This window comes from Actinomadura bangladeshensis (assembly GCF_004348335.1).
GTDB lineage: Bacteria > Actinomycetota > Actinomycetes > Streptosporangiales > Streptosporangiaceae > Spirillospora > Spirillospora bangladeshensis.
Genome location: NZ_SMJW01000001.1, coordinates 54,469 through 110,627, shown reverse-complemented (window position 1 = coordinate 110,627; position 56,159 = coordinate 54,469). Strand labels below are relative to the sequence as shown.

The window sequence follows — 56,159 nt, the reverse complement described above, 5'->3', positions numbered from 1 at the left end:
CCCTGCGCTTCCTGCACGAGACCGGAACCACGCGCGAGCAGATGGCCGCGGTTCCCGCCGTGCAGAGCCGCTGGGCGGACGGCAACCCGAGGGCATGGCGGGCCAAGGAGGCCACTGTCGAGGAGGTGCTGGCCTCCAGGGTCGTCGCCTGGCCGTTCCACAAGCTGGAATGCTGCCCCGTGACCGACGGCGGGGCAGCCCTGGTGGTGACCTCAGCCGAACGTGCCGCTGATCTGCCGCGCCCGCCCGTCCATCTGCTGGGTGCGGGCGAGGCGGGAGAGAGTCCGCTGGTCGCCCACATGGAGGACCTGACCTCCTCCAGAGCCTTCCGCGAGTCGAGCCGCCGGGCCTTCGTCCAGGCCGGTATCACCGTCGCCGACGTCGACCATCTGATGATCTATGACCCGTTCGCGCATGTGCCGCTGTTCGGGCTGGAAGACCTCGGATTCGTCGGCCGCGGCGAGGCCGGTGCCTTCGTGGCGGACGGCAACACGGCCCCCGGTGGTCCCCTGCCGATGAACACCAACGGGGGCGGCCTCTGCTACACGCACACCGGCATGTACGGCATGTTCGCGATCCAGGAGTCCGTCCGGCAACTGCGCGGGGAGGCGTACCGCCAGGTGGACGGCGTAGAACTCAGCGTCGTGCAGGGAGTGGGCGGCATCTTCACCTCGGCCGCGACGCTCGTCCTCGCCAACCACTCCAAGGAGGACACATGACCGAAGACTTCTCCGCCCGGGCCGACGCCTGGCTGGCCGAGCACGCCCCCCGTGAGCCCATCACCGATGTGGCGGAGGCGCGGCTCTTCCAGGGGAAACTGCACGACGCCGGATTCGCCGGCATCACCTGGCCCGCCGAGTACGGCGGCCAGGGCCTCACCCGAGTCGAACAACGCACGTTCGACGAGCTCGCCCAGGACTACCCGCTGCCCACCAAACCCTTCCTCATCGGGCTCGGCATGGTCGGCCCCACACTGCTGGACCTCGGAACCTCCGAGCAGAAGCGGCGCTTCCTGCGGCCGATGATGCGCGGCGAGGAGATCTGGTGCCAGCTCTTCTCCGAACCCGGCGCGGGCTCGGACGTCGCAGGGCTGGCCACGCGGGCGCGCCGTGACGGCGACGGCTGGATCCTGGACGGTCAGAAGGTGTGGACGTCCCGGGCCGAGTACGCCGAGTGGGGCGCGTTGCTGGCTCGTACCGACCCCGGCGTGCCCAAGCACCGCGGGATCACCATGTTCGTCGTGGACATGGCCTCCCCTGGCGTGCAGGTCAGGCCACTGCGCGACATGACCGGCGCCGTCCGATTCAACGAGGTGTTCTTCGACGGCGTCCGGCTGCCCGCCGGCGCCGTGGTCGGCGAGGTCGGCGAAGGCTGGGACGCGGCGGTGCGGATGCTCGGCCATGAGCGGATCACCATCTCCGATCTGCGGATACCCCGCGGCCATCCGGCCTCCCACGCCGCGCTCGCCGCACTGGCCCGTGCCCGCGGCGTCGCCGGCGACCGGCACGTCCGCCGCCGCCTGGCCGAGGTCTACCGGGCGGAACGGCTCGCGGAACTGCTGGCGGCCAGGCACTCGGCGGAAGCACGGGTGGGCCGCTCGATCGGCCCGCGCGGCTCGGCCGGCAAACTGGCCGCCGGACGGCTCGCCCGGCTTTCCGCCGACGCCATCGCCGACATCGCCGGCCACACCGCGCTGGCGTGGGAGCCGGGTGACGACTCGGCTGCCCGGCTCGCCGCCGCTCTCCTCGACGCCCCGTCCACCCGCATCGCGGGAGGCACCGACGAGATCCAGCGGCAGATCATCGGTGACCGGGTGCTCGGCCTGCCCCGCGAGCCCGCCGCCGACCGTGACATTCCCTTCTCGGACCTGCGCGCGAAAGGATCCGCATGAGCCTGGTGCCGACCGAAGAGCAGGAGCACCTCCGCGATGCCGTGCGCCGGTTCCTGGCCGCGGCCCCGCCACCCGCCGACGGTCCCGATCAGGAGACATGGCGCCGCCTGGCCACAGAACTGGGCGTGACCGGCCTCATCGTGCCGGAACGGCACGGCGGAGCAGGGGCGGGAGCCGCCGAACTGGCAGTCGTCCTCGAGGAGATGGGAGCCGCGCTGCTCCCCGCCCCGTTCCTGTCCTCCTCGGTGCTCGCCGCAACACTCCTTGTCCAGTTGGACGGAACCGCCGACCTGCTGACCGACATCGCCTCCGGGGACACGATCGTCATCGCAGCCCCATGGTGGGGCCCCGCGGCGGGACCCGTCACCGCCGATGCGGACAACCGCTTGCAGGGGCACTTCCCGTGCGTGGTCGATGGACATCTGGCTGACGTCCTCCTGGTCGTAACCGACCACCACGAAATCTTCGCCGTGGACGCCGCCGACCTGGTCCGGCGACCTCTGACCACTCTCGATCTCACTCGGGGCGCCGCCCGAATCGAGCTGGCCGGTGCCGTCGGCCGCCCGCTGTCCTGCGCCGACCCGGTACGGACGCTCGAGACCGCCTGGAACCTCACGGCCGTCGGCCTCGCCGCCGAACAACTCGGAGTGGCCCGCAGGTGCCTGGAGATGACCGTGCAGTACGCGCGGACCCGCGTGCAGTTCGGCCGGCCCATCGGCTCGTTCCAGGCGGTCAAGCACGCGCTGGCCGACCTCTACGTCGACTGCGAACTGGCCGAGTCCGCGGTCCGTCACGCGGCCTGGGCGGCCGACGTCGAGCCCGCGGAACTGGCCGAGGCCGCAGCCCTGGCCCTGGCCTCGATGACCGCCTTCCACGCCGCCGACCAAGCCATACATTTTCATGGCGGCATGGGATTCACCTGGGAACACGAGCTTCATCTCTACTACCGGCGCGCCAAGGCGGCCCAGTATCTACTAGGCGACCCCGCCACCCATCTCGATGGGTTGTTTCAGCTCTGAGTCCCGGGAGAAATGATGACCGAAGATGTCCGCGTCGACATCGCCGGCCACATCGCCGTGGTCGAGTTCCGGCGCCCGCCGGAGAACTTCTTCGACACGTCCGGTGCCGAATTCAGCCGACCGAACCACCGCAAGGCCCTCTTGGACGACTCGTCCGAACTCTACTCCCGAGCCCTCCGCCTGTTTCGCTGCCAGACCCCGGTCGTGCGGCATCTCAGTGACCCTCCCGGCCGCCGTCGGACAGCAAAAAGCGCTTGACTACCTCCCTGACCGGACGTGGGTTCAAAGGCGAGGAAGCCCACCACACCGGGCTTCTCGACGAACTTGGGACTGCCCGAAAACACGGATCCCATATAAGGCCTGCCTATTCGGGGATGGTGCCGGTGAAGTTCGGTGGGCGGCGTTGAAAGGAGGCGGCGACTCCTTCCGCGAAGTCGCTGGTCGCTCGCAGGCGGGCCTGTTCGCGGTACTCACGGTCCATGCCGACGGACAAGATAGGTCTCATATACAGCCTAGTGTCGACTTTAGAGGGCGGCAGGGCGACGGAGCAGGCCAGCCATGTCGCCCTGCGACAGCCGGTCCCAGCAGCAGATCCTGCTCGTCGGAAGAGGGCCAGGACGCGGGCCTCAATGAGCGGGACGAGCACTGGTGAGGGCGGCTCGGCGGGCGTTGCGCCGAGCCGCGCCAACAGGCCGGCCCCGGTGATCCACCCGTCCGTCAGGCGGATGAGGTCGACCAGGTGATCCGGGCATATCTCGGTCGCCGGCCGAGCCGCGTCCTCCTCGGCGAGGAGTAGGTCGCGCCGGTCCAAGAGAACTCACACACCGCTCAGCACCAGGCCACCCGTCATGGGCCCTACTCTAGGCTTCGATCTTCTCCGCGGGTCGTCTGGCGGGGCGCCAGAACACCGCCAGAAGGGCGGCGGCGCCAAGGCCGCCGACAAGGACGGTGATGGTGAGGCCCAACCAGCCGGACAGGTCACCGGAGATCCCGAGCGTCCGGTCGAGGGAGGCTGCGCCGCCACCCAGCGCACCGAGCGCGCACGCCACCATGATGATCATGAGGACGTACTCATAGCCCTGGCCGGGACGAAAGATGAAGAAGCCGTTGCTCAGATGGGCGGTGATGAACGCGACGGCCATCGTGCCGACCGCGCCGGCGGCGGCCAGCGGGGTGAGCAGGCCGAGCAGCAGCAGGACGCCCGCGCCGATTTCGGTCCCGGTCGCCATCAGTGCGTGGAGCCGGCCCGGCCGTAGGCCCATGGATTCGAACCAGCCCGCCGTGCCCTCGATCTTCCCGCCGCCGAAGGCGTGGTTCCAGCCATGGGCGAGAAGCGTGCCGCCCACGGAGACCCGCAGTACCAGGGATGCGATGTCGATGCCCGACGTGTCAACTGCCATTCAAAGCGCCTTCCCTTGGGGTGCTGGCATTATATGCACGATTGCTAGACACGCCGCGGTGCTCTGCGGCGTTCACCATGTCCCACCCATTGGTACATGACTGTACTTCTGATGCTCATGCTCACATAGCGTCACAACAATCCCTCACCCAACTACTTTGAAATCGCCCTGGTGGCGAAGTGTGTCGATCGCTTCTTCTGTGCCGATTCATCGCTCTCCGCTACGCTGTGCACACGATTAGCGATAGGTGCACACATCGCATAATGTCTGCCCACGATGCCCGCCCTGCCCACCGGGCCGGCGGCCACTAAGGCCCCGTAACGACTTCGGTTCGGGCTGCGGCTTGTCCAGCCCATCCGAGGACGGGGGCTTAGAGGAGTTCCGGCTATCGGACGCCACCTGCGCCTCAAGTTCAGCGATCCGCGCGTTCGCCTGCTCCAGCATCGACATCGCCCACCAGCCGTGCCTCCAACTCCCCGGCGCCCACCACGACCACGGTGCCGGTCCAAAGGGGCGAGCGCGTCCGGCGGAGGCCTCGAGGCGTCGCCGGCGCGTTCCTCCCCGGACTGGGCTCGGAGCAGGATCGGCGCGGCGCGGTCAGCCGTTCTGCCGGGCGAAGCGCCGGAGCACGTCCACGATCGGGATGAAGGGGTGGGCGTCCCGGTCGGGGGGCTCGTCGAACATCCGGTTGTGGGTGATGGCGACGGCCAACCCGCTGTCCAGGTCGGCCCAGGCGTTGCTGCTGCCGGCCCCCGGATGACCCAGGATCGAGGTCGAGCCGGCGTAGAGGGCGTTGGCGGGCGGTGACTGGCCCCCGACGTAGTAGCCGCCGAGCCCGAGCATCCGGGGCACGCCGCTGACCAGGTCCGGCTTGTCGGCGTCCGGCCGCGGTTCCAGCAGGGAGCGGAGCCGGCCCTCCGAGAGCATCCGAACGTCCCCGAGCCGCCCGCCGCACGCGATCATGGCGTACAGGCGGGCGGCCGACCTCGCGTTCATGATGCCGCCCGCGCCCGGGATCTGGGCCCGCCAGACCTCGGGTCGGCTGAAGACCTCGGCGGTCGGGGCCGCGGCGGGTGGCATGGCCTGCTGCTGCAGGGGAGTTCGTCCGGCACCGGACGTCCTGCCGAAGGCCGTGTCGTCGACGAGTTCCGCGACCCGTCCGTCCTCCTTCTCCGGCAGCCCGATGAACAGGTCCTCGATCCCGAGCGGGGCGCACAACTCGTCCTGCACGAACTGTCCGAAGGAGCGGTGGTCGGAGTCGGTGCGGCACACGATCTCCCCGACGAGCCAGCCCCAGTTGATGGAGTGGTAGCAGTTCACCTCACCGGGCGGGAACAGCGGGGTCTCGGCGGCGAGCGCGGTGACCATCCAGTCCCAGTCCGCCATGCGCTCGGTCGTCACGTCGGCGGGCATCTGGGGAGCGCCGGAGCGGTGCGCGAGCACGTCGCGGACCGTGGTCCGGTCCTTGCCGTTCTGGCCGTATTCCGGCCAGTACCGGACGACGGGTGCGTCGTAGTCCACCAGGCCACGTTCGGCCTGCAGGTGCAGCGCGGTGGCGGTGACCCCCTTCGTCACGGAGAACACGGGGAACAGTGTCGAACCGTCGACGGGCACGTCGCCGGCCTTGTCCGCGCTGCCGGCCCAGGCGTCGACCACCAGCTCCCCCCGCAGGTAGGCCGTCACCTGCAGACCCACCTCGCCGCGCTCGCGGGCCAGGTCCAGGGCGGCATCGATCTCACCGTCGAGGTCGGTGACCGTCTTCTCGACGTTCTCGCTGTTCGTCATCATCACGTCCTGTCGTTCGCGGTGCCCGTCTGACCTCGGCCGCCCGATGGCACTCGGATGCGGTCTCCGGGCCGCAACCAAGGGCGATCCAGGTTATTCCTAATAAGATTCGCCTACGCTACGCCCGGGTGGCGATGTTGACAAGAAGCCTGCTGGTGGAGGTGTCAGTCGGTTGCATCTGCGTCGTGTGAGGCGCCTGCTCTTCTTCGGAGCCGCCGAAGATGATAAGAATAATCGACGCCGATGTGAGCTGAACCTCCCGGAGAAGCGAGGAATCATGCCCCGGATCGAGCCGCTGCCCGAGGAGAAGGTCGCCCCTGATCTACTGGCGGAGATGACGCGCCTGGTCGAGACCGGACAGCTCGGTTCCGGCAACACGGCCTGGCCCCGCATCATCGCCCACCATCCCGACCGGGGTGTCGTCCGGCACCGCCTCAGCGTGATCGCCAAGAACGGCACCGACGGGGGAGGGACCCTGGGGACCCGGCTCCGGGAACTACTGCGGCTGGCGAACGCCCAGCTCGTCGGGTGCGACGCCTGCTCCCGGGCGCGCTACGACTCGGAGCTGGGCGAGGAGGACATCGCGTGCGCAGTGGTGGGCGCCGGCGAGGAGCTGAGCGAACGGGAGCGCCTTGCGTTGGCGTTCCAGCGGAAGCTGCACCTGGACCACTGGTCCATCGACAGCGGGACCTACCGTGAGCTCGCAACCGTGTTCACCACTGCCGAGATCGTCGAGCTGGCCGACACCATCACGGCGATCATGGGGCCGGGGAGGTGGCTGCACACCCTCGACATGCTCGGCTCCGAGGAGCCGGTGGTCCCGTGGTCGCACACCCCGGAGGCCCGCCCGCAGGACGGCCGTGAGCTGACAGGCGGGAGCTGAGGTCCGCTGCCCCGATGTCCGCCGGCCGGCGGTCTTCGTCGTGCAGCGTCGCCACCCGACCCCGGGCCCGGTGCAGCCGTGGTCAGGCCGGCGCGCACCACGGGTCGGGCCCCGAACGAGTGCGAGTCTCCGGCCGCCCCGCGGCCGGGCCCTGCACGGCGATGACGGGGAGGACTGTGACATGCGCCAGGTACCCGATCCCGGAGCCGATCCCGAGCTCGCCCGTTGGGAGCCGCCGACCTACACGGTCGACACGAACGGCAAAGTGGTCTGCGGCACTCCGGGACCGATCCACAACTGAGGGCGCTGGGGCGACTCCGACCAGCGGGGGACGACGAACCTGCTGACCGCGGAGCGCCCTGTCGAGGCCGCCACGCTGGTGCGCACGGGAAAGCACTTCGCGCTCGGTCTCCCGATCGGCGGACTCGCCGCGCCGGGCCACCGCGGGAGCTGTGGCCGGCCAGGTAGCATGCCCGGGACGGCGGGTGCGTACCCGCCGTCCCGTTCGCGCCGCGGGCTCAGAGCAGGAAGAAGTCGGCGTCGACCTTGATCTCCTCACCGGTGGTGTAGCGAGTCTTGTCCGAGACGAGGAACATGACCGCCTCGGTGATGTCGGTCGGCTCGAGCATCCGCACGTCGAGCAGGTTGCGGGACTTGGCGATCCAGCTCTCCTCGCCGGTCGTGCCCGCCGCGGCGTCGGCCGCCCGCCATCGTCTCCGTGGTGGCTTCATCGTCATGCCGGACGCGATGCCCGTGGGGTGGACCATATTGACCCGGATCCAGTGCTCGGCCAGCGCGAGGGCATACACCTTCATCAGCCCGACCGCGCCGTGCTCGCCCGCCATGTAGGCCAACCGCCCGTCGCGGGAGCCGACCGGCCGGGTGGCCGCGGTGGAGCCGTTCATGACGATGGAACCGCCGCGCCCGCCCGCGACGAGATGCGGGATCGGCGACTCTATCAGGTGGTATCAGCCCGAGAGGTTGATCTGGGCGACCGTCTCGGCCGGATCCGCCGGGGTGGCGTCCGGGTACCCCATCGACTCGATGTCCCGGCAGATGTCCAGGGCGACGATGTCCGCGCCCTCCCCGGCCGGCCGCACGGCGTGCGACAGGGCAGGCCGCACGGCGTGCGACCTGCCCTGTCCCCGCGCTGTCCACTGATCAGCGCGACCTTGTTCTCGTGTGCGCCCAGCTCAGTCATCCCCCGGCGTGTTCAGGGGCGGCAGGCCCCGGGGCGTGCGTCCGCCGGCCTTCACGACGCAGGGCGGTCGGCCTCGGACTGCAGGTGCTTCTCCAACAGCTCGTCGACATCGGCCCAGACCACCGGTGCGTCGAGCCGGTGCGGATCGGCGGTGTCGATCTCCTCGTAGGCACTGATCATCCGGCTCATGCGTTGGCTCGCCGACCAGGAGTCGCCCTGCTCGATCGCCTCGGCGATGTGCTGCTTCTCGATCGCGATCCGCTTGCGGACGCGGGGGTCGTGCTCCCACCCGATGGCCTGCGACATCCACGAGAGCGCGGGCACGATCGCTGCCAGCAGCAGGTTGTCCGACGCCGCGGCGACCAGGTCGTGGAAGCGTCGGTTGTTCAGGTGGAAGGCGGCCGAGTCGTGTCGGTCGGTGAGCAGGTCCTCGGTACAGCGGAGGAGCGCGTCGACCTGCTCCGGAGTGCGCCGCTGCGCGGCGAGTGCCGTCATCGTGGGCTCGATGGCCGCGCGGGCCTCGAGGATGGTGCGCAGGGTGCCGTGACCGGACTGCAGGGTCATCGCGAGCACGCCGGCCAGCTGGGCCGGTTGTGGCAGGGCCATGATCGCGCCGCCGCCCGCCCCGCGGCGCATCTCCACCGCCCCCTGCGCCTCGAGCAGGCGCAGGGCCTCCCGCAGTGATCCGCGCGCCACGCCGTAGCGCTCGAGCAGCCACGACTCCGCGCCGAGGTGGTCACCGGGGACCAACCCCCGCTCGGCGGCCTCCCGCATTAAACTTCTGGCGATTTCCGAAGCGACCTTCGTCTGCGCCACGTCCTGCCGTCCTTCCGTAATGTGGTGACATTAGCGCGTCGTGGCCCGTTTGGACCCGAATGGCCCTGCGGTCGCGGTCGCGCCCGCAGGTGCATCTCGGTGGGGTGGGGGGAGCCGACTCAGGGACGCTCGTCGATCACGCGGTTGGCCTTGTACGCGGCTCGGGGGAGCGACCCCACCTCGACGGGCGTGACCTCGATCGGTACGCCGGTGCGCGCCCGGAGGCGGTCGACGAGCCCGTCCTCGGGGGCCTCGACCCGGACCTCGAGGGAGTCCTGCGCGTCCGCGGTGCGGACCACGACGAACTCCTGCGCCTCGTCCATCTCCGACCACACGTCGATCGGCATGACCCACTTGCCCTGTACCGTAACGACGTCCTGCATCCGGCCCTCCCAGAAGGCGCGGACGTGGGTCTCGCCGCACGGGCAGGCCGACCGGTCCAGACGGATCACCTCGTTGAGGTCGAAGCGCAGCATGGGGTTGTCCCGGCCGAGCGAGGTGCAGAGGAACTTCCCGCGCTGTCCGTCGGGGACCGGCTCGCCGGTGACGTCGTCGACCGCCTCCACGATGGCGTAGTCCTCGGCCACGTGGGCACCGCGGAAGTCCTCGGGGCTGCAGCTGCCGCCCAGGGTTCCGATGCACTCGAGGCCGGCGCTGATCGCCGAGTACTGACGCATGGGCGTGACGGCGGCGACCTCCGGCAGCCTGCCCGACCAGCCGATCCGCTCGGCCACCTCACGGATCCGCGCGGCACCGGCGGGAAGGGTGTGCCAGTGGTCGATGGGGATGTGCTCGATGGTCCGCAGCGCCCGCTCGACGGCGGCGTCGTCCTCCGGCGGGCCGATCGAGACCGGCAGGCAGCCCATCTTCTCGGCGGCACCCGCGACCTGCGACTGGCCGCCGTTGAGGTAGCCGGGGTGCGCGTTGGCGATCACGTGGCCCGGGCGGACCCCCTCGCGCCAGTAGCGGCGCGCCGCGATCTCGTAGTCGATGTGCAGGTCGTGGTCGGTCCAGACCGTCACCGTGGGGCGGCCGGTCGTCCCGGACGAGGTGGCCAGGCGGACCGCGCCGGCGAGGCCGACGACGCGGTAGTCCCCGATCGGCGGGTGCTCGGCCTCGTTCGCGCGCAGGTCCTCCTTGCGGAAGGTGGGGAGGGCCCGCACGTCGTCGACCGAGACGACGTCGGACGGGGAGACGCCGTGGTCGCGCATGCGCCGGTAGAAGAAGCCGCCGGCCTTGTAGGCGCGTTCGACCGCCTCGCGGAGCCGTTCGCCCTGCAGGGTCCGGAGCTGCTCCGGCGGCATCGTCTGCACCTGGGGATGCAGGAACGGTCGATCGGAGTCGTGGGACAACGCGGTCCTTCCTCTGCTGGGACGATCGGGTGCTAGTCGAGCACGGACCGGTCGGCGGCGATCTCGTGGCGGGCCATGGCCTCGAAGTAGCCGGGGAACGCGCCCCCGACCTTCTCCAGGCCCCGGCCCAGGCGGGCGACCATGTCGTCCGGCAGCGTCCGGCCGCCGGGGCCCATCGCCTCGACGTGCCAAGCGTTGTGCGACCGGACCTCCAGGACCCGGGCCCGGGTGAGCAGCTCGGGCAGGCTGTCCGCGATGATCAGCACGCCGTGGTTGGCCAGGATCGCCATCTCCGCATCGCCCATGGCCGCGATGACCTGCTCGGCGGCCTCCTGCTGCTCGACGGTCCCGGTGTACTCGTCGACCAGGACGAGCCGGCCCGAGGCCAGCGCGCTCGACTGGTCGTACACCGGTGGCAGCCGCCGCATGGCGGACCAGGCCGTCGACCACTTCGGGTGGTTGTGCACGATCACCCGCGTCGACCGGACCCGGTGGAACGCGAAGTGCAGCTCCGTGGCCGAGTTGATCCGGTACCGGCCGGCGGTCTGCGTGCCCGACGGGTCGCACACGCAGACGTCGGACGCCCGGAGCTGGTCCCAGGGGATGAGGAACGGGTTGACCAGGAACGTGCCGTCCGGCTGCTGGTAGGTGATGTGACCGGCGAGGCCGTCGTCGTAGCCGAGCCGGCTGAGCATGCGCGCGAAGAGCGCGAACTCTTGGGCGGGTGAGAGCTCACACCCGATTCCCGGGCCGTCCAGAGGTGCGTACGACGTTTCGGGCGACCTGTCGGGCGGTGTGCTGGTCCTGGCGAGCACGGGCGATCGACCTCCGAGGGGTACGGGCTGCGGCCGGTACTCGCCGAGATCTCGGCGTGCCGCATCGCACATGAATATTATCATGTTCAGCCGATCGGAGCCACGGTCCGGGGCGCTCAGCCGCTCGCCGGCTGCCGCCAGAACACGCTCGACGGCCGCGCCGGCCCTGGCCTGCAGCCGCGGGTGTCGGAAACCGAGGGAGCCGAACCAGCCGGCTGTCCCTTCCAGGCTTCGGGCGTGCTTGACGCCGTGGGCGACCATCGTGCCGCCGACGGCCGCACGCAGCAGGAGCGCCGCCACCTCCCGGCCGACCCGGCCCCGTCTCGTTCGATCTCCGGATCTCGTGAGTCTTCTTCTTCTCCGCGGCGGCCACGCCGCACGTCGTGTCGGGCATGAACAGTGTCGGTCCAGGACACGGTCGCCACAGGACGCGGGCGGCTAACGTCCGCTCCACTGGGGCGGACGCTTCTCGAGGAAGGCCCGTACACCCTCGTGCCGGTCCGCCGACGCCAGCACGCGCTGGTTGACCTCGTCGGACAGCGCCCAGTTCCGCTCGTCGGCGGCCCCCGCGATCTCCCGCGCGGCCCGCAGGGTCTCCTGCACGGCCACCGGGGCGTTCGCGGCGATCTGCGCGGCGAGCCCGAGGGCCGCGGACTCGGCGCCGCCGTCGTCGACGACCTCGCTGAGCATCCCGAGCTCGTAGGCGCGCTGCGCGCCGAGCGGACGGCCGGTCAGGAGCAGGTCCCTGGCGACGGGGGCCGGTAGCTGCTGGACGGCGCGGAACAGGGCACCGGCGTTGGCCACGACCCCGCGCGTGACCTCGGGCAGGCCGAACCGAGCGGAGCGCCCGGCAACCACGAGGTCGCACGACAGGACGATCTCGAACCCGCCGCCGAGCGCCGGGCCCTCGACGGCGGCGACCAGCGGGGTGAACCTCCGGCGCCGGACGACGCCGAAGGGGCCGCCGCGGGGAGTGGGGTCGCCGGCTCCGCCGGTGAGGTCGGTGCCGGCGCAGAAGGCCTGCGGGCCACCGCTGAGGACGCCGCACCGCAGGTCGGGGTCGTCGTCGAGCTCGTTGAGCGCCGCGTCCAGGGCGGTGGTCATCGCCGCGTCGACCGCGTTGCGCTTGGCGGGGCGCTCCATGCGGATGAGCAGCACGTGACCGTGGCGCTCGGTGGCGACACGGTGCTCGTGGCCGCCGGGTGCGCTCACCGTCCCCATCGGACCGCCGCCCGATCTCCCGTCGAGGGAGCGAAGAAAATGCTCATAATCTGATAAGATACATGCTGTAGGGCTGACGCCGGAGGTTTCCATGACCCGTTCCGACCCCGCATCCCGGCGCGCCCGCTTCGGGCTCGAGAAGCTGCCGTACTGGCAGCAGGAGCGGCGCGTGCAGGATCTCCTCGATCTCACGGGTGTGCGGGTCGCGGTCACGGGTGGCGGGGGCGCGAACCTGGGACAGGCCATCGTCCATCGTTTCGCCGGGTCGGGAGCGGACGTGGCGGTGATCGACCGGGACGGTCCGCTCGCCGCAGGTGTCGCCGAGGCGGCGGCGGCGCGGTGGGGAGCGCGCGTCCGCCCGTTCACCGCGGATCTGACCCGGGCGGCGGAGTGCCGGCGGGTCGTCGACGAGGTGCGTGCGGAGTTCGGCGAGATCGATGTCTGGGTGAACAACGTCGGCGGCGGGGCCGGGGGCTTCGCGGCGATGACGGTGGACGACATCGACCGCGTCGTCGGCACGACGTTCTTCTGCACGCTCTACAGCACGAACGCGGTGCTGCCGGGGATGCTCGAGCGGGGCCGCGGAACGATCGTCAACATCTCGTCCGAGGGCAGCCTCATGGCGAACCCCCACATCACGCTCTACAACGCCTGCAAGGCCGGGGTCGACGGATTCACCCGTAATCTCGCCTCCGAGGTCGGCCCGCGTGGAGTCCGCGTCGTCGGGGTGCGGCCGGGGATGATGATGGGCCAGTCGCTCGTGGCCTCCCTGCAGGACCCGGAGCGCTACGCGGACCGGCTCGCCTCGATGAGCGACGCGATCGACCGGATCACGGTCGGCCGCGCGTGTCTGCCCGAGGAGGTCGCGAACATGGTGGTCTTCCTCGTCTCTCCCGCTGGGGAGCACGTGCACGGCACGTCGGTCAGCGTCGGCGGCGGCATGTCAGCCTGAGCCGGCGTGGAGACGGGGGCGGGGCCCGGCGCGACCTCGTACTGAGTGGTCCTGAGTACTCCTTGGAGGCACTGTGGAAGAGCACTATCTCCTGATCTCGACCGACTCGCACGTCGGTCCGTCCGTCGCCCGGCAGCTGCGTGCGTACTGCGACCAGCGACACCTCGAGGCGTTCGACGAGGACGTCCGGTCCACGCAGACGCACTACTCGAAGGCGCACGCCGCCGAGATCAACTCCAACGACCCGCTCGGTGGTGCGATCCAGGGCGGTACGACGGTGGCCGCCGTCGCGCTGGCCTCCGGCACCAACACCGCGGCGATGAAGCAGCGCTGGGCCGACGCGGCTGCGGTGGAGGGGTTGCAGGACCCGCACGCGCGCCTGCGGGACATGGACGCCGAGGGCGTCGCGGTCGACATCATCTTCGCCGGTGGGCAGAACGACGAGATGCTGCCGTTCGACACGCACCCGGATCCGGAGATGCGGGCCGTCGGGGCGGAGATCTTCAACCGCTGGATGGCCGACTTCTGCTCGGCGGACCCGCTGCGGCTCAAGGGCGTCGCCCAGATCTCGCTCCACGACATCGACGCCGCCGTCGAGGCGGTGCGCAAGGCCAAGGACGAGGGTTTCTGCAGCATCAACTTCCCGTCCCCGCGGCGGGACCTGCTTCCCTATACCGAGGAGGCCTACGAGCCGTTCTGGCGGGTGTGCACCGAGCTGGAGATGCCGCTGAACACCCACGGAGGCGGTGGTGAGCGCGGCTACTGGAGCGGGAAGGGCGCCCGGTGGTGCTCGCGGGCGGAGGGCCAGTTCATGGCCCGCCGGGCACTGTGGGGGCTCATCTTCGGCGGGGTGTTCGAACGACACCCGGGGCTGAAGCTGGTGCTGACCGAGCAGATGTCGAGTTGGGTCCCGCACACCATGCGTCAGCTCGACGGGATCTACGACGACAACCTGGCCGCCTTCTGCGGTTTCCAGGACGAGCTGCCGTTGCGGCCGAGCGAGTACTGGGCGCGTCAGGTCTTCGTGGGCAACAGCTTCATGTCCCGTCCCGAGGCGCTCATGCGCAACGAGATCGGCCTGTCGAACATCATGTACGGCACGGACTACCCGCACGCGGAGAGCGTCTACCCGCTGACCCGGCTCGCGATGCGCCAGGCCTTCCACGGGCTGCCGCCGCCGGAGGTGGCGATGATCCTGGGGGAGAACGCCGCCCGCTGCTTCGGGTTCGACGTCGAGGCCCTGCGGCCGGTGGCCGACCGCATCGGCCCGACGGTGGCCGAGATCGACGTGCCGCCTACGGAGCAGGAGCTCGCCGAGGACGTCCCGCCGTTCTGCCTGGCCTTCCGCCGGTACTGACCCCGGGCGTGGCGGGCGGTGGTGGGGACCCGCCCCTGCCCGCCACGCGAGGCCGACGGTTCCGCCCACCTGATAAATCTGATAAGAATAGAGCGATCAAGGTCGGTCCACTGCCGGGCCGCGGATCGGGGAGTGCGCGTGCTGCAGGATGCCCGAATCGACGAGGCGCTCGTGACGGCGGCGGCCGGGTACGGCGAGCGTGGTCTGCAGGTCGCGGCGTACATCGGATCCGAGCTCGTCATCGACGCCTGGACGGGGGAGGCGGACTCCGCGGGCAGACCGGTCACGGGCGACACCTTGTTCCCCGTGTTCTCGGTGTCGAAGGCGATCACGTCCCTCGCGCTGCACCTGCAGGCCGAGCGGGGCCTGGTCGACTACGAGTCGCCGGTCGCCCGCTACTGGCCGGAGTTCGGGAGCTACGGCAAGGCCGACATCCTCGTCCGACACGTCCTGAGCCACCAGTCGGGTGTGCCGCAGATGCCCGAGGGGGTCACTCCGGAGCTCCTGGGGGACTGGGAGTGGATGACCACGCGCATCGCCGAGTTCACCCCGCTCTTCGCCCCGGGTGCCTCGAGCGCCTACCAGTCGCTCGTGTTCGGGTGGATCGTCGGCGAGGTCGTCCGGCGCACCGACCCGTCCGGCCGGGGCTTCGGCGAGTTCGTCCGCGACGAGCTGTGCGCGCCGTTGGGGATCGAGGACCTGTTCTTCGGAGTACCGGAGGACCGGCTGTCCGACGTCGCCGAGCTGACCTCGATCCTGTCCCGCGAGCGGGCCCCCGGTGAGACGCGCGCCAGCCTGCTCGCCAAGCCCGACGCCGTCGCGCCGGATGCGCACGTGCACAACCTCGACGTCGTGAAGAAGGCGTGCTACCCCGGTGCCGGTGGGATCCTGTCCGCCCGCGCGGTGGCCCGGTTGGGGGCGATGGTGGCGAACGGCGGTGAGCTCGACGGAGTTCGTCTGCTGTCGGAGTCCCGGGTGCGGCGCCTGCTCACCCCCCGGCCGAACGGCGACGCCCTCGACGAGGTGCTCTTCGGAGGCGGCCGGGTCGCGGCCCCCATCGGTACCGGCGGCTTCTGGCTCGGCGCCGGCACGCCCCTGGGCGACCAGCCGGCTCTGCTGCGCCACGGCGGCTCGGGAGGCAGCCTGTTCGCGATCGACCTGGACCGCCGGCTGTCGGTGATGATCTGCCACAACCGGATGTTCGAGGGCTACGACCCGACCTCGGACGACCATCCCTTCGCCGCGCTGGGACGCGCGGTGATCGACATCGCGGACGAGCGGCTCGCCGGGGCCGAGGCCTCTCCGTCCGGCACCGCCTGAACCACGAGACCGACGAGACCACGAAGGAGACGCGCGGGATGACCCAGACTCCCTTGGCCGAGGTGCCGCTGCCGGCACCCGGGTTGCTGATCGGGACCGACCGGCTGGCGGAGTCCTCCGGTGGGTCCGCGGTGCACCGGTTCCCGGCCACCGGCGAGCCCGACCAGCCGATCCCGATGGCCGGTGCGCGGGAGATCGACTTCGCCGTGACCGCCGCGACCGCCGCCGCGGCCGAGTGGCGTGCGCTGACGCCTGACCGGCGCCGGGACGCGCTCCTGCGGCTGGCCGATGTCGTCGACCAACACGGCGACGAGCTCGTCGCGCTCTCCATCCGCGACAGCGGGTTCCCGCTCCGGATCGCCGCGCTCGGCCCGTCCCGGGCCTCCGGCGGGCTGCGGTACTACGCGGGCTGGGCCGACAAGATCGTCGGCGACGTGGTTCCGACCTGGTCCGGACCGGCCTTCGACTACGCCGTGTCGGAGCCGATCGGCGTCATCGGCTTCTTCGCCACCTGGAACACGCCGGTCTACAACCTCGGGCTGACGGTGGCACCGGCACTCGCCGCGGGCAACGCGATCATCCTCAAGCCGTCGGAGCTGGCGCCGTACGCCTACCTGCGGTTCGGCGAGCTGTGCCTCGAAGCCGGCCTGCCACCGGGACTGGTCAACGTGGTGCCCGGGGGTGCGGAGGCCGGGACGGCGCTGGTGGAGCACCCGGGCGTCGGCAAGGTGCACTTCACCGGCGGGGGCACGGTGGGCCGCCGCGTCGCAGCGCTGGCGGCCGAGCACCTCAAGCCGATCGACCTCGAGCTCGGCGGCAAGTCGGCCAACCTGATCTTCCCCGACGCCGACTTGGAGCGGGCCGTGGCGGTCTCCGTGGACAGCATCCATGGGGGCAGTGGGCAGACCTGCATCACGGCCGGCCGGATGATCGTCCACGAGTCCGTCGTCGACGAGGTCGTGGAGATCGCGCGCGAACAGATCGCCCGGCACGTCCTCGGCGACCCGTTCGACGCGGGGACGACGATGGGACCGGTCATCACCGAGGCCGCCCGCACCCGCATCCTCGGCATGGTCGACCGCGCCATCCGGGAGGGGGCCGAGCTGTGCGCCGGCGCCGCGGCCGCCGTCCCGGGGCCCGGCGGCGACCTCGCGGGCGGGTACTTCGTGGAGCCCACCCTGCTCGTCGGCGTGCATCCGGACAGCGAGCTGGCCCAGACCGAGGTCTACGGTCCGGTGCTGAGCGTGTCCACCTTCGGCACCGAGAGCGAGGCCGTCGCGCTGGCGAACGGCACGCCTTTCGGATTGAGCAGCTACCTCCAGACCAGGGACGTCAGCCGGGTGCACCGGATGGCCGCCCGGCTGAGCAGCGGGTCGGTTTACGTCAACGGGCGCGGGGGCATCGGCCCCGGAATGCCCTTCGGCGGGTACAAGGAGAGCGGGTACGGCCGGCTGGGCGGACGGGAGGGGCTGATGACCTTCATGCAGTCCAAGAACGTGTGGATCTCGATGGACGACGACTGAGCGCGATCACCTCCACCACGAAAGGCCGCAGGTCATGAAGTACTACCCATACGGCACCACCCCCAGCGAGACCCCCGAGTGGTTCGTCAAGGCCCTCTCGGGGACGATGATGGACGCGACCAAGATCCCGCTCTGGCACCTGGACAACTCGGTCGAGGACTTCTCGGTGCCCGCGGCCTTCTTCCTCGAGATGCCCCCGGGCTACACGCTCTTCAAGCACGGCCACCCGTGCCAGCGGTTCGAGATCGTGATCAAGGGCTCCCTGGATCTCGGGGACGGCCGCATCGCGAAGGCGGGCGACACGTTCACTGCCGACCCCTACACCCTCTACGGCCCGCACACCGCGGGGCCCGAGGGCTGCACGACGATCGAGGTCTTCAGCGCGCTGGAGGGCATGTTCCGGCTCCTCTACGAGGACGAGAACGGCGAGGTGCAGGAGGCCGACGCCCGCAAGAACGAGGTGCCGCCGTCGTACGTGCCGCTGCCGGGCGACGCCGAGGTCACGGGCGAATCGTGATGCTCTGCCACCCGCCCCTGACCGGTGACGAGATCGCCATCATCGGCCGGGGGGTCGTCGACGAGACTCGGCGGGCCGACCTGATGCAGCGGCTGGAGTTGCTGCGCGGGATCGCCGCCGACGAGCCCGGCACGCTCGCCTGGCAGTGGTACTGCGACTCGGAGGACCCGTCGGTGCTCTGGGTGTACGAACTTTACGCCGACAAGGACGCGCTCGACCGGCACCGGGAGAACGTCCTGCCCCTGCTGCCGGGGGTCGGCGAGTGCTTCAGCACGCCGATCGCGCCGCGCCGGGTCCGTCCGGTGGAGAGCCGGCCGTGACCGGAGTCAAGGAGGACATCGTGAGGGAGAACAACTGGGGCCGGTGGGGCGAGGACGACGAGCGGGGCACGCTCAACCTGCTCACCGATGATGTCGTCCTCGACGCCGCCCGGTCGTGCCGGACCGGCAAGGTCTACCGTCTCTCGCTGCCGCTGGCGCGTACGGGCGTCCCGCTGGCCGCGTACCGGGGCGGCCCGCAGCGGCTCAGCCTGCTGACCGAGCGCGACAACCTGCTCGCCGTCGCCGGTGTGCCCGACGAGGACGGCGCGTGCGAGGACGTCCTGATCCTGCCGTCGCACTCCGTCACCCACATCGACGCGCTGTGCCATGCCTACCACGAGGGGACCTTCTACAACGGTTTCCCGGCGTCGGAGTTCGAGCCGTACGCGGGCGCGAAGCGGCTCGGCATCGAGAAGCTCGCCGGGTTCGCCGGTCGGGGTGTGCTGCTCGACCTCGCCGGGTTCCTCGGCGTGCGGTGGCTGGAGAGCGACCACCTGGTCGGCGCGGCCGAACTCGCCGACTGCGCGCAGGCGCAGGGAGTCGAAATCCGTGCGGGGGATGTCGTGCTCCTGCGGACCGGGTGGCAGGACAGGTTCCTGGAGGAGGTGGCCCGCGGGGAGACCCCCGGGCACGCCCAGCCGGGCATCGGCGTTGAGGCGGCCCGCTACCTGGCCGAACGGGACATCGCCGCCCTCGGTGCCGACAACAGCGGCATCGAGCCCATCCCGTTCCCGGCCGGGCAGCCCCTCGCGGTGCACATCGAGATGCTCATCCGCCGGGGCACGCCGCTGATCGAGAACATGATGCTGCGGGAACTGGCGGCCGATGGCTGCCACGAGTTCCTGTTCGTGCTCGGTGCGCTTCCGGTCCCCGGCGCGACGGGCAGCCCCGTCAACCCCATCGCGATCGGGTGAGGCGACGGCGGGGCCGGTGCGCCGGCCCCGCCGGGCTAGCCGTCGGTGCCCTCGTGCAGGTGCTTTTCGAGCAGCTCGTCGACGTCGGCCCACGCGACCGGGCGCTCCAGCACGTCGGCGTCCGCCGTGTTGAGGTCCTCGTAGCCCATGATCATGCGTGACATCCGCTGCGACGCCCCCCAGGAGTCGCCGTCGTCGATGGCCTCGGCGATGCCCTGCTTCTCCAACGCGATCCGTTTGCGGACCCGGGGGCCGAGCTCCCAGCCGATCGCCGACGACATCCACGACAGCGCGGGGAGCATCGCCGCGATCAGCAGGTTGCCCGACGCTTCGGCGACCAGGTCGTGGAAGCGCCGGTTCAGGGCGTGGAACGTCGGGCTGTCGTGCCGGGCCTCCAACAGGCTCTTGGCGCATTCCGTCAGCGCCTGCGCCTGCTCCGGGGTCCGGCGGCGCGCGGCGAGGGCCGCCATGGATGGTTCGATCGTCGCGCGCGTCTCGAGGACGGTCCGCAAGGTGCCGCCGCCGATCTGTAGCGTCATCGCGAGGAACGAGGCGAGCTGGGTCGGCTGCGGCCGCGCCATGATGGCCCCGCCGCCTGCGCCGCGGCGCAGCTCCACGGCCCCCTGTGCCTCGAGCAGCCGGAACGCCTCACGCAGGGAGCCCCTGGCCACCCCGTAACGTTCGATGAACTCCGACTCGGCGCCCAGGTGGTCGCCCAGCTCCAGCCCGCGCTCCGCCGCTTCCCGCATCACGCGCCGAGCGATCTCGGCTGCCACCTTCGGCTGGCCCACCATGTCCTCCCTCGTCGTGTCCGGAGAGCCTAGCGCCGACCGTGTCGGATTTGGATCCGATTAACGGCATCGAGGAGGAGTCGCGCATCGCCCACGGCACGTAGGACGTCGTTCAGGTGCGTGCACGTGCTCACGCCGACGAACTCCCGCCCGACGTGCTCACGCAGCTCCGCAACGTTCCTTCCGTGCAGGCGCCCGGCGCTGGCGGCCGCCTGGGGGCACTCGGGCGCCGGCAGGACGTGCGGGACGGCGTCGATCCGGCGCAAGGTTCCGGTCCCGTCGATCCTCCCGGTGATGCTGTACTCGTGCACCGTTCGCGGTGCCGGATCGTCCAGTCTGCGCACATCGCGCATGTAGGCGGCGAGCCGGACCCCGCCGCCCGGCTCCGGGACGAGGTCGAGCCGTCGCGCCCGGCGCATCGACCACGCACCGAGCTCGGGAAGGTCGTGCCAGCCGGTCGGATCGCCGGGATCCACGAGCAGGCTGCTGGGTGGTCCGAGGACGAGTGGAGAGCCACCGGACTCCTCGGCGAGCGTCAGGAGCCGCCCGTCCGGCTGCCATCCCGCGCACACTCCCGCCGGCGGGTGGCCGCCGGCGGACGGGCCAGCGGCGGGGTGGCGGGTGCGCAAGTTGCCCGAGACCAGGACGCAGACCGGAACGTCGTCGAGCAGGAGCGCGAGCAGCCGGCCCGAGGTGGCCAGGTCGGGGGCGACGGTGGCCAGGGCCCGCCTGAATCCTGAGCGCGCCGACCGCCCGACGAGGGCCTGCAGCGGTTCCTGCCAGGAGGCCGGGCTCACCGTCAGCTCCGTCAGCGTTCCGCTGCCGGTGTCGACCACGGCCGACAGCGTCGCCTCGTCGAGCACCTCGGCGCCACCGGACGCCGTGCGCAGGTCCCTGCCCCGCCCTTCCAACCGCAGCCCGGGGCGCGGTCCGGCGGCGACGGTGATGTCGACGGTCGACGTGCGCCGTACCGAGCCGGCCGGCCGCGGCGGGCTCGGTACGCCGACGGCGACGGAGCAGTAGGCGTCGTCGGACACGCCGAGCATGGGCTCCTCCTTCGAAGGCGGTGTCCTCGCGGGCGAGCGCAGGCGGACGGGTTCGTGCGTGGCGGTCGGAGGTCGTCGGAGGCTTCGGCTCTGGTGTGTCCGATCGGTTTGAGCTGCCTCTTGTGCGTAAATGTTATCAGCTTTAGTCTGGCGCCGTACATCAGTGGCCGCGGATCTGGCGGAGCGCGGCATGACATGGACGACGGCAAGTGTGAGGACAACGATGCGAATTCAGAATACGCGGGTCGGCGCGGTCATCGCCGTGATCGTCGCCACGCTGATCCTGCTTCCCGGATGCGGGGGAGGCGCCTCATCGGGAGACGCGGACGAGGCCTCCGGTCCGCCCCAGAGCGGTGGGACCGCCACCTTCGGCGTCACCGGGGACATCAGCGGCACCTTCGACCCGGCGAAGCTCCTCTCCGTCTCCACGACGATCGCCGACGGCACCGTGGGCTACCTGCTCTACGGCAGCCTCGTCGAGACGAACCCGAACACGCAGGAAGTCGTCCCGGTGATGGCGAAGTCGCTCACCTCCGACGACGGCACCGTGTGGAACCTGGTGCTGCGCGACGGCCTGAAGTTCAGCGACGGCACGGCGTTCGACGCGGCTGCGGTCAAGCTGAACTGGGAGCGCCACGCCGATCCCGCCCTGGCCTCCGGAGCCGGTGGCGTGGCCAAGTCGTTCGCCTCGCTCGAGGTGGTGGACCCGGTGACGCTGCGCATCAAGCTCAAGAAGATCAACTTCCAGTTCCCGCGGTCGGTGGCGCTGTTCGCGGTGAACTGGATTGCCTCCCCGGCGGCGATCAAGGCCGGCACGCTCGGCGAGAAGCCGGTCGGGGCGGGCCCCTTCACGCTCAAGGAGCGGCTGCGTGACGATCACATGACCTTCGCCCGCAACCCCGCCTACTACGACGCGCCCCGCCCCTACCTGGACGAGGTCGTCCTGCGTCCGATCGGGGACGCGGCCCAGCGGCTGAACTCCGCCGCGACCGGCCAGCTCGACGCACTGGTCGGACTGACCCGCAACGACGCCGTCCAGGCCGAGAAGCAGGGGCTGAAGGTCCGGACCGTCAACATGAGCGGGGGTCACGCCCTCTACTTCAACCTCGCCAAGCCGACCTCGGGTGACGTCCGGTTCCGGCGGGCCATCCGCCTCGCCGTGGACAACGCCGACGTGCGAGAGTCGGTCGAGCAGGGCAGCGGCGAGGACACGAACGCGTTCTTCGCTCCCGGCACGGTGTTCGCCAACCCGGCCGGTGCCTGGCCCAAGCCCGACCTGGCCGCCGCGCAGAAGCTGATCGACGAGATGGCCGCCGAGCGTGGCGGCCCGATCCGCTTCAGCTTCCTGGTGAGCCAGCCCAACGAGGCGATGGGCAACGCCGTCCAGACGCAGCTGGCCGCGCTCAAGAACCTGGAGGTCGACCTGCAGGTGGTGTCCCAGTTCCTGCCCACCCAGCGGATGATCGCGGGGGACTTCGAGGTCGCGGACTTCAACAACTTCAACCTGGACCCGGAGCCGCGCATCGGGCTGCTGCTGGAGCCGGGCAACGCGCGCAATTACCTCCGCTACGACAACCCCGAGATGACCGCTGTCCTGGAGGCCGGACGGGCCACCCAGGACGTCGAGAAGCGCAAGGAGGCGTACCGGAAGTTCGACGAGATCGTCAACCGCGACGTGCCGTGGGTGGTCGTGCTGCGGTCGAACCCGAACGTCATCTGGGACAAGAACAAACTGAAGGACGTCACCGTGTTCGAGGACGGCATCGTCCACTGGGACCGGGCCTGGCGGGCCGACGCGTGACCAAGCAGCTTGCGGCGGGGCCCCGGCGGGGCCCCGCCGGGGCTGCGGCGGGGCGCCGCCGTGTCGCCGCGCTCGGACGCAAGCTGAGGTCCCGCCTTCTGCACATCGTTCCCGTCCTGCTGCTGGTGACCTTCGGCTCGATGCTGCTCGTGGACCTCACCCCGGGCGACCCGGCCGCGACGATCCTCGGTGAGAGCGCCACCCCCGAGCAGATCGCGGACCTGCGTCAGCAGCTCGGGCTCGACCGGCCGCTGCTCGTCCGCTACGGCGAGTGGATCGCCAACATCGCCCAGGGCGACTTCGGCCACTCGATCCGGTCGCAACAGCCGGTGCTCGACGCCATCGTCGAGCGCGTGCCCGTCACCCTCGAGCTGGCCATCCTCGCGCAGCTTATGGCCTTCGTCGTCGTGATCCCGCTGGCGCTCTACACCGCCTACCGGGCCGGTCGGCGGGCCGACCGCCTGGTGAACGTGGTGACGTCCGGACTGGTGTCCATGCCGCCGTTCCTGACCGCGCTGCTGCTCGTGTTCGTGTTCGCACTGACCCTGCGGGCCTTCCCGGCCACCGGCTGGGTGCGGATCGGGGACGACCCCTTCGCCAATCTGAGGTTCGCGTTCCTGCCGGCCCTCGCGCTCGCGCTGACCGAACTCGCGGTGCTCACACGGGTGCTGCGTAGCGACCTGATCGCGACCCTGCAGGAGGACTTCATCCTCTCGGCGAAGGCGAAGGGCCTGCCCACCTGGTACGTGCTCCTGCGGCACGCGCTGCGTCCCTCGTCGTTCTCGCTGGTGACGCTCGCCGGGCTGAGCCTCGGCCGGCTCATCGGCGGCGCCGTCATCGTCGAGACGTTGTTCGCGCTGCCCGGGATCGGCCAGCTCCTGGTCAACTCGATCCTGGCAAAGGACGTCGTGGTCGTGCAGGGCGTCGTGGTCTTCGTGGCCCTCGTCTACGTGGCCCTCAACGTCCTGACCGACATCTTCTACACGATCCTCGATCCGCGGACCCGAGTCACGGGAGCCTGATCGCCCATGAAGAACACCACCACCCCTCCTCCCGCCCCGGCGTCCGCCCCGGCGTCCGCCGGGGGCCCGGCACCGCCTCCTCCGGCGGTGACCGCGGCACCGGAAGCACGGGGCAAGCGGTCCGGGAAGATCCTGGTCAGACTGGCCATCGGCTGGTTGGCCCTCGTCGGCCTGCTCGCCGTATTCGCCGACCTGCTGCCCATCCCGAGCTACGACGTGCGGATCGACAGTCCTGCGCTGGGGCCCTCGTGGGACCTGGCCGGCCTGCTGGGCACCGACGCTGTCGGCCGGAGCACGCTGTCCCGGCTGATCTACGGTGCACGGGTGTCGCTCGCGGTGGGCGTCGTGTCCGTGCTGATCGGCATGGTCATCGGCGGCGTGCTCGGGCTCCTCGCCGGCTATCTCCGCGGCTGGTTCGAGAAGGTCGTCACCATCGTCACCGACAGCCTGCTCGCCTACCCGCCGCTGGTCCTGCTGCTGGCCATCACCTCCACGCTGGGCTCGAGCCTGCGCAGCCTCGTGATCTCGCTGGGGCTGCTGTGCGTCCCGAGCTTCGCCCGGCTGGCCAGGGCCAACACGCTGGCGTTCGCCCAGCGGGAGTTCGTGACGGCGAGCCGCGCCCTCGGCGGTCGCCCGCTGCGCATCATCTTCCGGGAGATCCTGCCGAACGTGGTGCTCCCGGTGGCCTCGTACGCGTTCGTGTTCGCCGCCGTCGTCATCGTCGCCGAGGGGTCCCTGAGCTTCCTCGGGATGGGCATCCCGCCGCCCTCACCCAGCTGGGGCGGGATGATCAGCACCGCGAAGGACCGGCTCGGAACCCAACCGCACCTGGTGTTCATCCCGGCCGTGACAATGTTCCTGACCATCTTCGCGCTGAACGTAGTCGGTGACCGGGCGCGAACCCGGTTCGACGTGAGGGAGTCCGCCCTGTGAGCGCCATGCTGGAGGTCACCGACCTCGCGACCACCTTCCGCACCCCCCGGGGCACGGTGCGTGCCGTCGACGGGGTCTCGTTCGACCTCGACGTCGGCCGCACGCTGGCGATCGTGGGCGAGTCGGGCTCGGGGAAGTCGGTTCTTGCCCGCTCAGTGATGAACCTGCTGCCGTCCAGCGCCGACACGAGCCGGGGCAGTGCCGTCTTCAAGGGCACCCAGCTGCGCGGGCAGTCCCCCGCCGCGCTCCGGCGGATCTGGGGCGACGAGATCTCCATGATCTTCCAGGACCCGATGACCTCGCTGAACCCGGTGGTCAAGGTGGGCCGGCAGATCACCGAGTCGCTGCGCTTCCACCGGGGCCAGCGCGGCGCCGCCGCGCGGGAGCGGGCGCTGGAGTTGATGCGCGACGTCGGAATCCCGGATCCCGCGAGCCGGCTGACCGTCTATCCCCACCAGCTGTCCGGTGGCATGCGGCAGCGGGTCGCGATCGCCGCGGCGCTGGCCTGCGAGCCCAGTCTGCTGATCGCGGACGAGCCCACCACGGCGCTCGACGTCACCATCCAGCGGCAGATCCTGGACCTGCTGCAGCGGCTCAAGGCCGAGCACGGGATGGCGATCATCCTGATCACGCACGACCTCGGGGTCGCGGCCGGGCGCACCGACGAGGTGGCGGTCATGTACGCCGGCCGCGTCGTGGAGAAGGCCGCGACACCGGTCCTGTTCTCGGCCATGCGCCACCCCTATACGGAAGCCCTGCTCGCCTCCATCCCCAGCCTGGAGAACGCGGTGCACACGCGCCTGGCGACCATCGGTGGGCGGCCACCGGACCTGATCAACCCGCGCCGGGGCTGCGCCTTCGCCCCGCGCTGCCGCTACGCGCAGCCGCGCTGCCTGGAGGAGGACCCGGTGCTGGAGACCGCGACCACGGCGGGGCACGAGGTGGCGTGCTTCTACCCGGTGCAGACCGACGCCGGCCGCGCCGCGCTGTCCGCCAACTCGGCCGCCGGTGTGACCGCCGCGGGCGCGACGGTCGGGGCGGTGGTCTGATGGCGGGCAGCGGGACCGCGCACCTGCGTCCGGCCGACGACGACATCGTGCTGCGCGTCGAGGACCTGGTCGTGGAGTACCACGTGGCCGGGGGGACCGTGCAGGCCGTGTCCGGACTGAGCTTCGACGTCCGCCGCGGCGAGACGCTCGGGCTGGTCGGTGAGTCGGGGTGCGGTAAGTCCACCACGGGGCGTGCGGTGATGATGCTGCCCCGACCGAGCAGCGGCTCCGTGCGGTTCGGCGATCGCGAGATGACCGGACTGTCGCAGCGTGAGCTCCGGGAGACGCGGCCGAAGCTGCAGATGATCTTCCAGGACCCGATCTCGTCGCTGAACCCGCGCCGGACGATCGACAAGATCGTCGGGGAGGGACTGTCGATCTGGAAGCGCCCGGACGCCCGGGAGCGCGTCGCCGAGGTGATCTCGGCGGTGGGTCTGGACCCGGAGGTCGTCTCCACCCGCAGGCCGCACCAGTTCTCCGGCGGCCAGTGCCAGCGCATCTCCATCGCCCGCGTCCTCGCCATGGAGCCCGAGATCGTCATCTGCGACGAGCCGGTCTCGGCGCTGGACGTGTCCGTGCAGGCCCAGATCCTGAACCTGCTGGAGGACATGAAGGCGCGCTACCAGCTCACGCTGATCTTCATCGCGCACGACCTCGCGGTGGTGAAGAACATCAGTGACCGGATCGCCGTCATGTACCTCGGGAAGCTGTGCGAGATCGGGCCGTCGGGGGCGGTGTACGAGAAGCCGTGGCACCCCTATACCGGGGCGCTGCTCGAAGCGGTCCCCGTGCCCGACCCGTCGGTGGCCATTGAGCCGATGGCCGTCGAGGGGGAGCTCCCGACGCCGCTCGCCCCGCCCAGTGGGTGCCGTTTCCGCACGCGCTGCCCGTTCGCGCGGGACCGGTGCGCGCAGGAGGAGCCGCAGATGCGGGAGGTCGGTCCGGGCCACTACGTCGCCTGCCACTTCCCGCCGGCGGACGGACGCCTGGACGAGACCGAGAACCTGAAAGCTGATAAGATTAAGGGCGGATCGTGATCGATGTGCCAGAGGGGAGGAGACTGACATGACCGGGCTGCTGCAGGGGAAAGTCGCACTGATCACCGGGGCGGCCCGCGGGCAGGGCGAGTCGGCCGCCCGCATCTTCCACGCGGAGGGCGCGAGCGTCGTGCTCGCCGACGTGCTGGACGACCTCGGTGAAGCGGTCGCGAAAGAGCTCGGCGACCGCGCGATCTACCGGCATCTCGACGTCCGGGACGAGGCGGGATGGGCCGCCGTGGTCGCTGCGGCGGAGGATGCCTTCGGTCCGGTGACGGTGCTGCACAACAACGCCGCGGTCCTGCGGGCCGGCACCGTGGTGGGGTCGACCCGCCAGGACTTCCTGGACCTGATGGACGTCAACGTCTGGGGCTGCGTGGTCGGCATGCAACAGGTCCTGCCGTCCATGCGTCGCGCAGGTGGCGGCTCCATCATCAACGTGTCGTCCACCGGTGGGCTCATCGGCCAGCCCGGCGCGGTCACCTACTCGGCGTCGAAGGCGGCGGTCCGGGGACTGACCAAGGCGGCGGCCATCGACCTCGCTCCCGAGGTGCGGGTCAACTCGCTGCACCCGGGCTGGGTCGACACCCCGATGGTGCGCGAGAAGAACAAGCAGACCGACGAGGAGTATCTGGCGAGCCTGCTGCCGGTGGTGCCGATGGCGCGCGCCGCCCATCCGGACGAGCTGGCCAGGGCGGCGCTCTTCCTCGCCTCGGACCTCAGCTCGTACGTCACGGGCAGCGAGCTGGTCGTCGACGGCGGCCGGACCGCGGGAACGCCGGTGCGGCGGTAGCCGGGCCGGGGATCCCGGTCGTCCTTGACGAGAGGGAACCTCGGCAAAGTACTCGTATCATATTCAGCCGGCCGCTCAGCGGGGCCGAGCGCGACGGAATCGTCGAGAGGGAGTCAGCTGTGCCGCTTCAGCCGCACATGAAAATGATCTCGGTGGATGATCACCTCATCGAGCACCCGACGGTCTGGACGGACCGGTTGCCCGCGAAGTACCGGGACCTCGCACCGCGTGTGATCACGGCGGAGCAGGACATGTCGGCCAAGCACGCCATCTTCGGCGAGCTCTTCCTCGGTGCCGGCCAGCAGACGTGGATGTTCGAGGACCGGCTCTACCCGCAGCTGGCGCTCAACGCGGTGGCGGGCAAGGACCCGAAGGAGTGGCAGAACCGGGAGCCCACCCGGTACGAGGACATCATCCCGGGGTGCTGGCAGCCGGCCGCGCGGGTGGCCGACATGGACATGGGCGGTATCCACGCCATGGTCATGTACCCGACCTTCCCGCGGTTCGCCGGCACGGCCTTCCTCGAGGCGGAGGACAAGGAGCTCGCGCTGCTCTCCGTGCGGGCCTGGAACGACTTCGTGTTCGAGGAGTGGTGCGACCCGTACCCGGACCGCTTCATCCCGATCTCGATCCTGCCGCTCTGGGACGTCGACCTCGCGGTGGCGGAGCTCGAGCGGGTGGCGGAGCGCGGTGCGAAGGGCATCTCGTTCCCGGAGAACCCGGCGCCCCTGGGCCTGCCGAGCTGGACCTCCGGCGGCTGGGACAAGGTCTGCGCCGCGGCGCAGGCGCACGACATGCCGCTGTGCATGCACTTCGGTACCTCCGGCAAGACCCTGAAGCCGAGTGCGGACTGCTCGGACCTCGCCGTCACGGCGACGATGGGCCTGAACTCGATGATCACCTTCGCCGACCTGCTGTTCTCGCCGGTGTTCCACAAGTTCCCTCAGCTCAAGGCGGTCCTGGCGGAGGGCGGCATCGGATGGCTGCCCTACATGCTGGAGCGCGCGGAGCTTTCGTGGTCGAAGCACCGCTGGCACAACAAGGCGTCGGACGTGAACCCGCGTGACCTGTGGGCCCGCAACCTCTACGGCTGCTACATCACCGACGCCCACGGGATCGGCGCGCGATACGAGATCGGCGTCGACCGCATCATGTGGGAGTGCGACTACCCGCACTCCGACTCCGACTGGCCGCACTCGCGCGAGATGGCCGCCGACCAGCTCAAGGATGTGCCGGACGACGAGGTGCACCAGATTGTGGAGCTGACCGCCCGGAAGGTCTTCAACTTCCCGGGCTGACCCGTTCCGTCGGCGAGTGCGCGGGCCCGGCCGGGCCCGCGCACTCGTCTCTCCGGGCCGGCCGGGTCCTCGCTCTCAGCCCAGTGGCCCAACGCGCCGTGGCCGAGTCGGCGTCGACGACGTCGCTCTCGGCCTGGTGGACCTGGTGGACGGTGGTGCCACCCTCGAGCGGTTTCATAATAAGAATTCGTGCACGCAGATGGTCTGCGGCGACGACATCGGTCGGCAGCCGCCATCGGCGGAGGAGTATGCGTGGAGTACAGAGTGCTCGGCCGGACCGGGGTGCGGGTCAGCCCCTTCTGCCTCGGGGCCATGATGTTCGGCGCCTGGGGTGCCGATCTCGCGGAGAGTCGCCGGATCATCGACGTGGCGCTCGACGCCGGCATCAACATGATCGACACCGCCGACGTCTACTCGCAGGGGGAGTCCGAGGAGATCGTCGGCGAGGTCCTCGGCCGTCGTCGGGACGATATCGTCCTCGCCACGAAGTTCCACAACCGCATGGGGCCCGGGCCGAACCAGCGCGGGAACTCCGCGCGCTGGTTGATCCGAGCGTGCGAGGACAGTCTGCGTCGGCTGCGGACCGACCACATCGACGTCTACCAGATCCACCGGCCGGATCCCGACACCGCGCTCGACGAGACGTTGACCGCCCTGGGGCGCCTCGTCGACCAGGGAAAGGTGCGTTACATCGGGACGTCCACCTTCCCGGCCTCGACGCTCGTCGAGGCCCAGTGGCTCGCCGAGGTCCGGCACCTGCCCCGCATCGTCACCGAGCAGCCGCCGTACTCGCTGCTCTCCCGCGGTGTGGAGGCTGACGTGCTGTCGACCTGCCGGCGCTACCGGGTCGGGGTGCTGGTCTGGAGTCCGCTGTCGGGGGGGTGGCTCTCCGGGAAGTGGCGGGCGGACGGCCGTGAGCTGCAGAGCTCGCGGGCCGACCGGGTGCCGGGGCGCTACGACATGACGCTGCCGCACAACCAGCGCAAGCTCGAGGCGGTCGAGGAGCTGGCGAAGCTGGCCGAGGGCGCCGGCATCAGCCTGCTGCACATGGCGCTCGCCTTCGTGCTGCGCAACCCGGCGGTCACCGCGGCCATCGTCGGCCCGCGGACCGTCGAGCACCTGACCGGCCAGCTCGGCGCCCTCGACGTCACCCTGACCGACGACGTGCTGGACCGGATCGACGAGATCGTCACGCCGGGGACGAACTTCGGCTGGAGCGACGTGTGGGCGCCGCCGATGATCGCCGAACCGGCGCTGCGGCGACGCCCCGTCGCACCGTAGGAGCTGACGGCGGGTTCCGCTGTGGATGCCGGGCAGGCACGCACAGCGGAACCCGGTCGGTGGTCAGGCCGGGGCTTCGGTCTCCGGTCCGAGCTCCGCGGCCAGGGCCGTCAGGATCTGGTGAACCTGGGAGGCTCGGGGCCAGCCCGCGTAGTAGGCGAAGTGCAGCAGGAACTCTTGGAGCTCGGCCATGGAGAGATCGCCGCTGCCCAGCGCGGCCCGCAGATGCTGCTCGATCGCTCCTGGGACCGCGGACTGGCAGGCACAGGTGATCGAGATGAGTCGCCGGTCCCGGTCGGACAGGCCGTCCCTGGTCCACAGGTCGCCGAAGACGGAGGCGACGACGCCGTCGCGGACGAACGGCACGTCCGACGTCGGGGCGGGGAACGACATGATCTCGGCGAAGCGGGCGCGCCCGCGTTCGACGTCCTCGGGCGAACGCATGATGTCCTTTCGCAGTCGGTGTGTCGTGGTCAGAGGACGCGGGCGAGGTTGTCGCCGTAGAAGCCGTCCTCCATGGCGGGGTCGATGAACTCGACCATGGCCTTGTAGTCCGTCAGCGGTCGGGCGAGTCCCTCGGGGTGCGGGTAGTCGCCGCCGAAGGCGAAGTTCTCGGGGGCGAGCGCCAGCACATTGGGATCGGCGGTGTCCGCCGGGAAGCTGCAGGTGATGATCGCCTGCTTCTTGATGTACTCCGCGGGCGACTTCCGGAGGCTGGGGTTGAGCTCGCGTCCGTGGACGGTGGCCGCCATGGAGTAGAGCCCGTCGAGCCGCTTCAGGAGGGTCGGGAGCCAGCTGGCGCCGACCTCGGCGAGCACGACGGTGAGGTCGGGGTTGCGCTCGAACACCCCGTTGACCGCGAGGTCGACAAGGCCGATCTGGGCCGCCGTGCCCTGGAAGATGCCGGGCACGACCTTCAGGAAGCTGTCGGTGTCGTTGTCGCACCATCCCCTGTAGTTCTCCAGGAACGAGACCATGCGGAAGTTCACGTGCCAGGCCGGGGTGATGCGCAGGTCGACCATCGCCTTCCAGATGGCCTCGTTGTCCGGGTGGGACAGACGCTTGCCGTTGATCTGCGTGGGCACGCACATGGCCATCCGCACACCGCCGTCGGACAGCATCTTGAGCTGGTCCAGCACCCACTGCTGGTCGCCCTGCATCGAGACGTGGCCGACCGGCTCGAGCGCGCCGCCGCCCTCCTGGGTGACCTCGACGGCCCACCGGTTCCAGGCGGCCATGTTGATGCGGGTGGCCTCGAGGTCGTCCTCGAGGAGGTACTCCCAGATGAACCCGGACTGCGGGTACAGCACGCACTTGTCGATTCCCCACCCCGGCATGAGGGCCTTGCGGGCGCCGGGGTTCCAGTACGCGTCGGGGATCTCGTCGTAGCGGATGCCGGGGTTGGGCAGACCGGCCCGCTGGGCGATCCGGATCTCGCCCAGCGCCGCGAAGTCACCCGGCGTGGTGACCTGCGCGAAGACCCCCGTCGAGGCACCGTTGATCGTGATCCACGGGTAGCCGAGGTCGTCGGACTCGATGGACAGCGCCCGGTCACGGTCGGCGCTGGGGGAGTAGTCCCGCCACATCGTGGCGGGTTCGAAGAGGTGGCCGTCTCCGTCGATGATCATTGTGTGTCCTGGTTCTCCTAGTGGCAGGCAGTCAGCCGGTCAGACCTGTCGTCATGGCTCTGGGACGTCTGCCTCGGTCATCTGATGAGTGTGTGGGGCAGGGCGTTCATGAAGATCGGGGCGAGCGTCGCCGCGAGCTCCGGGTCGTTCAGGGCTGCCGCCCAGCGACCGGGCGAGCCCGACGACCCCGTGCTTCGCCGCCGAGTAGTGAGCCAGGAACGGCAGACCCCGCAGGCCCGCCACCGAGCTGGTGATGATGATCGAGCCTCCGCGTCCCTGCTCGATCAGGTGGGGAACGGTCGCCCGCAGAACCTTCCAGACCCCGGTGAGGTTCACCGAGATCATCTCCTCCCACTGGGCCTCGCTCAGCTCCCAGGTGAAGCCGTAGCCGCAGATCCCGTGGTTGACCACCACCACGTCAAGGCCACCGAGCTCGGCGATGCCCTCCTCGACGAACTCCGTGACGGCGGCGAGGTCCCGTGCGTCCAGCCCGCGGACGACGGCCCGCCGGTCCTCGGCCTCGACCAGACGACCGGTCTCCGTGAGGTCCTCGGGGGTGGACGGATCGTACTCCACGCCCTCGAAGCCGGTACAGGCGTCGAACGCCAGGATGTCGGCTCCCTCACGGGCCAGCCGGAGGGCATGGGCCCGACCCTGCCCCCGCGCGGCCCCGGTGACCAGGGCGACCTTCCCTGCAAGCCGCTGCATCCCACTCCTCGCCGTGCGAGCTGCCGAGCCGCGGACGGTGACGGCGACGACTGTCGCACCGGTACGCGGTTCGCTATTCTTATAAGAATCAGCCCTGGCGAGGGTTGCGCGCAACCCCTCCGCCGCAGGAGTACCACCCGCTCCGCACAGCGAGGAGTCCCCATGCCTTCCGTCGTCGTGGTCGATGCCGTCCGTTCCCCGGTGGGGAAACGCAACGGTGGTCTGGCCACCATGCACGCCGCCGACCTGTTCGGCCAGGTCCTCGCCGAGGTCGTCGCGAGGTCCGGGATCGACCCGGACGTCGTGGAGCAGGTGATCGGCGGGTGTGTCTCGCAGGTCGGGATGCAGGGCTTCAACGTGACCCGGACGGCCGCGCTCGTCGGCGGGCTGTCCCTCTCCACCGGGGCGACGACCGTCGACGCGCAGTGCGGCTCGGCCCAGCAGGCCTTCGCCCTCGCCGCCGGGCTCGTCGCGGCCGGCACGGTCGACGTGGCCATCGCCGGCGGTGTCGAGGTGATGAGTGCCGTGCCCATGGGATCGAGCCTGGGCAAGGGGCTCGGCAAGGGCATCCCGAAGTCCTACTTCGACAAGCTCACCTTCACGACCCAGTTCCAGGGCGCTGAGCTGATCGCGCGCAAGTGGGGCCTGACCCGCGACGACCTGGACGCGTTCGGGCTGCGCTCCCAGCAGCGCGCGGCCGAGGCGTGGGCGCAGGGCCGGTTCGACGGCCAGATCCTGCCCGTGGACGCACCGGATATCGGCGAGGACGGGAAGCCGACCGGGACGACGCACCGGGTGGAGCGAGACGAGTGCCTGCGCGAGACCGATCGGGAGGCCCTGGCCGGGCTGCGTCCCGTGGTCGGGCCGGACGACCGCGTGATCGGACCGGAGCCGGGACTGCACACCGCCGGGACCTCGTCGCAGATCTCCGACGGTGCGTCCGCGGTGCTGCTGATGAGCGAGGCCGCGGCGCAGAAGCTCGGCGTCACCCCGCGCGCCCGGGTCGTGGACAGCTGCCTGGTCGGCAGTGACCCGGTCCTCATGCTGACCGGTCCCATCGACGCCACCCACCGCTTGCTCGGCCGCACCGGCCTGAGCATGGACGACATCGGCGTCGTCGAGATCAACGAGGCGTTCGCCTCGGTCGTGCTGGCCTGGCAGCGCAAGGTCAAGGCCCCGGACGAGATCGTGAACCCGAACGGCGGCGCGATCGCGCTCGGGCATCCCCTCGGCGCCACCGGCGGAGTGCTGGTGACCAAGGCGCTCGACGAGATGGAGCTGCGAGGGTCGCGGTACGCCCTGGTGACCATGTGCTGCGGAGGTGGGCTCGGGACCGGGACCATCCTTGCGGCGCCGTGACCGCGGGACGACGAGGACCGGGGGTGTCGCGATGACCCAGCCCGAGGAGCTGTCCCGTCCGGTACCCGTCCCGGACGACGCGTCCGCGGCCTACTGGGCCGGCGCGCAGGAGCACCGCCTGGTCATCATGCGGTGTCGCGACTGCGCATTCTACGTCCACCCGCCCCGCGCGGTATGTCCCCGCTGCCAGCAGGAGACCCTGGTGGGGGAGGAGGTGTCGGGGCGCGGGACGGTGTACTCGTACCACGTCATGCACCTGCCCGGCGTGCCCGGCTTCACCCCTCCGTACGCCGTGGCGGTCGTCGAGCTGGCGGAGCAGCCGGGGCTGTTCGCGGTGGGCAACGTCCTGGACTGCCCGCCGGAGGAGATCGTGACCGGGATGCGGGTGCGGGTGACCTTCGAGGAGCTTCCCGACAGCGACATGGCGCTGCCGCAGTGGTCCAGGGAGAAGGCATGACCGACTACACGATGCGGGACAAGAGCACGATCGTCGGTGTGGGGCACACCGGGTGCACGAAGGACGCGGGGGCGGCGCCGGAGGCCGTCTGGATGCGCGCCGTTCGCGAGGCGCTCGACGACGCCGGGTTGCGCCCCGCGGACATCGACGGTATCTCGACGCCCTTCACCGACACCTGGCCGATGGGGGCCCTCCCGACGCCGTTCACGCTCACCGAGTCCCTCGGCCTGCCGGGGCTGCGCTGGCACGCGGGACCGCTCGGCGGTGCCTACAGCCTCGGGTCGGTGGCCTCCGCCGCTCTGGCGGTGAGCACGGGACAGTGCGACACCGCGCTGGCGGTGCACTGCATGATGCGCCCGAAGAAGAAGGGGCCCACCGCCTACAACTACCGGGGTGCGCAGGCAGCCTCCGGCGTCCATGCCCACCTCGCGCCCTACGGCTACAGCGTGTTCGTGCAGATGATGGCGACCGTGACCCGCCGGCTGCTCGACACGAACGGCCTGACCCGCGAGCAGCTGGGCCGTCTCGTGGTCGACCAGCGCAGCAACGCCCTGCGCAATCCGCTGGCCGTGATGAAGGACCCGTTGACCCTGGATCAGTACCTGGGCGCGCGGTGGCTGGCCGAGCCGCTCGCGCTCTACGACGCCGATATGCCGGTCGACGCCGCGATCGCGGTGGTCATCACGCGTTCGGACCGGGCCCGGGACTGCCGCCGGCGCCCCGTCACGATCCGGCACGTGTCCACGTTCCTCGGCCCCCGCCCGGACTGGGTGTTCCAGGCGGACTACGCCGAGCTGTTCCCGCCCGAGCTCGGCCGCGACTTCTGGCGCCGGGCGGACGTCGATCCGACGGATCTGTCCTTCGCCCAGATCCAGGACGGCTTCTCGGTCTATGTCCCGCTCTGGCTGGAGGCGTTGGGGATCGTCAAGCGGGGGGAGGCCGGCGGCTTCATCGGTGAGGGCAACCTCGCCCGCGGCGGGACCCTGCCGACCAACACCCATGGCGGCAACCTCAGCGAGGGCCGGCTGCAGGGCGGGGGCGCCGTGGTCGAAGCCGTCCGGCAGCTCCGCGGGGAGGCGGGGGATCGCCAGGTCGACCATGCCACGACCGGCCTCGTGACCGTGGGGGGTTCCCCGACGGTCTGTGCCGCTCTGCTGCACGTCTGACGCGTCCGCCGCCTGGAGCAGCTCCGGCGAGCTGCTCCAGGCGCGGTCCGTGGCCTCAGACGACGCTGTACTCGACGCCCCTGGCCATGTCCGGCAGCCGCATCGTGTGGGTGCCCCCGTCGACGAAGACGGTCTCCCCCGTGATGTAGGACGCCTCGCGGGAGAGCAGCCAGCAGATCACCGCGGCCACCTCTGCGGGATCGCCGTAGCGCCCGAGCGGCGTGTTGGCCTTCCAGTCCCCGAGCGTGTCCGGATCATCGATGGCGGGCTGGGCCATCGGGGTCTGGGTCAAACCGGGCGCAACGCCGTTGACCCGGATGCCCCGGGGGGCCAGCTCCATCGCGGCGACCTGCGTCAGCATTGTCACCCCGGCCTTCGCCGAGTTGTAGGCGGCGAATCCCCGGCCCGGCATGGTCGCGTTGACCGAGGCGATGGCCGCCATCGCGCCGCCGTCCCGCATGACGCGCCCGGCATGCTTGAACGTCAGCATCACCCCGGTCAGCGTGACGTCGAGGACCCGGCGCCATTCGTCGAGCGGCATGTTGACGATGGCGTTCGGCCCCCCGATGGCCGGACAGGCCACGGCCGCGTCGACCTTGCCGAAGCCGGACAGGGCGGCGTCGACGAGCGCCTTCTGATCGTCCTCCGACGTGACGTCGCACCGCAACGTCACAGCGGCCTTGCCGAACTCCTCGGCGAGGCGGTCGAGCCCGCTGGTGTCGATGTCGCCGAGAGCGACCCGGCCGCCGTCAGCGACCCAGCGCCTGGCCGTGGCGAGCCCCATGCCCGAGGACGCCCCGGTGATGACGGCCACGGCGTCGGTGAATCGGCCTGGCGCGGGGTTCTCGCTCATCGATGAGCCTCCGCGAGTTCGGCGTAGTGATCCAAGCTTCGGTACATGAGGTCCCGGTCCCGGTTCGGGATGGAGCAGGTGATCCGCCCGAAGCCCAGCTCCGCCAGGTGCTCGATGCGCTTCGCGTCCGGCAGCCGCGCGGCGAACTTCTCCATCGTGATCCGGCCGAAGGACGTCTCGGGGTGGGACAGGGTGAGCTGCAGCGAGTCCGGGTCCCGCCCCGCGTCGCTCATCCGCACCCGCAGCCGGGCGATCGCGTCGTCGAGCTCGTCCCCGAGCGTGGCTCGGACGGGGATGTACCCGTCGGCGAGCTCGGCGATGTCGGTGAACGTACCGGGCGTGGGACTCCCGCCGATGAGGATCGGAGGTCGAGGCTTCTGGACGGGGGCCGGCAACGACCAGCTTCGGGAGAAGTTCACGAACTCCCCCTTGAACTCCGCCTCCTCCTGTGTCCAGAGGTCGATGATCGCCCTCATCTTCTCCCGGAAGGTGGCGCGCTTGCGAGCGGGGTCGACGCCGTTATTGATCATCTCCAGCTTGTTCCAGCCGTATCCGACGCCGAACTCGACGCGGCCGCCGGAGATCTGGTCGACGGTGGCGATCTGCTTCGCCAGGATCAGGGGGTTGTGCTCGGCGACCAGGCAGACCGCGGTGCCGAGCCGGAGGTCCCGGGTGACCGCGGCGGCCGCGGACAACAGGGTCCAGGGATCGGGGAAGCTCTTGTAGCGGTCCGGGACCCGGCCGTCCTCGACGTAGGCGTGCTTGGAGTCCACCGGCAGGTGGGTGTGCTCCCCGAGCCAGATCGAGTCCAGGCCCCGCTCCTCGGCGGCCCGGGCGAACTCTGGCACGAAGGACGCGAGGTCGGTGACGTCGCCGAAGGGAGTGCTGCATCCGAATCGCACAGGCAACCAACTTTCGTAGTCCGGTACTCGACTGGAGAGTCTAAATCTGATAAGAATATTTGGCAATGATGCAGGCGAAGCGCCGGATGGGGTCAACGCGCTTCCCGCACCCGGGCGGACACCGCACCGCAGCGTGGGCGCAACGCCCGAACGTCCGATGGAGGCGTGAATGGACTTCTCCCTGTCCGAGGAGCAACAGTTCCTGTCCTCGAGTACCCGCTCCCTGGCTGGCGACGTGTTCGGCGAGTCCGTGGCGCGCCAGGTGCTCGACGGTGATCGTGCGAGGGCGGACAAGGGCTGGTCGCACCTGCGGGAGGCAGGACTCACGACGCTGCTGGTCCCGGAGGAGTACGGGGGCGGTGGGGGATCCCTGCTCGACGCGTGCGTCGTGACGACCGAGCTGTTCTCGGCCCTGGCTCCGGTGCCCTACCTGACTTCTGCGGTGGCCGCCCCGCTGCTCCTGCGGGCGGGACCCGCGAAGGCGTCGGGTGCGCTGCTCGCGGAGCTGACGGAGGGAACGACCTGCGGCCTGTTCGTCGGCGCCGATCTTGCCTGGCCTCCCGAGGCGCCCGCGGCGGTGTGCCTCGACTGGGCGTCCGGCCGCAGCGGCCTCGTGCTCGGCCCGGACACCGCGGAGCTCGTGACCGCGGAGCCGGGACCGGGCGTCGACCCGCTGCACCCCCTGGGGGCGCGTGGCGACCTCGACGTCTCGTGGTCGGGCACCGACCTCCCGGAGCCCGCCCGCCGCGCCCTGGCCGGCATCCGCGTCGCCGCGGCGTCCGCCTTGACGGGATGCCTGGCGGGTGCGGCACAGCTCGCCTGGGACTACATCGCCACCCGTGAGCAGTACGGCAAGCCGATCGCGGCCTTCCAAGCGGTCCGGCACATGGCGGCGGACCTGCTCGTCGACCTCGAGACCTGTCGGTCGGTGAGCCTCGGCGCGGCGTGGCAGGTGGAGAACGAGCCGGTCGAGGACGCGGAGCGCATCGCAGCGGTCGCCAAGTCCTGGTGCGGGGAGGCGGCGGTCCGCTCCATCGAGACCTCCGTCCAACTGCTCGGCGGCATCGGGGTGACCTGGGAGTCGACCGCGCACCTGTACCTGCGGACCGCCCACCAGCTGGCCGCGTCGTTCGGCGACACCCGGTCGCTCCTGCGCCGGACCGGCGCCGACTTCATCGCAGCACGAGGGGGACACGGCGATGGATCTTCGTGACACGCCCGAGCAGGCGGAGTTCCGCGCGCAGCTGCGGGACTGGCTGGCGGACAACGTGCCGACCGAGCCCGAGCCGCAGACGATGCCCGCCCGGTTCCACTACGTCGTGGCCTGGCAGAAGCGGCTCTACAGCGGCGGCTGGGTCGCCCTGTCCTGGCCGAAGGAGTACGGCGGTCAGGGCCTCGGGCCTGTCGAGGAGTCCATCCTCAACCAGGAGCTCGGCCGGGCGGGCGCACCCGCGGCCGCGTCGTTCACGTTCCTGGGCCGGGCCTTCCTGACCTACGGCACGGAGGAGCAGAAGGCCCGCTACCTGCCGGGTTTCCTGTCCGCCGAGGAGATCTGGTGCCAGGGCTTCTCGGAGCCGGAGGCCGGCTCCGATCTCGCCTCACTGCGGACCACCGCGACCCGCGACGGCGAGGACTTCGTCATCAACGGCCAGAAGCTGTGGACCAGCCGGGGCTCGTTCGCGCAGTTCTGTCTGGTCCTGTCCCGCACCGGGACGAGGGAGAGCCGGCACCGCGGCATCACGGCCTTCGTGGTGCCGACCGACACCCCGGGTGTGACCCGGAAGCCGCTGATCATGGCGAACGGGGACGAGGAGTTCGCGGAGGTCTACTTCGACGACGTCCGGGTCCCGGCGTCCAACATGCTGGGCGAGCTGAACCAGGGCTGGAAGGTCACCCAGGCCACGCTGGCCTACGAGCGCGGTGCCGCGGACCTGGGGTATCTCGCGAAGTACGAACGGATGCTGGCCCAGCTCGCCGGCATCGCCCAGGAGCGCGGCGTCTCCGAGGACCCGTCGAACGTCGAGGCCGTGGGCCGGGTCCTCAGTCATCTCGAGGTGCTGCGCCTGCACTCGATGCGCCGGCTCAGCGACCGCGCGCAGGGCAAGGCGGTGGGCGCCGAGACCTCGATCGACAAGGTCATGATGACCCGGACCGAGCAGTTGCTCCTGCACACCGCGCTGGACATCCTCGGTCCCGAGGCCCTGCAGGGCCGCGGCGAGTGGTTCAAGAAGTACCTCTACAGCCGGGCGGCGTCGATCTACGGCGGCACCGCCCAGGTCCAGCTCAACATCATCAGTGGCCGGCTCCTGGGGCTGAAGGAATGACGCCCGCGGCGCAGCGCACCACCATTCAGCGACGAGGAGGAACCCCGCGATGACCTGGAGTTTCGAGACCGACCTGGACTTCCAGGCCAGCCTCGACTGGGCCGAGACGTTCATGCGGACCGAGGTCGAGCCGCTCGACACCATCATCTCGAGTCCGTACGACCTGGCGGACCCGGTCCGGCAGCGGCTGATCCCGCCGCTGCAGGAGAAGGTCCGGGCCAACGGGCTCTGGGCCTGCCACCTGCGGCCGGAGCTCGGCGGGCAGGGGTACGGCCAGCTCAAGCTGGCATTGCTCGCCGAGCAGGTCGGCCGCTCCGACTGCGGCCCCACCGTCTTCGGGTCCCAGCCCCCGGACTCCGGCAACAGCGAGATCCTCGCGGAGTACGGCACGCGGGAGCAGAAGGACCGCTATCTCCGCCCACTGCTGGACAACCAGATCGTCTCCTGCTTCTCGATGACCGAGCCGCAGGGCGGCGCCGATCCGTCGGTCTTCACGACGACGGCGGTCCGCGACGGCGACGAGTGGGTGCTCGAGGGGCACAAGTGGTTCTCGAGCAACGCCAAGTTCGCGTCGTTCTTCATCGTCGTCGCCGTGACGGAGCCCGAGCAGCCGGTCCAGCACCGCATGTCGCTGTTCGTGGTGCCGGCGGACACTCCCGGGGTCACCATCCTGCGCAACGTGGGTCGAGGTGACCACGTCGGGGGCGAGGGCACGCACGGCTACATCCACTACGACCAGGTGCGCCTGCCGGCGGACTCGCTGCTCGGTGAGCGGGGCAAGGGCTTCCAGGTCGCCCAGGCCCGGCTGAACGGCGGCCGGATGCACCACGCGATGCGCACGGTCGGTAAGGCGCGCCGAGTCTTCGAGATGCTGTGCGAACGCGCGGTCTCGCGGGAGACTCGCGGCTCCAGGCTGGCGGACAAGCAGTTGGTCCAGGACATGGTCGCGGACTCGTGGCTGGAGCTGGAGCAGTTCCGCCTCCTGGTGCTGCAGACCGCCTGGAAGGCGGACCGGTTCGGCTACGGCGCGCTGCGCGGCGAGATCGCGGCGGTGAAGGCCCTGATGCCCACCGTCCTGCGGAACGTGACGAGCCGCGCCATCCAGCTGCACGGCTCGCTGGGGACGACGAACGAGATGCCGCTCGTCGCCTACCTCCTGGATGGCTTCACGATGGGCCTCGCCGACGGTCCGACCGAGGTGCACAAGTCCACCCTCGCCCGGCAGATCCTCCGGGAGGTGACGCCGGCGGCGGACATCTTCCCCAGCGAGCACATCCCGGCGGTGCGGGCGAAGGCGCTCGACGCGGCCGCCGCGGCGGCGGAATCGACGGTGGCCGATGCCTGACCGCGCTGTGCCGGACCTCACCGGCAAGGTCGCCCTCGTGACGGGCGGAAGCCGGGGCCTGGGCGAACAGATGGTGCACGCCTTCGCGCGCGCCGGGGCCGATGTCATCGTCACCAGCCGGAAGCTGGAGGCGTGCGAGGCGGTCGCGGAGCGGGTTCGGGCCGAGACCGGCCGTCGGGCGTTCGCCGTCGCGAGCCACGTCGGCCGGTGGGACTCGATGGACGAGCTCTCCGAGGTCGCCCATCGGGAGTTCGGCTCGGTCGACGTCCTGGTGAACAACGCCGGGATGTCCCCGCTGTTCGAGAAGCTGGCCGATGTTCCCGAGGCGCTCTACGACAAGGTGCTCGACGTCAACTTGAAGGGGGCGTTCCGGTTGAGCGCCCTGGTCGGGCAGCAGATGATGGAACGCGGCGGCGGATCGATCATCAACGTCAGCAGCTACGCCTCGCTGTCGCCGCAGCCCTACTTTCTGCCGTACGCCGCGGCGAAGGCGGGGCTCAACGCCCTCACGGTCGGCTTCGCGCGTGCCTACGCACCGACGGTGCGGGTGAACACCCTGCTCGCCGGTCCGTTCCGGACCGACGTGTCCGCGCACTGGCCCGAGGACACGGCCGAACGCCACCGGCGGACCTACGCGCTGCAACGGGCGGGCGAGCCGGACGAGGTCGTCGGCGCTGCCCTCTTCCTCGCCAGTGACATGTCGAGCTACACCACCGGCAGCATCGTCCGGGTCGACGGCGGTCCCCTGTGAGCTCTGACGTCGCGCGGCCGGCGGCGAGCAGGCGGATGGCGCCGGCGGCCCTCCTGGCCCGGCTGGCGGATGCCGCGCAGCGGTCGTTCCCGGGGGCCGAGGTGAGCGACCTTCGCCAGGTGTCCGGCGGTGCGTCGAGCCTGACGTACTCGCTGACGCTGACGGCGCCCGGCGAGGGACCGTCGAGGACGTGCTTCGTCAAGGTCGCCCCCGTCGGCCTCGCGCCCGTGCGCAACCGCGACGTCGTCCGGCAGGCGGCTCTGCAGGTCCTGCTCGCCGAGGACGGCCGGATCCCGGTCCCGGAGATCCTCCTCGTCGACGCGGGGGATCCGCCGGACTCCCCGCCCCTGTATCTGAGCGCGGCCGTCGAGGGCGAGAGCGTGGAGCCGTTGGTGGAGCGGGATCCCCGCCTGCCCGCGGCCGAGGTACTGACGGCCCGGACCCTGGCCGCGGTCGGGACCCTCGCGCGACTGCACGAGGTCGAGGTCGGCCGGGTGGCCGACCTCCCGGCCGCGGGTCCGCTCACCGTGGACCTGGGCGGGGAGGTGGATCGCTGGGCTCGGGTGTTCGCCACGGTCGATCCCGAGCTCGCCGAGGCGGGCGAACGCACCGCGGAACGCCTTCGCCGGGACCTGCCCGAGGCGCTGGCACCGGCCCTGGTGCATGGCGACTTCCGGCTGGGCAACCTGATCTGCGCGGGGTCGGAGGTGCGCGCCGTCCTGGACTGGGAGATCTGGTCGATCACGGACCCGCGCATCGACCTCGCCTGGTTCCTGATGACGCTCGCGCACGACGGGCTGCCCAGCGCAGTGCGGACGACGGTGCCGGGACTGCCGGGTCCCGCGGCGGCTCTCGAGGAGTACGAACGGGTGCGGGGGACGACGCTGTCGGACATGGCGTGGTTCGCGTCCCTCAGCCGCTTCCGCGCGGCGGCCGCGATGTCGCTCAACGTCAAGCACAACCGCCGCCGTCCCGAGCCCGATCCGGCCATCGAGAGGTACGCGGACACACTCGTCCCGTTCCTCCGGGAGAGTGCGGCGCTCCTCGATGGCGGCGAACGTATTGCCAAGAGCGGTTAAATATGATCAGATTCATTCCTGTAAGTGCGATGGACGACGGCGGGGGAGCAGTGCCCCGGTCGCCGCGCCCGCGACACACAGCCGATGCGCGGAGGTTCGCATGACGGAGACCAGCGTTCCCTCGCCCGACGCCGTCGGGAGCGTTCAGAAGGTGTACGACGTCATCATCGTCGGCGCCGGGATCACTGGGCTGTACCAGCTCCACGTGCTGCGGCAGCGGGGCCTGACCGTCCGTGTCCTGGAGGCCGGGGGCGGGATCGGCGGCACCTGGTACTGGAACCGGTACCCGGGTTGCCGGCTGGACTCGGAGAGCTACACGTACCAGTACGTCTTCGACGAGGAGCTGCTGGCGGAAGCGAAGTGGACCGAGCTGTTCGCGGGCCAGCCGGAGATCGAGCGGTACGTCAACGGGTTCGCCGACCGCTTCGACCTCCGTCGCGACGTGCAGCTGGAGACGCGCGTGGAGTCCATGGTGTTCGACGAGGGTCGCAACACCTGGACGCTGCACACCGCCGGGGGCGAGGACTTCACCACCCGGTTCGTCCTCGCCGCGACCGGTATCCTGTCGGCCCCCAATTACCCGGCGCTGCCGGGCATCGAGAACTTCGAGGGCGAGCTCTACCACACGGCGACTTGGCCCCACGAGCCGGTCGACTTCGCGGGCAAGCGGGTCGCCGTGATCGGCACCGGGGCGAGCGGTGTGCAGATCATCCCCAGGATCGCCGAGTCGGCCGCGCAGCTGACGGTCTTCCAGCGGACGCCGAACTGGGCCGTGCCGCTCCGCAACCGGCCCATCGACGACGCCGAGATGGAGGAGATCCGCAAGGGCTATCCGGAGCTCTTCGAGAAGCTGCGCGCGTCGTCGAACGGATTCGTGCACGACTGGGACCCGACCCCCTACTCCTCGGTCTCCGAGGAGGACCGCCTCGCGCAGTACGAAGAGCTGTGGCAGCGTCCGGGCTTCGCGAAGTGGTTCGGGACCTATCGGGAGATCGCGACCACTCCCGAGGCCAATAGCACGTACTCGGCGTTCGTCGAGCAGAAGATCCGTGAGCGGGTCCACGACCAGTCGGTGGCCGACGATCTCGTTCCGACGGACCATCCGTTCGGTACCAAGCGGGTGCCCTGCGAGACGGACTACTACGAGACGTACAACCGCGACAACGTCCGGCTCGTGCCCCTCGCGAAGAACCCGCTCGTCGAGTACACCCGGACCGGACTGCGGACGGCCGAGGGCGAGATGAACTTCGACATCATCGTGCTCGCCACCGGGTTCGACGCCTTCACCGGAGCGCTGAGCCGGATCGACATTCGGGGCACCGGCGGCCAGACGCTGAAGGACAAGTGGCGCGACGGCCCGCAGACGTACATGGGCATTCAGGTCTCGGGCTTCCCGAACCTGCTCATCAACGGGGGGCCCCATGGCAAGGGCGGCATCGGGAACTCCCCGCGCTGCGCCGAGCCGCTCGTCTGGTGGCTCGGCGGGCTCCTCGGCTACATGCGCGAGCACGGCTACACCCGGATCGAGGCGGACGCCGAGGCGGAGAAGAAGTGGACCGCCGACGTGAACGAACTCGCCTCGAAGACGATGGCGTCGAAGGTGAAGTCCTACTCCTTCGGCGACAACATCCCGGGCAAGCCGCACGTTTACGTCGCCTACGCCGGGACCCTGCCCGACTTCATCAGGCAGTTGGAAGAGACGGCCGCCGAGGGGTACGAGGGCTTTTCGCTGAGCTGAACGACCAGCCCGGCACAGCCGATTGGATGAATATGAGGATGAACATGATACGAGTTGGATCGATTGACGGGTGCCCGTCGTCGGCGGCCCGGCGGCACCTGGTGAGGCGAGGATGAGCGACGTGGAGTACCGCCTGTCGGACCAGCTGACCGTCACGAATGATGGGGCGGTCCGCATTGTCACCCTGAATCGGCCCGAGAGCCTCAATGCGGTCAGCCCGCAACTGCAGCAGAGCCTCGTCGCGGTCTGGTCCCAGATCGCCGCCGACCGGGAGGCGCGCGCCGTCGTCCTGACCGGAGCGGGCAAGGCGTTCAGTGCGGGTGGCGACCTCGACAATTTCCTGCTCCAGCATGAGGATGTCGAACGGCGACGCGCCAGCCTGCGCAACGCGCGCCGGCTGGCGGACGAGATGATCGGCTTCCACCTCCCCGTCGTGGCCGCGGTGAACGGGCCGGCCGTCGGCCTGGGCGCGACCCTCGCGGTCCTCTCGGACATCGTCGTGATGTCGGAGAAGTCCTACCTCGCCGACACCCACGTGCTGGTGGGTCTGGTCGCCGGCGACGGCGGCGCCGCGTTCTGGCCCCTGCTGACCGGTCTGCTGCGCGCCAAGGAGATGCTGCTCCTCGGGTCGCGGGTGTCCCCGGAGGAGGCCAAGAGCCTTGGCCTGGCCAACCGCGTCGTTCCCGCCGAGGACCTGATGACCGAGTCGCTGGAGCTGGCGAAGCGGCTGGCGGCCTTGCCCCCGCAGGCCATCCAGGACACCAAGCGTTCGCTGAACATCCACCTCAAAACGGCGATGAACACCGTGCTCGACTTCAGCCTCGCCACCGAGTCCGAGTCGTTCGGCACGCCGGAGGTCGCCGCCGCGGTGGCGAAGATCCGCGCGAAGAAGCGGGACCAGCAGACGTGAATCAGCACACCGAGCGCGTCGCCGGTACCTCCGAGGAAGAGCTCGCCGAGCTCGGCGCCCTGCTCGCCGGTCTCGACCTGCCCGCCGAGGACCCCGAGTCGATCGAGGCGTCGCGCGCCTACCTGCGGGCGCTGGCCCCCGGCGGCTGGCTGGTCCCGGGCTGGCCGCCCGAATGGGGAGGCCGCGGCGCGGACGGCGCCTCCGCCGCGCGGATCAGGTCGGTGCTGCGCAAGGGACCCGCCCCGGACATCTACCCGTTCTTCGTCGGGGTCTACATGGTGGGCCCGACGCTGCTGGCCCACGGCGACGACGTACAACGCGCGCTGTGGCTCCCCCCGCTGGTCCGCGGTGAGCACGTGTGGTGCCAGATGTTCTCGGAGCCCGGCGCCGGCTCGGACCTCGCGAACGTCGCCACCCGGGCCGAGCGCACGGAGGACGGCTGGTGCCTGCGCGGGCAGAAGGTCTGGACGAGCCGGGGCTCCTACGCCGACTGGGCCATCTGCCTCGCCCGGACCGATCCGGAGGTGCCCAAGCACGACGGACTGACCATGTTCGCGGTGAAGATGGACGCCCCGGGGGTCACCGTCCGGCCGCTGCGCCAGATGAACGGTGACGAGCACTTCAGCGAGGTGTTCGTCGACGACCTGGTCGTGCCGGACGCCCACCGGATCGGCGCGGTGGGCGAGGGCTGGAAGATCGCGCTCGGCGTCCTGTCCCACGAGCGGTCCTCCATCGGCGCGGTCGCAGGGAGAGCCCGCCCCGCGAACCGGGACGTCGTCCCCCGCTGGCTGCAGGCGCTGGCGAAGTCGGGCACCCTCGCCGACCCGGTGCGGTGCGACGAGGCGATGGCCCTCTACGTGGAGCTCGAGGTCACGCGGTTGGCCGGGGCCCGGTCCGCGGCGCGGACCCGGGCGACGGGCAGGCCGGGGCCGGAAGCCTCCGGACACAAGATCCGCGTCTCGGACTCCCGCAAGCGCCGGGCCTACGTACTGACGCGGTTGCTCGGGGCGGAGGGGCTGGGCACCGGCCACCGCGGCTACCAGCAGCTGCTGACGGCTCCGTCGCACTCGCTGCGAGGCGGGACCGACGAGATCCAGCGGAACATCGTGGCCGAACGCGTGCTCGGCCTACCGGCAGAGCCGAGGCTCGACCGAGGCGTCCCGTGGTCGGTCTCGCGGCGAGGAGTCACATGAGCAGCAATGAGGACGGCCTCACGCTCGGTGACCGGAACGCCTCGGCCGATGGCCTTGACGCGCTCTTCCGGCCGCGCAGCGTCGCCGTAGTGGGCGTCTCCAGTTCGGGACGGGGCCTCGGTGCCACCACCGTCCGGACGATCCAGCGCTTCGGGTTTGACGGCCCCGTGGTCGCGATCAACCCGAAGGCGACCGAGGTCGCCGGCGTACCGTGCTTCCCCTCCCTGAAGGACGTGCCGCACGAGATCGACCTCGCCCTGTTGTTCACCGGGGGCGACCGGATCCGGGACAGCGTCCTCGATGCCGCCGCCGCCGGGGTCGGGGCCGTCGTCATCTTCGCCTCCGGATTCGCCGAGGGGGGTGCGGACGGCGCCGCGCGCGAAAGGGAGATCATCGAGCTCGCGCGGGCCCACGGGATCCGCGTACTCGGTCCGAACTGCCAGGGCATCGTCTCGCTGGCGAGCGGGCTCGCCGCGACCTTCTCCAACGCGCTGTGGACCGACGAGCTCGGACCACCCTCGGCCGTCGCGTACATCGGCCAGAGCGGCGCGATCGGCGGGACCGTGTTCGATCTCGGCCGCGAGCGCGGCTGCGTGCCGGCGCTGTGGATCAGCACGGGCAACCAGGCCGACCTGTCGGTCGTCGAGCTCGCCGAGCAGGCCCTCGACGACGACGAGCTGCGGGTCCTGATGCTCTACCTGGAGAGTGTGCCGCACGCCGACGACTGGATCCCCCTCTGCCGCCGTGCCGCCGAGGTCGGCAAGCACATCGTGCTCCTGCGTTCGGGGACCACCGAGGTCGGCAGGAGCGCGGTGGCATCGCACACCGGGTCGATGGTCGGTCAGGACGAGGCGTTCAAGCTGGCCTCGGCTGCGGCCGGGGTGGTCGTGGTGTCGGACGTCAACGAGCTGGTCGACGCCGCGATGTCGCTGGTCCGCGGGGCCAGCCCGGCCAGTCGCCGGCTCGGTGTCGTGACCACCTCCGGCGGCGCGGGCGGGCTGTGCGCGGACATGTCGTTCGAGCTCGGGCTCGAGATGGTGACACTGTCCCCGGACACCGCTGCCGCCCTCGTCCCGGTGCTCTCGGACTTCGCCCTGCCGCAGAACCCGGTGGACGTGACGGCGGACCTCGTGTCCGGTCGGCCCCACGATCTCGGGGAGGTGTGCCGGCTGGTCGCGGCGGATCCCGCCGTCGATCACGTCCTGGTGGTGGTGTCCGCGGTCGTGGGCAAGATCGCCGAGCGCATCGCCCGGGGCATCGTCGAGGCCCGCAGCCGTGCGGAGAAGGCGTTCTCCATCGTCTATCTCAGCTCGCACGACCGGACGCTGGAGGTCAGGAGGATCTACGCCGAGGGCGGGATCCCCGTGTTCGACTCGATCGGCGCCGCGTTGCGGGCCATGTCGCACATCGTGAGCGCCGGTCCGTCCCGGACGGGCGCGTCGCCCGTCCACGCACCGGCAGCACCGTCGAACGGTCCGGCCTACCGGGTCCTCACGGAGGCCGAGGGGGCGCCAGTCCTCGCCGCGGCGGGGATCAGCGTTCCCGGGGGCACGCTCACCACGTCGCGGGCCGAGGCCGAGCGCGTCGCCGCGCAACTGGGCGACGATCTCGTGGTGAAGCTGCAGTCCCCGCAGATCCTGCACAAGACCGAGATGGGCCTGGTCGTGGTGGGGGCGGCGGCCGCGCAGGTCGGCGCCCTCTACGACGAGATGACCGCGCGGGCGCGGCAGCACGCCCCCCACGCCGTCGTCGAGGGCGTCCTGGTGCAGCGCCGGGTGCGCAGCGGGGTCGAGGTGCTGATCGACGTGCAGGTGCAGGACAACGGTTACCCGCCCGTGCTGACCGTCGGACTGGGTGGGACGGCCGTCGAGCTGTACGCCGACGTCGACACCGGTCTGCTGCCCGTCGACCACGACACCGCCCTGCGGATGCTGCGCCGCCTGCGGGGATGGCCGCTGCTCGACGGGTTCCGGGGCGGCCCGGTGCACGACGTCGACGCGGCCGCCCGGGCCATCGTGGCCGCCGCGGAGGTCGCCGCGGCCCTGGGGCCGGACCTCGTCGAGTTCGAGATCAACCCGTTGATCGTGCACGAGAAGGGGCACGGCGCCACGGCGGTCGACTTCGTCGCCCATCTCGAGTCCGCGGTCGCCGCGCCGGTCACGCGGCCGGTCGGCCGTGACAGTGAGTCAATTCGAGCGGAGGTTTCCCGGTGACGACGGTGGAGAGCAGCCCGGAGGTGGTCACCCGTCTCGACGGGGGAGTGGCCGTTGTCGAGATCCGCCGGGGTCCGAACAACTACTTCAACCCGACGGTGATCCGCACCATCGCGGACGAGTTCGAACGGCTGGACGCCGCCCCGGCGTGCCGGGCCATCGTGCTGTGCTCGGACGGCAAGCACTTCTCGGCCGGCGCGGACCTCACCGGTGAGATGGTGGAGCCGGGCGCGGCCGGGCGGGTCTACGAACAGGGCCTGCGTCTGTTCGGCATCGGGACCCCGGTCGTCGCGGCGGTGCAGGGCCGCGCGATCGGCGGCGGTGTCGGGCTGGCCCTCGTCGCGGACTTCCGGGTCGCGGCGCGGAGCAGCAGGTTCACGGTGAACTTCGCACGACTCGGGTTCCACCAGGGCTTCGGGATCTCAGTCACCCTCCCCGCCGCGGTCGGCGAATCGGCCGCGGCCCGGCTGCTCTACTCCGGTGGCTCGGTCACCGGCGAGGAGGCCGCGGCGATCGGGCTGTGCGACGCCGTCGTCGACGACGAGGACCTGCGGCCGGCGGCGATCGAGTTCGCGAGCCAGTTCGTGGGGTCCGCTCCGCTCGCCGTGCGGTCGATCAAGGAGACCCTGCGCGGCGACCTCGTTCGGCGGATCCGCGAGGTGCTCGCGCGCGAGCTGAGCGAGCAGACCCGGCTGCGCGGCACAGCGGACTTCGCCGAGGGTGTGCGCGCGGGCCGCCAGCGCCGTGACCCGGAGTTCACGGGCCGCTGACGACCATGACACCCAACGACCGGGCCCGAAGCGGCCGAGGGGAGCAGTTCGGATGAGCACGACACGCAGAGCGGCGGTCGTCGGCGTGTACACCACCGAGCAGGGCAGGCGGCTCGGTCGCACGAAGGTGTCGCTGGAGATCGAGGCGATCAAAGGGGCGCTCGCGGACGCGGGGCTGGCCCACACCGACATCGACGGTCTGTCGCCGCTGCTCGCCGAGCCGTGGAGCAAGACCCACATGTACTGGGCCGAGCAGCTCGGCGAGCGTCCGATCACCTACATCGGCACGGGCCAGGGCGAGGGCGCCGTGGCCAAGGCGGCTGCGGCTATCAGCGCGGGCACGTGCAACGTCGCGCTGGCCTGGGTGGCCCACGCCGGCGGCGGGAACTCCCCGGGATCCAAGGCCGTCCCGACGGCCGCGCCGCGCCTGCCGGACTTCCACTGGGAGATCCAGGGCGCCTACATGACGCCGCTGTACGCCCTCTGGGCGCGCCGCTACATGCACGAGTTCGGTGCGTCGAGCGAGGACTTGGCGCAGGTCGCGGTCATCCATCGCGACCACGCGGTGCACAACCCCGACTCGGTGATGGGCCGCAAGGGCCCCATCACCGTCGAGGACGTCGTGGGCTCGCGGATGATCGCCGACCCGCTGCACCTGCTGGACTGCAGCATCGAGAACGACGGCGGTTACGCCCTCGTGCTCGCGGCCGAGGACATCGCGAAGGACTGCCGGAACACGCCGGTGTGGGTGCTCGGCGGTGCCGAGGCCACGGCGACGGACGTCTACCAGACCTTCAACGACCCCTGGTTCCCCGAGGAGGGCAGGTCCGTGCGCCGCTGCACGGACATGGCCTTCGACATCGCCGGCGTGAGCCGCTCCGAGATCGACGTGGCCAACCTCTATGACTGCTTCACCATCACGATGCTGCGCAACCTTGAAGAGATGGGGTTCTGCAAGATCGGTGAGGGGGCGGACTACGTCCGTGAGGGGCGCACGAAGCTCGGCGGCGCCATGCCGTGCAACACCGACGGCGGCCTGTTGTCCAACAGCCACAACGGCAACCCGTCCGGGATGAGCGTCATCGAGGTCGTCCGTCAGCTGCGGGGCGAGTGTGGCGAGCGGCAGGTCCCCAACGCCCGGATCGGCGTCGCACTGGGGCAGGGCGGCTCGGTCCACGGGCTCGCGTCAACAGTGGTCCTGGCGCACGACTAGCATCGGCGAGAACGAGGAGGCCCGGGCGATGACTGCCCCATATCTCAAGCCGCTGCCGCAGGTCAGCGAGGAGAACCGTCCGTTCTGGGACGGGCTGATCGAGCGGGAGTTCCGCGGCCCGCGGTGTCGGGACTGCGGCCAGTTCGGCTGGGTGCCCTACCCTGCCTGCCGCAATTGCTTCAGCACGGACATCGAGTGGGTGCCGCTCAGCGGGCGAGGCGTGATCTTCAGCTACTCGATCGTGCACCGCGGGCCCGCCGCGTTCGCCGGCGACGTCCCCTACGTGGTCGTCCTGGTCGAGCTGGCGGAGCGGCCGCAGCCGATGATCGTGCTGGGGCAGCTCGACGACTGCCCCCTCGACCAGGTGCGGGTCGGTCTGCCGGTGGAGGTCACCTTCCACGACGTACCCGGCGAGGACGTGACCCTCTACCGGTTCGCCCCGGCGGCCCCGCTCGGCTCGAACGGAGGTGAGTGACCATGGAGGACTTCTCCGAGGAGGCCCGGGAGTTCCGCCGCACGGCGCGGGAGTGGCTCGCCGCGAACGTCCCGTCCGAGGCCCGGCCGTCCGACGGCAGCGCCATGCGGGAGTTCGACATCGCCTGGCAGCGCCGCCAGTTCGAGGGCGGCTGGGCCGGCATCGACTGGCCCACCGAGTACGGCGGCCGGGGGCTCTCGAGCCTGCAGCAGGTCATCTGGTTCGAGGAGCTCGTCAACGCGGGCGCCCCGCACAAGTCGGTCCTCGCGGCGGGCCTGAACCAGATCGGCCACACGCTGATGCTGTGCGGCAGCGACGAGCAGAAGAAGCAGTACCTGCCGGGCATCCTCGACGGATCGACGATCTGGTGTCAGGGCTTCTCCGAGCCGGAGGCCGGCTCCGACCTCGCCTCGCTGCGGACCCGGGCCCGGGTCGTCGGCGACGAGCTGGTCATCGACGGCTCGAAGGTGTGGTGCAGCTTCGGCCCGTACGCCCGGATGCAGGGCCTGCTGGTCCGCACCGGCCCCCCCGAGTCGCGTCACCGCGGCCTCACGTGGGTCGTGGTGGATCTGCAGACGCCCGGGGTGGTCGTCCGTCCCATCCGGACCATCGACGGGAACGCGGAGTTCGCCGAGGTCTTCTACGACAAGGTGCACGTGCCGCTGTCGAACGTCGTCGGCGAGGTCGGCCGCGGCTGGGCCGTGGCGCTGTCCACGCTGGCGCTCGAACGGGGCCCGGCGTTCCTCGACACAAAGCTCTCGGTGCTCACCGACCTCGAGAAGCTCCGTACCGTTCTCGCGCGGTCTGGAGCGTTGCAGGACACCGCGTTGGGGACGGACTTCGCGAAGCTGCGGGCCGAGGCCCTCGCGGTGCGGGCGATGGCCTACCGGGTCGTCTCGACCTCGGGCGACGGTGCGGACCAGGGCGCTCTGTCGTTCAACGTCTACTGCAACGAGCTGCGGCAGCGGATCTCCGCCTTCGCCCTGCGGGTGCTGGGCAGCGAGGCGGTCCGGTGCGACCGCTGGACGCTGAAGTGGCTGAACGACTTCTGCGCGACCATCGGTGGCGGGACGTCCGACATCCAACGCAACGTCATCGCCGAGCGCGTGCTCGAGCTGCCGCGATGACGGACCGACCGGGAGAGGCGCGATCATGGACCTGACTCCGTCGAACGCCCAGAGGGACATCGCCGACTCCGTCGCCGAGTACCTGGCCGCCGAGTTGCCCGTCGAGCGCATCCGGCTCGCACTCGACGACGACCGGCTCATCGACGACCGTACGTGGGCGCAGTGGGCCGCCATGGGGTTCTTCTCGTTGGGCGTGCCCGAGTCGCAGGGCGGACTGGGGCTCGGCCTGATCGCGGAGTTCCTCATATTCGGCCAGTTCGGCCGGAACCTGACCCCCGGGCCCCTGCTGTCGACCGTGCTGGCCACGCACGTGGCCGTCGCGAACGGCGACGACGACCTCATCGGCCGGCTGCTGGCCGGTGAGGAACGGGTCGGGCTGCGCTGCGGTTCGCTGGCCCACGACGCCGAGCCGAGCGGGATGGTGCTGTCGGTGACGGGCGACGGGGCGATGCTGGAACGGGTCCGCAGCCTCACTCCGGTCCGGTCCGTCGATCCGACCGTGGCGCTCGCCGAGGTCGAGGTCGGCGAACAGGTGGCGCGCGTCGACGGCGACGCGCTGCAGACCCGCCAGTGGATCCTCGGGGCGTCCGTCCTGCTCGGGCTGGCGCAGGCCACCGCGCGGCAGTCCACCACCTATGCCCAGATGCGCAAGCAGTTCGGCAAGCCCATCGGCTCGTTCCAGGCCGTCAAGCACCGGTGTGCCGACATGCTGACCAGGTGTCACGTCGCCGAGTCCCAGCTGCACTTCGCGGCGCTGCGGGTCGCTTCGGGATCGGCCGACGCCCGCATCCAGGCTGCCGCGGCGGTGCAGCTCGCCATCGACGCCGCCCGTGAGAACACGGCGGTGAACATCCAGAACCACGGTGGGATCGGCTTCACCGCCGAGCACGACGCAGGCCTGTACCTCAAGCGTGCGGTCTCGGTGGAGGCCTCGCTCGGGTCGTCCGCGCAGTGGCTGGCGGTCCTGCAGCAGCCCACCCGGATGGAGTTCGCGTGAGCGCCCCGCCGTCCACCCTGATCAGCGAGGCCATGTCGGCGAAGGTCGGTGCGGAGGTGAGCCGCAGGGTCAGCTTCCCCGTGTCGGCCTCCGACGTCCGCAAGTGGGCGATGGCGGTCTACTACCCGAAGCATCCGCCGCGCCGGTACTGGGACGCCGAGTACGTCGAACGCGAGCTCGGAGGGCGCTGGGTCGCCCCGCACGAGTTCAACCCGTTCGCGTGGATGACGGCCGACCCGCCCGGTTTCCCCGAGGTGGATCGGCTCGACCCGGACCTGCTGGAGAAGACCCTCGGGATCGCGGGACCCGGGTTGAAGTTCCAGCTCAACGGCGGCCTCGACGTGGAGTACCACGGCGACATCGTGGCCGGGGACGTGATCACGGCGGTCCGCGTGCTCGAGGGCTACACCGAGCGGTCCGGCCGCCTGGGACAGATGTTGTTCACCACCAACCGCGAGACGTGGACGAACCAGCGCGGCGAGACCGTCCAGGTGCGGCGGCAGACCGGGATCCGGTACTGATGTCGGTGCAGGAAGAGGAGCGGCACACCATGAACGGTCAGGTGCCCGAGGTGGGGCAGGAACTGGGCCCGCTCACCTGGACGCCCGGGTTCGACGTCTGGAACCGGTTCGCGGCCGTCAACGACGAGTTCGTCCCGATCCACATGGACGACGAGGCGGGCCGGGCGGCCGGTTATCCCGCCGCGTTCGGGATGGGCTACCTGCAGTGGTCGTGGGTCCACAACCTGCTCCGCGAGTTCGCGGGCGACTTGGGCCGGATCGACAAGGTCCAGGGCAGCTTCCGCGCGCCGAGCCTCAAGGGCGTCGAGGTGACCGCGGGTGGCCGGGTCACCGACGTGTCCCACGATCCGTCCGGCCGGGTCGTGTGCGAGCTGGAGATCTGGACCCGGGCGGCGGACGGTTCGCCGCTGCTCCCCGGCACCGCCGTCGTCTCCTTCCCCGGCTGAGGTCGAGCGCCGACGGCAGGAGCCGCCGCCCGCGCCGAGTCGAAGCGCGGGCAACGGTTCCCGTCCTGCTCTACGCGGTGAGCACGCCGTCGATGTAGATCACCTGGCCGGTGATGCGCGCCGAGCATCACCTGGCCGGTGATGCTCGGCGCGAGATCGGATACGAGGATGCCCGCCTCCTTCACGCCCGGCCGCTCGCCGGCGGCTCAGTGACGCTGCTGCGGCCGGCGCGGTCAGGCCGGCGTGGGCACCACCGCGAGCCGCCGGGCCAGCAGGCCCCGGTGGTAGACGCTGTCGCCGAACAGGATCTCGCTGCTCTTGGCCCGTCGGAAGTACAGGTGCGCCGGGTGCTCCCAGGTGAAGCCGATGCCGCCGTGGATCTGAATGTTCTCCTCGGCGGCGGTCGAGTAGGTCTCCGAGCAGACGGCCTGGGCGAGGCTGGCGGCGATCGGAAGCGAGGCGGGATCATTGGTGGCGACCCAAGCGGCGTGCTGGGCGGCGGCCCGCGCGCCCTCGACCGCGAGGAACATGTTCGCGCACTTGTGCTTGATGGCCTGGAACCCGCCGATGGGCCGACCGAACTGCACGCGCACCCCGGCGTACTCGACGCTCATGTCCAGGACCCGCTGGGCACCGCCCACCTGCTCCGCGGCCAGCGCGGCCGCGGCCACGTCGAGCGCAGCGGACAGGGCGGCGGGTGCTCCGCCGGGCTCGCCGACCAGATGTCCGGGCGTGTCCTCGAGGGTCACGTCCGCAAAGCGACGGGTGGGGTCCAGCGTCTCGATCGGTGTCCGGCGGGCATCGTCGGCAGCGACCGCGAAGAGGGTCGGCCCGCTGTCGGTGTCGGCGACGACGAGGAGCAGGTCGGCCACAGGTCCGTCGAGGACGAACCGCTTGGTTCCGCTGACCCGGTACCCGCCGGACGTCGCGGTCGCCCGGCACGCCACGGTCGTCCCGGCCCAGTCCTGGGGGGACTCCATGTACGCCAGTGTCGCCAGGGTGGTGCCCTCGGCGATCCCGGGGAGCAGGTCCGCCTGGGCGGCCCGGTCGCCGGAGGCGATCAGGGCGGTCGACGCCACGCACGCGGAGAGGAAGGGCGCGCACAGCAAGGCCCGCCCCATCTCCTCGAACGCGATCGACAGCTCCAGGAAGGTGAAGCCCAGCCCGCCGAACTCCTCGGGAACGGCGAGGGCGGTGAGCCCGAGCTCGGAGGTGAGGGTGTTCCACACGTCCGGGTCGTGGCCCAGCTCGGTCTCCATTACCCGCCGCACCTCGGCCTCCGGAGATCTGGCCGCGAGAAACTTGCGCAGCGACGTCCTCAGATCGGCCTGCTCCTGGGTGTAGACGAACTCCATGACGACCTCACGTGTGGGGGGTGACGGTGGTGGCGCCGGTGCTACCACAGGCTTTCCAAATCTGATAATATTCAGGACGAGCTCCTGCCCGCAAGGCCCGGGTTCGAGCGATCGATCCCGCGGCACGCCGGAGTGCGCGCCGCCCTGACGAGTGGACGGCAATGGGGAATCTGGACGACCAGGTCGCAGTGATCACGGGTGCCGGCCGCGGCATCGGGCGCGAGCACGCACTGCTCTTCGCCAAGGAGGGGGCCAAGGTCGTGGTGAACGACCTCGGCGGCGCCAGTGACGG

The 56,159-nt window shown here is 70.7% G+C and carries 56 protein-coding genes and 1 pseudogene (2 of these 57 only partly in view); 40 read left to right on the top strand and 17 right to left on the bottom strand.

What is annotated here, in order from left to right:
- The 4 genes in view from E1284_RS00550 to E1284_RS00535 are tightly spaced (at most 12 nt apart) and all read left to right on the top strand, a layout consistent with a single transcriptional unit that may run on beyond the window.
- Positions 1 to 719, top strand: partial view of a thiolase C-terminal domain-containing protein gene (locus tag E1284_RS00550; protein WP_131935891.1) — the 3' portion only. 430 nt of this gene lie to the left of the window's left edge; the window shows 719 of its 1,149 coding nt (coding positions 431–1,149); its start codon lies off the left edge, out of view; its stop codon occupies positions 717 to 719.
- A complete protein-coding gene (locus E1284_RS00545) occupies positions 716 to 1,891 on the top strand; it encodes an acyl-CoA dehydrogenase family protein (RefSeq protein WP_131935890.1) in 1,176 nt (391 codons plus the stop codon). Before E1284_RS00550 ends, E1284_RS00545 begins: the two co-directional genes overlap by 4 nt.
- On the top strand, positions 1,888 to 2,910 hold the full coding sequence (locus E1284_RS00540) for an acyl-CoA dehydrogenase family protein (RefSeq protein ID WP_131935889.1): 1,023 nt from the start codon (positions 1,888 to 1,890) through the stop codon (positions 2,908 to 2,910). The genes E1284_RS00545 and E1284_RS00540 overlap by 4 nt, the downstream gene beginning before the upstream one ends.
- Before the next feature lie 12 nt (positions 2,911 to 2,922).
- Complete coding sequence (locus E1284_RS00535) at positions 2,923 to 3,168, top strand: hypothetical protein (protein ID WP_131935888.1); 246 nt, start codon at positions 2,923 to 2,925, stop codon at positions 3,166 to 3,168.
- A 602-nt stretch (positions 3,169 to 3,770) separates the two neighbouring features.
- Here the strand turns inward: E1284_RS00535 and E1284_RS00530 are convergent.
- The 3 genes and pseudogenes from E1284_RS00530 to E1284_RS00520 form a co-directional block, all read right to left on the bottom strand.
- Positions 3,771 to 4,310 carry a DoxX family protein gene (locus tag E1284_RS00530; protein ID WP_131935887.1) on the bottom strand — a complete coding sequence of 180 codons (540 nt, stop codon included), beginning with the start codon at positions 4,308 to 4,310 and terminating at the stop codon, positions 3,771 to 3,773.
- A 261-nt stretch (positions 4,311 to 4,571) separates the two neighbouring features.
- Positions 4,572 to 4,760 (bottom strand): annotated as a pseudogene (locus tag E1284_RS43890) (DUF6444 domain-containing protein); the annotation flags it as partial.
- Between the two features lie 147 nt (positions 4,761 to 4,907).
- Positions 4,908 to 6,098, bottom strand: coding sequence for a serine hydrolase domain-containing protein (locus E1284_RS00520; protein ID WP_207923463.1), 1,191 nt, complete (start codon positions 6,096 to 6,098; stop codon positions 4,908 to 4,910).
- Between the two features lie 274 nt (positions 6,099 to 6,372).
- Here E1284_RS00520 and E1284_RS00515 point away from each other — a divergent pair, with 274 nt between their 5' ends.
- Positions 6,373 to 6,978 (top strand): carboxymuconolactone decarboxylase family protein, encoded by a 606-nt coding sequence (locus tag E1284_RS00515; protein WP_131935886.1) that lies wholly within the window; start codon positions 6,373 to 6,375, stop codon positions 6,976 to 6,978.
- A 518-nt stretch (positions 6,979 to 7,496) separates the two neighbouring features.
- On the opposite strand, the gene E1284_RS42335 is transcribed toward E1284_RS00515, so the two are convergent.
- From E1284_RS42335 to E1284_RS00490, 6 genes are all read right to left on the bottom strand, one after another.
- On the bottom strand, positions 7,497 to 7,925 hold the full coding sequence (locus tag E1284_RS42335; RefSeq protein ID WP_279433006.1) for an SDR family oxidoreductase: 429 nt from the start codon (positions 7,923 to 7,925) through the stop codon (positions 7,497 to 7,499).
- A gap of 21 nt (positions 7,926 to 7,946) precedes the next feature.
- Positions 7,947 to 8,102, bottom strand: a complete 156-nt coding sequence (locus E1284_RS42330) for a hypothetical protein (RefSeq protein ID WP_207923461.1) — start codon at positions 8,100 to 8,102, stop codon at positions 7,947 to 7,949.
- Between the two features lie 128 nt (positions 8,103 to 8,230).
- Entirely contained in the window at positions 8,231 to 8,995 is a 765-nt protein-coding gene (locus E1284_RS00505; RefSeq protein WP_131935885.1) for a FadR/GntR family transcriptional regulator, read from the bottom strand.
- A gap of 119 nt (positions 8,996 to 9,114) precedes the next feature.
- Positions 9,115 to 10,347, bottom strand: coding sequence for a phenylacetate--CoA ligase family protein (locus E1284_RS00500; RefSeq protein WP_131935884.1), 1,233 nt, complete (start codon positions 10,345 to 10,347; stop codon positions 9,115 to 9,117).
- A gap of 32 nt (positions 10,348 to 10,379) precedes the next feature.
- Positions 10,380 to 11,462, bottom strand: coding sequence for a class II aldolase/adducin family protein (locus tag E1284_RS43550; RefSeq protein ID WP_131935883.1), 1,083 nt, complete (start codon positions 11,460 to 11,462; stop codon positions 10,380 to 10,382).
- Positions 11,463 to 11,600: 138 nt separating this feature from the next.
- Entirely contained in the window at positions 11,601 to 12,374 is a 774-nt protein-coding gene (locus E1284_RS00490) for an enoyl-CoA hydratase-related protein (protein WP_207923460.1), read from the bottom strand.
- 100 nt (positions 12,375 to 12,474) lie between these two features.
- On the opposite strand from E1284_RS00490, the gene E1284_RS00485 reads away from it, so the two are divergent.
- From E1284_RS00485 to E1284_RS00455, 7 genes are all read left to right on the top strand, one after another.
- Positions 12,475 to 13,335 (top strand): SDR family NAD(P)-dependent oxidoreductase, encoded by an 861-nt coding sequence (locus E1284_RS00485; protein ID WP_131935881.1) that lies wholly within the window; start codon positions 12,475 to 12,477, stop codon positions 13,333 to 13,335.
- A gap of 73 nt (positions 13,336 to 13,408) precedes the next feature.
- A complete protein-coding gene (locus tag E1284_RS00480) occupies positions 13,409 to 14,692 on the top strand; it encodes an amidohydrolase family protein (protein ID WP_131935880.1) in 1,284 nt (427 codons plus the stop codon).
- A 138-nt stretch (positions 14,693 to 14,830) separates the two neighbouring features.
- Positions 14,831 to 16,012, top strand: coding sequence for a serine hydrolase domain-containing protein (locus tag E1284_RS00475; RefSeq protein WP_165965064.1), 1,182 nt, complete (start codon positions 14,831 to 14,833; stop codon positions 16,010 to 16,012).
- A gap of 38 nt (positions 16,013 to 16,050) precedes the next feature.
- Positions 16,051 to 17,535, top strand: a complete 1,485-nt coding sequence (locus E1284_RS00470; protein ID WP_131935878.1) for an aldehyde dehydrogenase family protein — start codon at positions 16,051 to 16,053, stop codon at positions 17,533 to 17,535.
- Positions 17,536 to 17,569: 34 nt separating this feature from the next.
- Positions 17,570 to 18,052: a cupin domain-containing protein gene (locus E1284_RS00465; protein ID WP_131935877.1), complete on the top strand. Its 483-nt coding sequence runs from the start codon at positions 17,570 to 17,572 to the stop codon at positions 18,050 to 18,052.
- A complete protein-coding gene (locus E1284_RS00460) occupies positions 18,052 to 18,372 on the top strand; it encodes a putative quinol monooxygenase (protein WP_243714171.1) in 321 nt (106 codons plus the stop codon). Before E1284_RS00465 ends, E1284_RS00460 begins: the two co-directional genes overlap by 1 nt.
- Positions 18,369 to 19,286: a cyclase family protein gene (locus tag E1284_RS00455; RefSeq protein WP_207923459.1), complete on the top strand. Its 918-nt coding sequence runs from the start codon at positions 18,369 to 18,371 to the stop codon at positions 19,284 to 19,286. Before E1284_RS00460 ends, E1284_RS00455 begins: the two co-directional genes overlap by 4 nt.
- 35 nt (positions 19,287 to 19,321) lie before the next feature.
- Here the strand turns inward: E1284_RS00455 and E1284_RS00450 are convergent, their stop codons facing one another.
- Positions 19,322 to 20,080, bottom strand: coding sequence for a FadR/GntR family transcriptional regulator (locus E1284_RS00450; protein WP_131935875.1), 759 nt, complete (start codon positions 20,078 to 20,080; stop codon positions 19,322 to 19,324).
- Between the two features lie 26 nt (positions 20,081 to 20,106).
- Entirely contained in the window at positions 20,107 to 21,123 is a 1,017-nt protein-coding gene (locus E1284_RS00445; RefSeq protein WP_165965063.1) for a DUF2889 domain-containing protein, read from the bottom strand.
- Positions 21,124 to 21,346: 223 nt separating this feature from the next.
- On the opposite strand from E1284_RS00445, the gene E1284_RS00440 reads away from it, so the two are divergent.
- The 8 genes from E1284_RS00440 (at position 21,347) to E1284_RS00405 (ending at position 30,337) form a co-directional block, all read left to right on the top strand.
- Positions 21,347 to 22,924 (top strand): ABC transporter substrate-binding protein, encoded by a 1,578-nt coding sequence (locus tag E1284_RS00440; protein ID WP_131935873.1) that lies wholly within the window; start codon positions 21,347 to 21,349, stop codon positions 22,922 to 22,924.
- Entirely contained in the window at positions 22,921 to 23,946 is a 1,026-nt protein-coding gene (locus E1284_RS00435; protein WP_243714167.1) for an ABC transporter permease, read from the top strand. Before E1284_RS00440 ends, E1284_RS00435 begins: the two co-directional genes overlap by 4 nt.
- A gap of 87 nt (positions 23,947 to 24,033) precedes the next feature.
- On the top strand, positions 24,034 to 24,879 hold the full coding sequence (locus E1284_RS00430; RefSeq protein WP_207923458.1) for an ABC transporter permease: 846 nt from the start codon (positions 24,034 to 24,036) through the stop codon (positions 24,877 to 24,879).
- Between the two features lie 5 nt (positions 24,880 to 24,884).
- On the top strand, positions 24,885 to 25,928 hold the full coding sequence (locus E1284_RS00425; protein ID WP_207923472.1) for an ABC transporter ATP-binding protein: 1,044 nt from the start codon (positions 24,885 to 24,887) through the stop codon (positions 25,926 to 25,928).
- Entirely contained in the window at positions 25,928 to 26,965 is a 1,038-nt protein-coding gene (locus E1284_RS00420) for an ABC transporter ATP-binding protein (RefSeq protein ID WP_131935870.1), read from the top strand. Before E1284_RS00425 ends, E1284_RS00420 begins: the two co-directional genes overlap by 1 nt.
- 28 nt (positions 26,966 to 26,993) lie before the next feature.
- Positions 26,994 to 27,758 (top strand): glucose 1-dehydrogenase, encoded by a 765-nt coding sequence (locus tag E1284_RS00415; RefSeq protein WP_131935869.1) that lies wholly within the window; start codon positions 26,994 to 26,996, stop codon positions 27,756 to 27,758.
- A gap of 152 nt (positions 27,759 to 27,910) precedes the next feature.
- Positions 27,911 to 29,056 carry an amidohydrolase family protein gene (locus E1284_RS00410; RefSeq protein WP_207923457.1) on the top strand — a complete coding sequence of 382 codons (1,146 nt, stop codon included), beginning with the start codon at positions 27,911 to 27,913 and terminating at the stop codon, positions 29,054 to 29,056.
- Between the two features lie 252 nt (positions 29,057 to 29,308).
- Positions 29,309 to 30,337, top strand: a complete 1,029-nt coding sequence (locus tag E1284_RS00405; RefSeq protein WP_131935867.1) for an aldo/keto reductase — start codon at positions 29,309 to 29,311, stop codon at positions 30,335 to 30,337.
- Between the two features lie 63 nt (positions 30,338 to 30,400).
- Here E1284_RS00405 and E1284_RS00400 read toward each other — a convergent pair whose 3' ends face one another.
- Genes E1284_RS00400 through E1284_RS00390 form a run of 3 tightly spaced genes read right to left on the bottom strand, consistent with a single transcriptional unit; the run spans position 30,401 to position 32,673 of the window.
- Positions 30,401 to 30,781: a carboxymuconolactone decarboxylase family protein gene (locus tag E1284_RS00400; protein WP_131935866.1), complete on the bottom strand. Its 381-nt coding sequence runs from the start codon at positions 30,779 to 30,781 to the stop codon at positions 30,401 to 30,403.
- 29 nt (positions 30,782 to 30,810) lie between these two features.
- Positions 30,811 to 31,965 (bottom strand): amidohydrolase family protein, encoded by a 1,155-nt coding sequence (locus tag E1284_RS00395; protein WP_131935865.1) that lies wholly within the window; start codon positions 31,963 to 31,965, stop codon positions 30,811 to 30,813.
- 51 nt (positions 31,966 to 32,016) lie between these two features.
- Entirely contained in the window at positions 32,017 to 32,673 is a 657-nt protein-coding gene (locus E1284_RS00390; RefSeq protein WP_131935864.1) for an SDR family NAD(P)-dependent oxidoreductase, read from the bottom strand.
- A gap of 162 nt (positions 32,674 to 32,835) precedes the next feature.
- Here E1284_RS00390 and E1284_RS00385 point away from each other — a divergent pair, with 162 nt between their 5' ends.
- The 3 genes from E1284_RS00385 to E1284_RS00375 are packed head-to-tail and all read left to right on the top strand — an operon-like array spanning position 32,836 to position 35,655.
- Positions 32,836 to 34,032, top strand: coding sequence for an acetyl-CoA C-acyltransferase (locus E1284_RS00385; protein WP_131935863.1), 1,197 nt, complete (start codon positions 32,836 to 32,838; stop codon positions 34,030 to 34,032).
- Between the two features lie 31 nt (positions 34,033 to 34,063).
- Positions 34,064 to 34,489 carry a Zn-ribbon domain-containing OB-fold protein gene (locus tag E1284_RS00380; protein WP_131935862.1) on the top strand — a complete coding sequence of 142 codons (426 nt, stop codon included), beginning with the start codon at positions 34,064 to 34,066 and terminating at the stop codon, positions 34,487 to 34,489.
- Positions 34,486 to 35,655 carry a thiolase family protein gene (locus E1284_RS00375; RefSeq protein WP_131935861.1) on the top strand — a complete coding sequence of 390 codons (1,170 nt, stop codon included), beginning with the start codon at positions 34,486 to 34,488 and terminating at the stop codon, positions 35,653 to 35,655. The genes E1284_RS00380 and E1284_RS00375 overlap by 4 nt, the downstream gene beginning before the upstream one ends.
- Positions 35,656 to 35,710: 55 nt before the next feature.
- Here E1284_RS00375 and E1284_RS00370 read toward each other — a convergent pair whose 3' ends face one another.
- Positions 35,711 to 36,508, bottom strand: coding sequence for an SDR family NAD(P)-dependent oxidoreductase (locus E1284_RS00370; protein WP_131935860.1), 798 nt, complete (start codon positions 36,506 to 36,508; stop codon positions 35,711 to 35,713).
- Positions 36,505 to 37,410 (bottom strand): LLM class F420-dependent oxidoreductase, encoded by a 906-nt coding sequence (locus E1284_RS00365; protein WP_243714170.1) that lies wholly within the window; start codon positions 37,408 to 37,410, stop codon positions 36,505 to 36,507. The genes E1284_RS00370 and E1284_RS00365 overlap by 4 nt, the downstream gene beginning before the upstream one ends.
- Positions 37,411 to 37,579: 169 nt before the next feature.
- Here E1284_RS00365 and E1284_RS00360 point away from each other — a divergent pair, with 169 nt between their 5' ends.
- The 16 genes from E1284_RS00360 to E1284_RS00285 all read left to right on the top strand — a co-directional run bounded on the left by E1284_RS00360 (position 37,580) and on the right by E1284_RS00285 (position 54,512).
- On the top strand, positions 37,580 to 38,623 hold the full coding sequence (locus E1284_RS00360; RefSeq protein ID WP_131935858.1) for an acyl-CoA dehydrogenase family protein: 1,044 nt from the start codon (positions 37,580 to 37,582) through the stop codon (positions 38,621 to 38,623).
- The gene (locus E1284_RS00355) at positions 38,610 to 39,734 is read left to right on the top strand and encodes an acyl-CoA dehydrogenase family protein (RefSeq protein WP_131935857.1); all 1,125 of its coding nucleotides are present in this window, start codon (positions 38,610 to 38,612) and stop codon (positions 39,732 to 39,734) included. The genes E1284_RS00360 and E1284_RS00355 overlap by 14 nt, the downstream gene beginning before the upstream one ends.
- Positions 39,735 to 39,783: 49 nt before the next feature.
- The gene (locus E1284_RS00350) at positions 39,784 to 41,079 is read left to right on the top strand and encodes an acyl-CoA dehydrogenase family protein (protein ID WP_131935856.1); all 1,296 of its coding nucleotides are present in this window, start codon (positions 39,784 to 39,786) and stop codon (positions 41,077 to 41,079) included.
- Positions 41,072 to 41,830 (top strand): SDR family NAD(P)-dependent oxidoreductase, encoded by a 759-nt coding sequence (locus tag E1284_RS00345; protein WP_131935855.1) that lies wholly within the window; start codon positions 41,072 to 41,074, stop codon positions 41,828 to 41,830. The genes E1284_RS00350 and E1284_RS00345 overlap by 8 nt, the downstream gene beginning before the upstream one ends.
- Positions 41,827 to 42,909: a phosphotransferase family protein gene (locus E1284_RS00340; RefSeq protein WP_131935854.1), complete on the top strand. Its 1,083-nt coding sequence runs from the start codon at positions 41,827 to 41,829 to the stop codon at positions 42,907 to 42,909. Before E1284_RS00345 ends, E1284_RS00340 begins: the two co-directional genes overlap by 4 nt.
- A gap of 100 nt (positions 42,910 to 43,009) precedes the next feature.
- Complete coding sequence (locus tag E1284_RS00335) at positions 43,010 to 44,647, top strand: flavin-containing monooxygenase (protein ID WP_131935853.1); 1,638 nt, start codon at positions 43,010 to 43,012, stop codon at positions 44,645 to 44,647.
- A gap of 112 nt (positions 44,648 to 44,759) precedes the next feature.
- Entirely contained in the window at positions 44,760 to 45,557 is a 798-nt protein-coding gene (locus tag E1284_RS00330; protein ID WP_131935852.1) for an enoyl-CoA hydratase/isomerase family protein, read from the top strand.
- A complete protein-coding gene (locus E1284_RS00325; protein ID WP_131935851.1) occupies positions 45,554 to 46,750 on the top strand; it encodes an acyl-CoA dehydrogenase family protein in 1,197 nt (398 codons plus the stop codon). The genes E1284_RS00330 and E1284_RS00325 overlap by 4 nt, the downstream gene beginning before the upstream one ends.
- Entirely contained in the window at positions 46,747 to 48,963 is a 2,217-nt protein-coding gene (locus tag E1284_RS00320) for an acetate--CoA ligase family protein (RefSeq protein ID WP_131935850.1), read from the top strand. Before E1284_RS00325 ends, E1284_RS00320 begins: the two co-directional genes overlap by 4 nt.
- Positions 48,960 to 49,733, top strand: a complete 774-nt coding sequence (locus E1284_RS00315) for an enoyl-CoA hydratase/isomerase family protein (protein ID WP_243714166.1) — start codon at positions 48,960 to 48,962, stop codon at positions 49,731 to 49,733. Before E1284_RS00320 ends, E1284_RS00315 begins: the two co-directional genes overlap by 4 nt.
- A 52-nt stretch (positions 49,734 to 49,785) precedes the next feature.
- Positions 49,786 to 50,946 (top strand): thiolase family protein, encoded by a 1,161-nt coding sequence (locus E1284_RS00310; RefSeq protein WP_131935849.1) that lies wholly within the window; start codon positions 49,786 to 49,788, stop codon positions 50,944 to 50,946.
- A 28-nt stretch (positions 50,947 to 50,974) separates the two neighbouring features.
- The gene (locus E1284_RS00305; RefSeq protein WP_131935848.1) at positions 50,975 to 51,421 is read left to right on the top strand and encodes a Zn-ribbon domain-containing OB-fold protein; all 447 of its coding nucleotides are present in this window, start codon (positions 50,975 to 50,977) and stop codon (positions 51,419 to 51,421) included.
- Positions 51,422 to 51,423: 2 nt separating this feature from the next.
- Positions 51,424 to 52,548: an acyl-CoA dehydrogenase family protein gene (locus tag E1284_RS00300; protein ID WP_131935847.1), complete on the top strand. Its 1,125-nt coding sequence runs from the start codon at positions 51,424 to 51,426 to the stop codon at positions 52,546 to 52,548.
- A gap of 25 nt (positions 52,549 to 52,573) precedes the next feature.
- A complete protein-coding gene (locus E1284_RS00295) occupies positions 52,574 to 53,545 on the top strand; it encodes an acyl-CoA dehydrogenase family protein (protein WP_131935846.1) in 972 nt (323 codons plus the stop codon).
- The gene (locus tag E1284_RS00290; RefSeq protein WP_207923456.1) at positions 53,542 to 54,066 is read left to right on the top strand and encodes an FAS1-like dehydratase domain-containing protein; all 525 of its coding nucleotides are present in this window, start codon (positions 53,542 to 53,544) and stop codon (positions 54,064 to 54,066) included. Before E1284_RS00295 ends, E1284_RS00290 begins: the two co-directional genes overlap by 4 nt.
- 29 nt (positions 54,067 to 54,095) lie before the next feature.
- Complete coding sequence (locus tag E1284_RS00285) at positions 54,096 to 54,512, top strand: hotdog family protein (protein WP_131935845.1); 417 nt, start codon at positions 54,096 to 54,098, stop codon at positions 54,510 to 54,512.
- Positions 54,513 to 54,745: 233 nt separating this feature from the next.
- Here the strand turns inward: E1284_RS00285 and E1284_RS00280 are convergent, their stop codons facing one another.
- Positions 54,746 to 55,867 carry an acyl-CoA dehydrogenase family protein gene (locus E1284_RS00280; RefSeq protein ID WP_131935844.1) on the bottom strand — a complete coding sequence of 374 codons (1,122 nt, stop codon included), beginning with the start codon at positions 55,865 to 55,867 and terminating at the stop codon, positions 54,746 to 54,748.
- Between the two features lie 161 nt (positions 55,868 to 56,028).
- Here E1284_RS00280 and E1284_RS00275 point away from each other — a divergent pair, with 161 nt between their 5' ends.
- Positions 56,029 to 56,159, top strand: partial view of an SDR family oxidoreductase gene (locus E1284_RS00275; RefSeq protein ID WP_131935843.1) — the start only. 766 nt of this gene lie beyond the right edge of the window; the window shows 131 of its 897 coding nt (coding positions 1–131); its start codon is at positions 56,029 to 56,031; its stop codon lies off the right edge, out of view.

Bases quoted from the DNA above. Each gene is read 5' to 3' on its own strand.
- E1284_RS00545 (WP_131935890.1), top strand. From the start codon at position 716: ATGACCGAAGACTTCTCCGCCCGGGCCGACGCCTGGCTGGCCGAGCAC.
- E1284_RS00540 (WP_131935889.1), top strand. From the start codon at position 1,888: ATGAGCCTGGTGCCGACCGAAGAGCAGGAGCACCTCCGCGATGCCGTG.
- E1284_RS00535 (WP_131935888.1), top strand. From the start codon at position 2,923: ATGATGACCGAAGATGTCCGCGTCGACATCGCCGGCCACATCGCCGTG.
- E1284_RS00530 (WP_131935887.1), bottom strand. From the start codon at position 4,310: ATGGCAGTTGACACGTCGGGCATCGACATCGCATCCCTGGTACTGCGG.
- E1284_RS00520 (WP_207923463.1), bottom strand. From the start codon at position 6,098: ATGATGACGAACAGCGAGAACGTCGAGAAGACGGTCACCGACCTCGAC.
- E1284_RS00515 (WP_131935886.1), top strand. From the start codon at position 6,373: ATGCCCCGGATCGAGCCGCTGCCCGAGGAGAAGGTCGCCCCTGATCTA.
- E1284_RS00485 (WP_131935881.1), top strand. From the start codon at position 12,475: ATGACCCGTTCCGACCCCGCATCCCGGCGCGCCCGCTTCGGGCTCGAG.
- E1284_RS00470 (WP_131935878.1), top strand. From the start codon at position 16,051: ATGACCCAGACTCCCTTGGCCGAGGTGCCGCTGCCGGCACCCGGGTTG.
- E1284_RS00465 (WP_131935877.1), top strand. From the start codon at position 17,570: ATGAAGTACTACCCATACGGCACCACCCCCAGCGAGACCCCCGAGTGG.
- E1284_RS00460 (WP_243714171.1), top strand. From the start codon at position 18,052: ATGCTCTGCCACCCGCCCCTGACCGGTGACGAGATCGCCATCATCGGC.
- E1284_RS00450 (WP_131935875.1), bottom strand. From the start codon at position 20,080: ATGGTGGGCCAGCCGAAGGTGGCAGCCGAGATCGCTCGGCGCGTGATG.
- E1284_RS00445 (WP_165965063.1), bottom strand. From the start codon at position 21,123: ATGCTCGGCGTGTCCGACGACGCCTACTGCTCCGTCGCCGTCGGCGTA.
- E1284_RS00440 (WP_131935873.1), top strand. From the start codon at position 21,347: ATGCGAATTCAGAATACGCGGGTCGGCGCGGTCATCGCCGTGATCGTC.
- E1284_RS00425 (WP_207923472.1), top strand. From the start codon at position 24,885: ATGCTGGAGGTCACCGACCTCGCGACCACCTTCCGCACCCCCCGGGGC.
- E1284_RS00420 (WP_131935870.1), top strand. From the start codon at position 25,928: ATGGCGGGCAGCGGGACCGCGCACCTGCGTCCGGCCGACGACGACATC.
- E1284_RS00415 (WP_131935869.1), top strand. From the start codon at position 26,994: ATGACCGGGCTGCTGCAGGGGAAAGTCGCACTGATCACCGGGGCGGCC.
- E1284_RS00400 (WP_131935866.1), bottom strand. From the start codon at position 30,781: ATGCGTTCGCCCGAGGACGTCGAACGCGGGCGCGCCCGCTTCGCCGAG.
- E1284_RS00395 (WP_131935865.1), bottom strand. From the start codon at position 31,965: ATGATCATCGACGGAGACGGCCACCTCTTCGAACCCGCCACGATGTGG.
- E1284_RS00390 (WP_131935864.1), bottom strand. From the start codon at position 32,673: ATGCAGCGGCTTGCAGGGAAGGTCGCCCTGGTCACCGGGGCCGCGCGG.
- E1284_RS00385 (WP_131935863.1), top strand. From the start codon at position 32,836: ATGCCTTCCGTCGTCGTGGTCGATGCCGTCCGTTCCCCGGTGGGGAAA.
- E1284_RS00380 (WP_131935862.1), top strand. From the start codon at position 34,064: ATGACCCAGCCCGAGGAGCTGTCCCGTCCGGTACCCGTCCCGGACGAC.
- E1284_RS00375 (WP_131935861.1), top strand. From the start codon at position 34,486: ATGACCGACTACACGATGCGGGACAAGAGCACGATCGTCGGTGTGGGG.
- E1284_RS00370 (WP_131935860.1), bottom strand. From the start codon at position 36,508: ATGAGCGAGAACCCCGCGCCAGGCCGATTCACCGACGCCGTGGCCGTC.
- E1284_RS00360 (WP_131935858.1), top strand. From the start codon at position 37,580: ATGGACTTCTCCCTGTCCGAGGAGCAACAGTTCCTGTCCTCGAGTACC.
- E1284_RS00355 (WP_131935857.1), top strand. From the start codon at position 38,610: ATGGATCTTCGTGACACGCCCGAGCAGGCGGAGTTCCGCGCGCAGCTG.
- E1284_RS00350 (WP_131935856.1), top strand. From the start codon at position 39,784: ATGACCTGGAGTTTCGAGACCGACCTGGACTTCCAGGCCAGCCTCGAC.
- E1284_RS00345 (WP_131935855.1), top strand. From the start codon at position 41,072: ATGCCTGACCGCGCTGTGCCGGACCTCACCGGCAAGGTCGCCCTCGTG.
- E1284_RS00335 (WP_131935853.1), top strand. From the start codon at position 43,010: ATGACGGAGACCAGCGTTCCCTCGCCCGACGCCGTCGGGAGCGTTCAG.
- E1284_RS00330 (WP_131935852.1), top strand. From the start codon at position 44,760: ATGAGCGACGTGGAGTACCGCCTGTCGGACCAGCTGACCGTCACGAAT.
- E1284_RS00320 (WP_131935850.1), top strand. From the start codon at position 46,747: ATGAGCAGCAATGAGGACGGCCTCACGCTCGGTGACCGGAACGCCTCG.
- E1284_RS00310 (WP_131935849.1), top strand. From the start codon at position 49,786: ATGAGCACGACACGCAGAGCGGCGGTCGTCGGCGTGTACACCACCGAG.
- E1284_RS00305 (WP_131935848.1), top strand. From the start codon at position 50,975: ATGACTGCCCCATATCTCAAGCCGCTGCCGCAGGTCAGCGAGGAGAAC.
- E1284_RS00300 (WP_131935847.1), top strand. From the start codon at position 51,424: ATGGAGGACTTCTCCGAGGAGGCCCGGGAGTTCCGCCGCACGGCGCGG.
- E1284_RS00295 (WP_131935846.1), top strand. From the start codon at position 52,574: ATGGACCTGACTCCGTCGAACGCCCAGAGGGACATCGCCGACTCCGTC.
- E1284_RS00285 (WP_131935845.1), top strand. From the start codon at position 54,096: ATGAACGGTCAGGTGCCCGAGGTGGGGCAGGAACTGGGCCCGCTCACC.
- E1284_RS00280 (WP_131935844.1), bottom strand. From the start codon at position 55,867: ATGGAGTTCGTCTACACCCAGGAGCAGGCCGATCTGAGGACGTCGCTG.